General features: G+C 71.7%; 55 protein-coding genes and 1 pseudogene (1 of these 56 cut by a window edge). 25 read left to right on the top strand and 31 right to left on the bottom strand.

Annotated features, from left to right (window positions below; all coding sequences use genetic code 11):
* On the bottom strand, positions 1–784 hold the 5' portion of the coding sequence (locus EFL26_RS11125; RefSeq protein ID WP_123222966.1) for a 5-(carboxyamino)imidazole ribonucleotide synthase. The gene continues 368 nt to the left of window position 1, outside the view; the window shows 784 of its 1152 coding nt (coding positions 1–784); the start codon lies at positions 782–784; its stop codon lies off the left edge, out of view.
* Positions 785–821: 37 nt separating this feature from the next.
* On the opposite strand from EFL26_RS11125, the gene EFL26_RS11120 reads away from it, so the two are divergent.
* On the top strand, positions 822–1388 hold the full coding sequence (locus tag EFL26_RS11120; RefSeq protein ID WP_221176929.1) for a mismatch-specific DNA-glycosylase: 567 nt from the start codon (positions 822–824) through the stop codon (positions 1386–1388).
* Positions 1389–1412: 24 nt separating this feature from the next.
* Here EFL26_RS11120 and EFL26_RS11115 read toward each other — a convergent pair whose 3' ends face one another.
* From EFL26_RS11115 to EFL26_RS11105, 3 genes are read right to left on the bottom strand one after another with little or no spacing between them, the layout of a single operon-like run.
* On the bottom strand, positions 1413–2429 hold the full coding sequence (locus EFL26_RS11115) for an adenylate/guanylate cyclase domain-containing protein (protein ID WP_123222965.1): 1017 nt from the start codon (positions 2427–2429) through the stop codon (positions 1413–1415).
* The gene (locus EFL26_RS11110; protein WP_123222964.1) at positions 2416–2931 is read right to left on the bottom strand and encodes a PH domain-containing protein; all 516 of its coding nucleotides are present in this window, start codon (positions 2929–2931) and stop codon (positions 2416–2418) included. Before EFL26_RS11110 ends, EFL26_RS11115 begins: the two co-directional genes overlap by 14 nt.
* 12 nt (positions 2932–2943) lie before the next feature.
* Positions 2944–3726, bottom strand: a complete 783-nt coding sequence (locus EFL26_RS11105) for a biotin--[acetyl-CoA-carboxylase] ligase (protein ID WP_123222963.1) — start codon at positions 3724–3726, stop codon at positions 2944–2946.
* 71 nt (positions 3727–3797) lie between these two features.
* Here EFL26_RS11105 and EFL26_RS11100 point away from each other — a divergent pair, with 71 nt between their 5' ends.
* The 4 genes from EFL26_RS11100 (at position 3798) to rfbA (ending at position 7229) form a co-directional block, all read left to right on the top strand.
* On the top strand, positions 3798–5417 hold the full coding sequence (locus EFL26_RS11100; RefSeq protein WP_123222962.1) for an acyl-CoA carboxylase subunit beta: 1620 nt from the start codon (positions 3798–3800) through the stop codon (positions 5415–5417).
* A 78-nt stretch (positions 5418–5495) separates the two neighbouring features.
* Entirely contained in the window at positions 5496–5714 is a 219-nt protein-coding gene (locus EFL26_RS11095) for an acyl-CoA carboxylase subunit epsilon (RefSeq protein WP_123222961.1), read from the top strand.
* A gap of 7 nt (positions 5715–5721) precedes the next feature.
* Positions 5722–6339, top strand: a complete 618-nt coding sequence (locus EFL26_RS11090) for a Maf family protein (RefSeq protein ID WP_123222960.1) — start codon at positions 5722–5724, stop codon at positions 6337–6339.
* A gap of 5 nt (positions 6340–6344) precedes the next feature.
* Positions 6345–7229, top strand: coding sequence for a glucose-1-phosphate thymidylyltransferase RfbA (gene rfbA, locus EFL26_RS11085; RefSeq protein WP_123222959.1), 885 nt, complete (start codon positions 6345–6347; stop codon positions 7227–7229).
* On the opposite strand, the gene rfbD is transcribed toward rfbA, so the two are convergent.
* Positions 7203–8057, bottom strand: coding sequence for a dTDP-4-dehydrorhamnose reductase (rfbD, locus tag EFL26_RS11080; protein ID WP_123222958.1), 855 nt, complete (start codon positions 8055–8057; stop codon positions 7203–7205). The two genes, rfbA and rfbD, sit on opposite strands and share 27 nt — an antisense overlap.
* Before the next feature lie 41 nt (positions 8058–8098).
* Between rfbD and EFL26_RS11075 the strand changes: the two genes are divergently transcribed.
* Positions 8099–8722 (top strand): dTDP-4-dehydrorhamnose 3,5-epimerase family protein, encoded by a 624-nt coding sequence (locus EFL26_RS11075; protein WP_123222957.1) that lies wholly within the window; start codon positions 8099–8101, stop codon positions 8720–8722.
* A 4-nt stretch (positions 8723–8726) separates the two neighbouring features.
* Here the strand turns inward: EFL26_RS11075 and EFL26_RS11070 are convergent, their stop codons facing one another.
* The 4 genes from EFL26_RS11070 to EFL26_RS11055 are packed head-to-tail and all read right to left on the bottom strand — an operon-like array spanning position 8727 to position 12601.
* Positions 8727–9248 (bottom strand): GtrA family protein, encoded by a 522-nt coding sequence (locus tag EFL26_RS11070; RefSeq protein WP_123222956.1) that lies wholly within the window; start codon positions 9246–9248, stop codon positions 8727–8729.
* 34 nt (positions 9249–9282) lie between these two features.
* Positions 9283–10290 (bottom strand): dTDP-glucose 4,6-dehydratase, encoded by a 1008-nt coding sequence (gene rfbB / locus EFL26_RS11065; RefSeq protein WP_123222955.1) that lies wholly within the window; start codon positions 10288–10290, stop codon positions 9283–9285.
* Between the two features lie 35 nt (positions 10291–10325).
* Positions 10326–11522 (bottom strand): acyl-CoA dehydrogenase family protein, encoded by a 1197-nt coding sequence (locus EFL26_RS11060; RefSeq protein ID WP_123223753.1) that lies wholly within the window; start codon positions 11520–11522, stop codon positions 10326–10328.
* Between the two features lie 56 nt (positions 11523–11578).
* Positions 11579–12601 carry a metallophosphoesterase family protein gene (locus EFL26_RS11055; protein ID WP_123222954.1) on the bottom strand — a complete coding sequence of 341 codons (1023 nt, stop codon included), beginning with the start codon at positions 12599–12601 and terminating at the stop codon, positions 11579–11581.
* 184 nt (positions 12602–12785) lie between these two features.
* Here EFL26_RS11055 and EFL26_RS11050 point away from each other — a divergent pair, with 184 nt between their 5' ends.
* Entirely contained in the window at positions 12786–14573 is a 1788-nt protein-coding gene (locus EFL26_RS11050) for an acetyl/propionyl/methylcrotonyl-CoA carboxylase subunit alpha (RefSeq protein WP_123222953.1), read from the top strand.
* Positions 14574–14691: 118 nt separating this feature from the next.
* On the opposite strand, the gene EFL26_RS11045 is transcribed toward EFL26_RS11050, so the two are convergent.
* Entirely contained in the window at positions 14692–15252 is a 561-nt protein-coding gene (locus EFL26_RS11045; protein ID WP_123222952.1) for a TetR/AcrR family transcriptional regulator, read from the bottom strand.
* Between the two features lie 108 nt (positions 15253–15360).
* Between EFL26_RS11045 and EFL26_RS11040 the strand changes: the two genes are divergently transcribed.
* Complete coding sequence (locus tag EFL26_RS11040; RefSeq protein WP_123222951.1) at positions 15361–16608, top strand: oxygenase MpaB family protein; 1248 nt, start codon at positions 15361–15363, stop codon at positions 16606–16608.
* Here the strand turns inward: EFL26_RS11040 and EFL26_RS11035 are convergent.
* From EFL26_RS11035 to EFL26_RS11025, 3 genes are all read right to left on the bottom strand, one after another.
* Positions 16605–17405, bottom strand: a complete 801-nt coding sequence (locus EFL26_RS11035) for an SDR family NAD(P)-dependent oxidoreductase (protein WP_123222950.1) — start codon at positions 17403–17405, stop codon at positions 16605–16607. The two genes, EFL26_RS11040 and EFL26_RS11035, sit on opposite strands and share 4 nt — an antisense overlap.
* Positions 17406–17438: 33 nt before the next feature.
* Entirely contained in the window at positions 17439–18650 is a 1212-nt protein-coding gene (locus EFL26_RS11030; protein WP_183408146.1) for a SpoIID/LytB domain-containing protein, read from the bottom strand.
* Positions 18651–18777: 127 nt separating this feature from the next.
* Positions 18778–20196, bottom strand: a complete 1419-nt coding sequence (locus EFL26_RS11025) for an NAD(P)H-quinone dehydrogenase (protein ID WP_123222948.1) — start codon at positions 20194–20196, stop codon at positions 18778–18780.
* Between the two features lie 50 nt (positions 20197–20246).
* On the opposite strand from EFL26_RS11025, the gene EFL26_RS11020 reads away from it, so the two are divergent.
* Positions 20247–20702 (top strand): gamma-glutamylcyclotransferase family protein, encoded by a 456-nt coding sequence (locus EFL26_RS11020; protein WP_123222947.1) that lies wholly within the window; start codon positions 20247–20249, stop codon positions 20700–20702.
* 41 nt (positions 20703–20743) lie between these two features.
* On the top strand, positions 20744–21553 hold the full coding sequence (locus tag EFL26_RS11015) for a purine-nucleoside phosphorylase (protein ID WP_123222946.1): 810 nt from the start codon (positions 20744–20746) through the stop codon (positions 21551–21553).
* Positions 21554–21583: 30 nt separating this feature from the next.
* Here the strand turns inward: EFL26_RS11015 and EFL26_RS11010 are convergent, their stop codons facing one another.
* Positions 21584–22024, bottom strand: coding sequence for a cyclic nucleotide-binding domain-containing protein (locus EFL26_RS11010; RefSeq protein ID WP_123222945.1), 441 nt, complete (start codon positions 22022–22024; stop codon positions 21584–21586).
* A gap of 132 nt (positions 22025–22156) precedes the next feature.
* Between EFL26_RS11010 and EFL26_RS11005 the strand changes: the two genes are divergently transcribed.
* From EFL26_RS11005 to tpx, 6 genes are all read left to right on the top strand, one after another.
* Complete coding sequence (locus tag EFL26_RS11005; RefSeq protein ID WP_123222944.1) at positions 22157–22531, top strand: MerR family transcriptional regulator; 375 nt, start codon at positions 22157–22159, stop codon at positions 22529–22531.
* Between the two features lie 44 nt (positions 22532–22575).
* Entirely contained in the window at positions 22576–23589 is a 1014-nt protein-coding gene (locus tag EFL26_RS11000; RefSeq protein ID WP_123222943.1) for an aldo/keto reductase, read from the top strand.
* Between the two features lie 56 nt (positions 23590–23645).
* Positions 23646–24443 (top strand): crotonase/enoyl-CoA hydratase family protein, encoded by a 798-nt coding sequence (locus EFL26_RS10995; protein WP_123222942.1) that lies wholly within the window; start codon positions 23646–23648, stop codon positions 24441–24443.
* A gap of 13 nt (positions 24444–24456) precedes the next feature.
* Entirely contained in the window at positions 24457–25134 is a 678-nt protein-coding gene (locus EFL26_RS10990; RefSeq protein WP_123222941.1) for a DNA alkylation repair protein, read from the top strand.
* Positions 25135–25196: 62 nt separating this feature from the next.
* Complete coding sequence (locus EFL26_RS10985) at positions 25197–25616, top strand: OsmC family protein (protein ID WP_123222940.1); 420 nt, start codon at positions 25197–25199, stop codon at positions 25614–25616.
* Positions 25617–25688: 72 nt separating this feature from the next.
* Entirely contained in the window at positions 25689–26183 is a 495-nt protein-coding gene (gene tpx / locus EFL26_RS10980; protein ID WP_123222939.1) for a thiol peroxidase, read from the top strand.
* Here tpx and EFL26_RS10975 read toward each other — a convergent pair.
* A complete protein-coding gene (locus tag EFL26_RS10975) occupies positions 26164–26610 on the bottom strand; it encodes an SRPBCC family protein (protein WP_123222938.1) in 447 nt (148 codons plus the stop codon). The genes tpx and EFL26_RS10975 overlap by 20 nt on opposite strands.
* Positions 26607–27497: an LLM class F420-dependent oxidoreductase gene (locus tag EFL26_RS10970; protein ID WP_123222937.1), complete on the bottom strand. Its 891-nt coding sequence runs from the start codon at positions 27495–27497 to the stop codon at positions 26607–26609. The genes EFL26_RS10975 and EFL26_RS10970 overlap by 4 nt, the downstream gene beginning before the upstream one ends.
* 49 nt (positions 27498–27546) lie before the next feature.
* Here EFL26_RS10970 and EFL26_RS10965 point away from each other — a divergent pair, with 49 nt between their 5' ends.
* The 3 genes from EFL26_RS10965 (at position 27547) to EFL26_RS10955 (ending at position 31763) form a co-directional block, all read left to right on the top strand.
* On the top strand, positions 27547–29244 hold the full coding sequence (locus EFL26_RS10965; RefSeq protein ID WP_123222936.1) for a phospho-sugar mutase: 1698 nt from the start codon (positions 27547–27549) through the stop codon (positions 29242–29244).
* Complete coding sequence (locus EFL26_RS10960) at positions 29241–29882, top strand: class I SAM-dependent methyltransferase (RefSeq protein WP_246000149.1); 642 nt, start codon at positions 29241–29243, stop codon at positions 29880–29882. Before EFL26_RS10965 ends, EFL26_RS10960 begins: the two co-directional genes overlap by 4 nt.
* Before the next feature lie 195 nt (positions 29883–30077).
* Positions 30078–31763, top strand: coding sequence for an FAD-dependent oxidoreductase (locus EFL26_RS10955; RefSeq protein WP_123222935.1), 1686 nt, complete (start codon positions 30078–30080; stop codon positions 31761–31763).
* Here EFL26_RS10955 and EFL26_RS10950 read toward each other — a convergent pair.
* Positions 31747–32400 (bottom strand): hypothetical protein, encoded by a 654-nt coding sequence (locus EFL26_RS10950; protein ID WP_148046687.1) that lies wholly within the window; start codon positions 32398–32400, stop codon positions 31747–31749. The genes EFL26_RS10955 and EFL26_RS10950 overlap by 17 nt on opposite strands.
* Before the next feature lie 24 nt (positions 32401–32424).
* On the opposite strand from EFL26_RS10950, the gene deoC reads away from it, so the two are divergent.
* Genes deoC through EFL26_RS10935 form a run of 3 tightly spaced genes read left to right on the top strand, consistent with a single transcriptional unit; the run spans position 32425 to position 35725 of the window.
* Positions 32425–33429: a deoxyribose-phosphate aldolase gene (gene deoC, locus EFL26_RS10945; protein WP_246000148.1), complete on the top strand. Its 1005-nt coding sequence runs from the start codon at positions 32425–32427 to the stop codon at positions 33427–33429.
* Positions 33430–33434: 5 nt separating this feature from the next.
* On the top strand, positions 33435–34868 hold the full coding sequence (locus EFL26_RS10940) for an aldehyde dehydrogenase family protein (RefSeq protein ID WP_123222933.1): 1434 nt from the start codon (positions 33435–33437) through the stop codon (positions 34866–34868).
* Positions 34865–35725, top strand: coding sequence for an aldehyde dehydrogenase family protein (locus tag EFL26_RS10935; RefSeq protein ID WP_123222932.1), 861 nt, complete (start codon positions 34865–34867; stop codon positions 35723–35725). Before EFL26_RS10940 ends, EFL26_RS10935 begins: the two co-directional genes overlap by 4 nt.
* Positions 35726–35728: 3 nt before the next feature.
* Here the strand turns inward: EFL26_RS10935 and EFL26_RS10930 are convergent, their stop codons facing one another.
* Positions 35729–36502, bottom strand: coding sequence for a LuxR C-terminal-related transcriptional regulator (locus tag EFL26_RS10930; RefSeq protein WP_123222931.1), 774 nt, complete (start codon positions 36500–36502; stop codon positions 35729–35731).
* Positions 36503–36702: 200 nt separating this feature from the next.
* Between EFL26_RS10930 and EFL26_RS10925 the strand changes: the two genes are divergently transcribed.
* Positions 36703–37317 carry a uridine kinase family protein gene (locus EFL26_RS10925; protein WP_123222930.1) on the top strand — a complete coding sequence of 205 codons (615 nt, stop codon included), beginning with the start codon at positions 36703–36705 and terminating at the stop codon, positions 37315–37317.
* On the opposite strand, the gene EFL26_RS10920 is transcribed toward EFL26_RS10925, so the two are convergent.
* Both EFL26_RS10920 and EFL26_RS10915 read right to left on the bottom strand, forming a co-directional pair.
* Positions 37280–38269, bottom strand: a complete 990-nt coding sequence (locus tag EFL26_RS10920; protein WP_246000147.1) for an alkaline phosphatase family protein — start codon at positions 38267–38269, stop codon at positions 37280–37282. The two genes, EFL26_RS10925 and EFL26_RS10920, sit on opposite strands and share 38 nt — an antisense overlap.
* A 1-nt stretch (position 38270) precedes the next feature.
* On the bottom strand, positions 38271–39362 hold the full coding sequence (locus tag EFL26_RS10915) for an adenosine deaminase (RefSeq protein WP_123222929.1): 1092 nt from the start codon (positions 39360–39362) through the stop codon (positions 38271–38273).
* A gap of 58 nt (positions 39363–39420) precedes the next feature.
* Here EFL26_RS10915 and EFL26_RS10910 point away from each other — a divergent pair, with 58 nt between their 5' ends.
* Positions 39421–39873 carry a MaoC family dehydratase gene (locus tag EFL26_RS10910; protein WP_123222928.1) on the top strand — a complete coding sequence of 151 codons (453 nt, stop codon included), beginning with the start codon at positions 39421–39423 and terminating at the stop codon, positions 39871–39873.
* Positions 39874–39965: 92 nt separating this feature from the next.
* Here the strand turns inward: EFL26_RS10910 and EFL26_RS10905 are convergent, their stop codons facing one another.
* The 11 genes and pseudogenes from EFL26_RS10905 to EFL26_RS10855 all read right to left on the bottom strand — a co-directional run bounded on the left by EFL26_RS10905 (position 39966) and on the right by EFL26_RS10855 (position 54402).
* Positions 39966–41255: a thymidine phosphorylase gene (locus tag EFL26_RS10905; RefSeq protein ID WP_123222927.1), complete on the bottom strand. Its 1290-nt coding sequence runs from the start codon at positions 41253–41255 to the stop codon at positions 39966–39968.
* Between the two features lie 48 nt (positions 41256–41303).
* A complete protein-coding gene (locus tag EFL26_RS10900) occupies positions 41304–42476 on the bottom strand; it encodes a cytochrome P450 (protein ID WP_123222926.1) in 1173 nt (390 codons plus the stop codon).
* Positions 42448–42846: a cytidine deaminase gene (locus tag EFL26_RS10895; protein WP_281273724.1), complete on the bottom strand. Its 399-nt coding sequence runs from the start codon at positions 42844–42846 to the stop codon at positions 42448–42450. The genes EFL26_RS10900 and EFL26_RS10895 overlap by 29 nt, the downstream gene beginning before the upstream one ends.
* Before the next feature lie 4 nt (positions 42847–42850).
* A complete protein-coding gene (locus tag EFL26_RS10890; RefSeq protein WP_123222925.1) occupies positions 42851–44122 on the bottom strand; it encodes an ABC transporter permease in 1272 nt (423 codons plus the stop codon).
* A complete protein-coding gene (locus tag EFL26_RS10885; protein WP_246000146.1) occupies positions 44119–45210 on the bottom strand; it encodes an ABC transporter permease in 1092 nt (363 codons plus the stop codon). The genes EFL26_RS10890 and EFL26_RS10885 overlap by 4 nt, the downstream gene beginning before the upstream one ends.
* Entirely contained in the window at positions 45207–46766 is a 1560-nt protein-coding gene (locus tag EFL26_RS10880; RefSeq protein WP_246000145.1) for an ABC transporter ATP-binding protein, read from the bottom strand. The genes EFL26_RS10885 and EFL26_RS10880 overlap by 4 nt, the downstream gene beginning before the upstream one ends.
* A gap of 110 nt (positions 46767–46876) precedes the next feature.
* Positions 46877–47947 carry a BMP family lipoprotein gene (locus tag EFL26_RS10875; RefSeq protein ID WP_246000144.1) on the bottom strand — a complete coding sequence of 357 codons (1071 nt, stop codon included), beginning with the start codon at positions 47945–47947 and terminating at the stop codon, positions 46877–46879.
* A gap of 152 nt (positions 47948–48099) precedes the next feature.
* Positions 48100–49317 carry an amidohydrolase gene (locus tag EFL26_RS10870; RefSeq protein ID WP_246000143.1) on the bottom strand — a complete coding sequence of 406 codons (1218 nt, stop codon included), beginning with the start codon at positions 49315–49317 and terminating at the stop codon, positions 48100–48102.
* 41 nt (positions 49318–49358) lie between these two features.
* A complete protein-coding gene (gene meaB, locus EFL26_RS10865) occupies positions 49359–50375 on the bottom strand; it encodes a methylmalonyl Co-A mutase-associated GTPase MeaB (protein ID WP_123223745.1) in 1017 nt (338 codons plus the stop codon).
* 17 nt (positions 50376–50392) lie between these two features.
* Positions 50393–52483: pseudogene (gene scpA / locus EFL26_RS10860) on the bottom strand (methylmalonyl-CoA mutase); the annotation flags it as partial.
* A 77-nt stretch (positions 52484–52560) separates the two neighbouring features.
* Positions 52561–54402, bottom strand: coding sequence for a methylmalonyl-CoA mutase family protein (locus EFL26_RS10855; protein WP_123222922.1), 1842 nt, complete (start codon positions 54400–54402; stop codon positions 52561–52563).
* 414 nt (positions 54403–54816) lie between these two features.
* Here EFL26_RS10855 and EFL26_RS10850 point away from each other — a divergent pair, with 414 nt between their 5' ends.
* Positions 54817–55257, top strand: coding sequence for an ester cyclase (locus EFL26_RS10850; RefSeq protein ID WP_148046686.1), 441 nt, complete (start codon positions 54817–54819; stop codon positions 55255–55257).
* Positions 55258–55597: the final 340 nt, after the last annotated feature.

Raw genomic sequence — 55597 nt, 5'->3', positions numbered from 1 at the left:
CCAGCACGCGGCCGTCGGTGGTCTCGAAGAGCTCGACGGCGAGCACGCCGACCACGCCGAGCTCGCCCGCGACGGTCATCGCGATCTGCTGCGCCTGGACGGCGAGGTCGGGGTCGAGGTCCGGAGCGGGGGCGATCACCTCGCGGCAGATGCCGTCGCGCTGCTCGGAGGCCACCACCGGCCAAGCCGCGACCTGCCCGGAGGGCGAGCGCGCCACCAGTGCGGACAGCTCGCGACGGAAGTCCACGAGCTCCTCGGCCAGGATGCGCACGCCGGTGTCGGCGGTCTGCGCGAAGACGTCGACCGCGTCCTCCTCGGAGGTCACGAACCAGACGCCCTTGCCGTCGTACCCGCCGCGCGTGGTCTTGAGCACGCACGGGTAGCCGAAGTCGTCGACCTCGGCCGGGGTCTCGACGATGGCGTTGCGCGGGCACGGAATGCCGAGGTCGGCGAGGGCCGCACGCATCACGCCCTTGTCCTGGGCGTGTACCAGCGCCTCGGGCCCGGGGCGCACGGCGATGCCGTCGGCCTCGAGGGCGTGCAGGTGCTCGGTCGGCACGTGCTCATGGTCGAACGTCACCGCGGCGCAGCCGTCGGTCACCAGCCGCAGCGTGGTGAGGTCGGTGTAGTCGCCGACCTCGTGGTCGGCGATGACCTGCGCGGCCGAGACACCGGGAGCCTCGGCGAGGAGCCGCAGCGGGATGCCCAGGGCGGCAGCGGGCTCGGCCATCATCCGGGCGAGCTGGCCGCCCCCGATCACGGCGACGGTGGGCGCGAGTGGCACGGGTGGACCCTATCCGGCGATCCCTACGCTGTCCTCCGTGCCCCGCTTCACCCGTGCCGAGCTCGACGCCTTCCGTGGCGCGGTCGTGCCCGACCTCGTCGGCGACGGTGTGCGGCTGCTCTTCGTCGGCATCAACCCCGGTCTCTGGACCGCCGCGGTGCAGACCCACTTCGCGCACCCGGCGAACCGGTTCTACCCCGCCCTGCTCGCCGCCGGGATCATCGAGCGGCCGATCGACCCGGCCGCCGGCATGACCGACGCGGACCGCGCGTACTTCGTGGGGCGGGGGCTGGGGATCACGAACCTGGTCGCGCGGGCCAGCGCGCGTGCGGACGAGCTGTCGACCGCCGAGCTGCGCGACGGTGGCGCGCGGCTGGTCGAGCGCGTCGAGGCGTGGCGTCCCGCCGTGGTCGCTGTTGCCGGGATCACGGCGTACCGGGCGGCGTTCGGTGCACGGAAGGCCACGGTCGGCCGGCAGCCGGACCCGCTCGGGCACTCCGAGCTCTGGGTGGTGCCGAACCCGTCCGGTCTCAACGCCCACGACACCGTGGCGACGCTCGCGACGGCGTACCGGGCGGCGGCGGAGGCGGCCGGAGTGGTCTAGCCGGTGGTTGAGCCTGCCGAAACCTCAGTGACGAGGGCGCGTGCGGCGGACCGTGACCGGCTCCACGTCGCCGAAGCCGCGCAGGGGGCGGGCCGGCAGCTTGCGGGTCTCGAAGTCGACCACCGGGAGCAGCTCGGCCGTGCGCTCGTCGATGATCACCCGGTTGCGGCGGGCGACCGCGGTGAAGCGCGCCGCCAGGTTGACCGGGGGTCCGTACACGTCGCCCATGCGCAGCACCACCGGGCCCGTCGCCAGCCCGAGGCGTACGTCGGGCAGCCGCTCGTCGCGCCCGACGACCGCGATGATGTCGAGCGCGATGTCGATCGCCTGGACGGGGTCCAGCTCGAGGAACAGCACCGAGTCGCCGAGCGTCTTGATCACGCGACCGTTGTGGTCGGCGATCACGTCGGAGCACCGGGTCTCGAAGATCTCCACCAGGTCGCCGAGCTCGTCCTCGCCGAGCTCGTTGCTCAGCGCCGTGAACGCGACCAGGTCGGCGAACCCGACGGTCGCCTCCGTGACCGTCTCGTCGTCGGTCGCCGCGAACGCCTCGATCCGGCCGATCGCCGCCGCGAGGTGCCGGCGCCAGGAGTACACCAGCAGCCGGTCGAAGCGGGCGCTCAGCTCCTCGACCAGGCGCACGGTCGCCTTCATCATGTCCGCGGAGGCGCCGTCGCGGGCGGCGAACTCGTCGACGGCCGACGAGATCGTGGCGACCTCCCAGTCGGCGAGCCTCGCGACGGTCTGCCCGACCGCGCGGGTCAGGCGGAGCATGGTCTCGAAGTCGATGCCGGTCTCCGCGACCGCCTCGGCGACCAGGATGAGGGCGTCGCGGTCGGCGGTGGTGAACGCGTTCTGGTTCGCCGCGTCGGGGAACCCGAGGGCCCGCCACAGCCGGCGGGCGTCCGCCAGGGACACGCCGGCCGCCGCGGCGATGTCGCTGCCGCTCAGCGTCGGCGTCTCCCCGAGGATGGCGCGCTCGAGGTCGGCTCCGGTCGGGCCACCCGGCTCGGGAACCTCGGTCGGGTCAGGTCCCGTCATCGGTGGCCGAGCTCGTGGGCTGGCTGCCGTGGAAGAGCAGGTCGGAGAGCTTCAGCTGGAGCTGCTCCACGCGCGGGATGTCCTGGAGCGCGACCCGGCCCTGCTCGCTGGCGTCGGAGATCACCAGCGTGCCGCAGCCGAAGACCCGGTCGAGGAGGTCCTTCTCGTAGGAGACGTCGCTGATCCGGGCGAGCGGGATGTCGTGACCGGTGCGGTTGAGCACGCCGCTGTGGGTCGTCAGCCGGCGGTTGGTGACGGTGTAGGTCGTGGTCCACCACTTCAGGAACGGCCACACGGCGTAGACGAGGACCACCAGCCCGGCGATCACCCAGATGATGGTCAGCCAGACGTTCTGGTGGCTCTCGGGGAGGCTGGAGAGGTAGCCGCCGATGCCGGCGGCGAGGATCAGCACGAGAGCAGGGACGAAGAGCGCCTTCACGTGCGTCCGGGTCGACCAGACGACGCTCTCGCCCTCGTTCAGCAGCTTGGGATTGATCGCCACGTGTGGATCATGTCACGTCGGACGCACGTGGACGACGTCTCCGGCGCCGACCGGCTTGCCGTCGACGACGAGTCGGCCGTGCCGGTCGACGTCCTCGGCCAGACCGGTGAGGACGGTGCCGTCCGGGAGGTGCACCTCGACGTGCCGACCGAGCGTGGTGCAGGCGCCGCGGTACTGCTCGAGCACCGAGGCCGGGTCGTCGGAGAGCCGGTCCAGCACGCGCGTGAGGGCGGCGACCACCTCGTGGAAGACCTGGGTGCGGTCCACGTGCGCGCCCGCGATGGCCAGCGACGTCGCGGTCGGCACGGGCAGCTGCTCACGGGTCATGCCGACGTTGATCCCGATCCCGATCACGGCGAGCGGACGGTCGGAGTCCTCGGGGTTGGCGACCCGCTCCAGCAGGATGCCGGCCAGCTTGCCGTCGTCGGGATCACCGGGGAGGAGCAGGTCGTTGGGCCACTTCAGCCGCGGGTCGACGTCGGCGGCCCGGCGTACGCCTTCGGCGACGGCGAGGGCCGTGGCCAGCGGCAGCAGCGGCCAGTCCTGGTCGGCCAGCTCCGGGTCGACCACCGCCGAGAAGGTCAGCGCCGTGCCCGGGGGCGTCTCCCAGCGCCGGTCGAGCCGGCCCCGGCCGGCGGTCTGGTGGTCGGCGACCAGGATCGACCCGGCGACGGGCGGGGCCGCGGCGTTGGTCGACTCGGCCGTGGGCAGCAGGGTCACGGTCCAGGCGGGCCCGGCTGCTGCGGACAGCTGATCGGGTTCGAGAGGTGACCACGAGGATTCGGTGTCCGGCACAGGCACTAGATTGACGCAGGAACAACGCAGGAGCCAGTCCCCGGACCCAGCACCGAGCAGGAGTCGACAGCGTGAGCGCACAACCCGGCGAGGGCACAGACGTCCCGACCGACATCGACATCCACACGACCGCCGGCAAGCTCGAGGACCTCGAGCGTCGCGTCGACGAGGCGGTGCACGCCGCTTCGGACAAGGCGGTCGAGAAGCAGCACGCCAAGGGCAAGATGACGGCGCGCGAGCGCATCGAGAAGCTGTTCGACGAGGGCTCGTTCGTCGAGCTGGACGAGCTGGCCCGGCACCGGTCGACGGCGTTCGGCCTGCAGAAGAACCGTCCGTACGGCGACGGCGTGATCACCGGCTACGGCACCATCGAGGGCCGCCAGGCGTGCGTGTTCTCGCAGGACTTCACGATCTTCGGCGGCTCCCTCGGTGAGGTCTACGGCGAGAAGATCACCAAGGTGATGGACCTCGCGATGAAGACCGGGTGCCCGATCATCGGCATCAACGAGGGTGCCGGCGCTCGCATCCAGGAGGGCGTGGTCAGCCTCGGCCTGTACGGCGAGATCTTCCGCCGCAACGTGCACGCCTCGGGCGTGATCCCGCAGATCAGCCTGATCATGGGCTCCTGCGCCGGCGGCCACGTCTACTCCCCCGCGGTCACCGACTTCACGATCATGGTCGACGGCACCTCCAACATGTTCATCACCGGTCCCGACGTGATCAAGACGGTCACCGGCGAGGACGTCAGCATGGAGGAGCTCGGCGGCGCGCGCACGCACAACACCAAGTCGGGCAACGCCCACTACATGGGCGCCGACGAGGACGACGCGCTGGACTACGTCAAGGCGCTGCTGTCCTACCTGCCGCAGAACAACCTCGACGACCCGCCGACCTTCGACGAGGTCGCCGATCTCGAGGTTGGCGACCTCGACACGGCGCTGGACACGCTGATCCCGGACTCCCCGAACCAGCCCTACGACATGCACACGGTGATCGAGGCGGTCCTGGACGACCAGGAGTTCCTCGAGGTGATGCCGCTGTTCGCGCCGAACATCATCATCGGCTTCGGCCGCGTGGAGGGTAGGTCCGTCGGCGTCGTGGCCAACCAGCCGATGCAGTTCGCCGGCACGCTGGACATCGACGCCTCGGAGAAGGCCGCCCGCTTCGTGCGCACCTGCGACTCGTTCAACATCCCGGTGCTCACCTTCGTCGACGTCCCCGGCTTCCTGCCCGGCACCGACCAGGAGTGGAACGGCATCATCCGGCGCGGCGCGAAGCTGATCTACGCCTACGCCGAGGCGACCGTCCCGCTGGTCACGGTGATCACCCGCAAGGCGTACGGCGGCGCCTACGACGTCATGGGGTCCAAGCACCTCGGGGCCGACATCAACCTGGCCTGGCCGACCGCGCAGATCGCCGTGATGGGAGCCCAGGGCGCGGCCAACATCGTGCACCGCAAGACGCTCAAGGCGGTGGAGAAGGAGGGCGGCGACGTCGAGGCCCGCCGTGCCGAGCTGATCCAGGAGTACGAGGACACCCTCGCCAACCCGTACGTCGCCGCGGAGCGCGGCTACATCGACGCGGTGATCCCTCCGCGCGAGACGCGGGTGGAGGTCGTCCGGGCGCTGCGGCTGCTGGCCACCAAGCGCGAGACGCTGCCGCCCAAGAAGCACGGGAACATCCCCCTGTGACGGGGGCCGGAGCCCCCCCGAGCAGGGGGATGGAGCCGAGCGGTCCGCCATGCGCGGAGGAGCGAAGCGGAGGAGCGCATGACTGACCGGTCGGCGATCCCGGCACCCAAGCTGGAGATCATCAACCCAGACGCCACCCCCGAGGAGATCGCCGCGATCGTCGCAGTGCTGTCCTCTCTCCAGACGACCCCGCCCCCGCCCAAGCCCCGCTCCCTCTGGGCGGCGCGCCAGCGCCGCACCCGCGCGGCGCTCCGACCCGGTCCGGGCGCCTGGCGCGCCAGCGCGCTCCCGCGCTAGGACGCCCGTGCCCCCGCCGACACGCCTCGTGCTCGCCTCCGCCTCACCGGCGAGGCTCAAGACCCTGCAGGCCGCCGGGCTGCGGCCCGAGGTGATCGTCAGCGGTGTCGACGAGGACGACGTCGAGGCCGACAACGTCGCCGAGCTCGCGCTCAAGCTCGCGCAGCTCAAGGCCGTCGCCGTCGCGGCGACCCTGCCCCGGGCGCTCGTGATCGGCTGCGACTCCGTGCTCGAGCTCGACGGTGAGATGCTCGGGAAGCCCGTCGACGAGGCCGACGCGATCGCACGCTGGCAGCGGATGCGCGGCCGGTCCGGTGTCCTGCACACCGGGCACTGCGTGATCGACACGCACCGGGAGGTCTGGCTGGGCCGCAGCGCCGCCACCCAGGTCCGGTTCGCCATGCTCAGCGACGAGGAGATCGAGGCCTACGTCGCCTCCGGCGAGCCGCTCCAGGTCGCCGGGGCGTTCACCATCGACGGGCTCGGGTCGGCGTACGTCTCGGGCGTCAGCGGCGACCCCCACAACGTCGTCGGGATCAGCGTGCCGCTGCTGCGGCTGATGTTCGACGAGCTGGGCTTCGTCTGGCACGAGTTCTGGGCCACCGCGCCGGCTGCGGCAGACTGACGCTCATGCGAGGAATCATCCTGGCCGGAGGCACCGGCTCGCGACTGCACCCGATCACCATGGGCATCAGCAAGCAGCTGGTGCCGGTCTACGACAAGCCGATGATCTACTACCCGCTGTCGACGCTGATGCTGGCCGGCATCCGCGACGTGCTGGTGATCACGACGCCGCACGAGGCCGAGGGCTTCGAGCGGCTGCTCGGCGACGGCAGCGCGTTCGGCATCTCGATCAGCTACGCCCAGCAGCCCTCCCCCGACGGGCTCGCCCAGGCGTTCACGATCGGCGCGGACTTCATCGGCGACCAGCCGTCGGCGCTGGTCCTTGGCGACAACATCTTCTACGGCCACGGGTTCGGCCGCACCCTGGGCCGGCTCAGCGACATCGAGGGCGCCCGGGTCTTCGCCTACTGGGTCGCCGACCCGCAGGCGTACGGCGTCGTGGAGTTCGACCAGTCCGGCACCGCGATCTCGCTGGAGGAGAAGCCGGCCGACCCGCGCAGCCACTACGCCGTGCCCGGCCTGTACTTCTACGACAACGACGTGATCGAGCTGGCCCGCGAGCTCAAGCCTTCGGCGCGCGGCGAGTACGAGATCACCGACCTCAACCAGGCCTACCTCGACCAGGGCCGGCTGCGGGTCGAGGTGCTCGAGCGCGGCACCGCCTGGCTCGACACCGGCACGTTCGACTCGCTGCTCGACGCGGGCAACTTCATCCGCACCGTCGAGAAGCGCCAGGGCCTCAAGATCGGGTCGCCCGAGGAGGTCGCGTGGCGGCAGGGGTTCCTGAGCGACGACGAGCTGCGCGAACGGGCCGAGGGCCTGGTCAAGTCCGGCTACGGCACCTACCTGCTCGACCTGCTGGCCTCAGGAAAGACCGAGTACCTCTCCTGACGCCTGCGCCCAGCGCTCCTCCCAGTCCCCGATCGGGGCGATCCCGAGGGGCTCCAGCGCGTCGTGCCCGAGCACGGAGTACGCCGGACGCGGCGCGGGCCGCGTGAACGCCGCGGAGTCCGTCGGCTCGACGATCGCGGGGTCGAGCCCGGCCGCCTCGACGACGCGCTGGGCGAAGCCGAACCAGCTGGTCTCACCGCTCGAGGTGGCGTGGTAGGTGCCCGCCGGGGCGCCGGCCCCGGCCAGGCGCAGGACGAGGTCGGCGACGTCGCGGGTCCAGGTCGGCTGCCCGACCTGGTCGTCGACCACCGAGATGCTGCCGCGCTCGCCGGCCACCCGCGCGATGGTCTTCGGGAAGCACGCGCCGTGGGCCCCGTACAGCCAGGCCGTGCGGACGATCAGGTGGTCGTCGGGCAGCGCGCTGCGCACCGCGCGCTCGCCGGCCTCCTTCGTGCGCCCGTACGCCGAGCGCGGCGCCGTCGGGGCGTCCTCGGCGTACGGCGAGGTCGCGTCACCGGCGAAGACGTAGTCGGTGCTGATGTGCACGAGCCGCGTGCCGGTCGCGGCCGCGGCCTCGGCGAGCACACCGGGGATGGTGCCGTTGACCAGCAGGGCCGCCTCCTCCTGCGTCTCCGCGTCGTCGACGGCCGTCCAGGCCGCGCAGTTGAGGACCACGTCGACGTCGGCCAGCGCCGCCTTCACCGCGTCGCCGTCGGTGAGCTCGAGGTCGCCGAGGTCGACGCCGACGACGTCGTGCCCGTGGTCGGCGAACAACGCGACCGCGTCCGTGCCCAGCATGCCCTTCGCGCCCGTGACCAGCCATCGCATGCGCGCAAGGCTAGCGGTCGGGCTCCCGGTAGGGTTCCGACGTGCTGATCGAAGAGACGAAGATCCCGGGTGCGTTCTCGGTCACCCCGCAGCAGCACCGCGACGACCGCGGTGTGTTCCTCGAGTGGTTCCGCTCCGACCGCTTCGCCGAAGCCGCGGGGCACCCGTTCACGATCGCGCAGGCGAACTGCTCGGTGTCCTCGGCCGGCACGGTCCGGGGCATCCACTTCGCCCAGCTGCCGCCGAGCCAGGCCAAGTACGTCACCTGCCCGTCGGGGGCGATCCTCGACGTCGTCGTGGACATCCGGCTCGGCTCGCCGACGTACGGACAGTGGGACGCCGTGGTGCTCGATGACGTCGACCGCAAGGCACTCTACATCGGCGAGGGGCTCGGGCACGCCTTCATGGCGCTGGCCGACGACACGGTCGTGAACTACCTGTGCTCGGCGCCCTACGCGCCGGGGCGCGAGCACGGCGTGCACCCGCTCGACCCGGCCATCGCGGTCGCTTGGCCGACCGAGGGACGCGACGGCCGGCCGCTGACGCCGAGCCTCTCCCCGAAGGACGCGCAGGCCCCGACCCTGGCCGAGGTCGCCGAGAGCGGCGTGCTGCCGACGTACGACGAGGTCCAGGACTTCCTGGACTCGCTGCGCGCCGACCGCTGACGACCTACGGGTCGACCTCCGAGAGGTCCTCCTCGGGCACCAGGTGCTTGCCCTCGAGCGAGTCCCAGAACGACAGCGGCGCCACCCGCACGGTGTGGAAGACGAACCGCCGGAACGCCCAGAACCTGAAGGCGTTGCCGAGCAGCGCGCCCACGACGTTGCCGGAGACGTTGTCGGCGTAGATCGAGTCCCAGTGCAGCAGGTGGCGGGTCACCCACAGGCAGGTGACCGGGATGACGAACGACGCGAGGTTGATCGCCACGTACCGGGGCAGGCCGCCGCCGGGCCCGGCGGCGTGCCGGTGCCGGAAGGCGTAGTGGCGGCTGCCGAAGTAGCTGACGAACATGCCGACGCTGTTGGCCAGCAGGTACGCCGTGATCGCGTGGTCGTTCAGCGGGCCGTCGAACCAGCCGGTCAGCCCGTGCACGAGGGCGTTGAACAGGAAGACGGCCACGACGGTCGCGCCGACGTTCACGGCGGAGAAGCGCGCGACCTCACCCGAGAGGTGGCGAAGGCCCCGGCTCACCTCGCCGCCGACGCGAGCCCCGGCCCGTGCCCCGTCACCGCGCCACCACTTCCTGGGTGAGTGCGTACTTGGCCTCGGTGGCGTCCTTCATCGGCCGCCACCAGGCCTCGTTGTCGCGGTACCACGCGATCGTGGCCTCGAGGCCGTCGCGGAAGCTCTCGTAGCGCGGCGTCCACCCGAGCGTGGTGCGCAGCTTGCCCGCCTCGATCGCGTAGCGACGGTCGTGCCCCGACCGGTCGGTGACGTGGTCGTAGGCGTCGCGGTCCTGGCCCATCAGCTCGAGGATCAGGGCGATCACGTCGCGGTTGTTCATCTCGCCGTTGGCGCCGATGAGGTAGGTCTCGCCGATGCGGCCCTGGTCGATGATCGTCCACACAGCATCATTGTGGTCGTCCACGTGGATCCAGTCGCGCACATTCAGTCCGTCGCCGTACAGCTTGGGCCGGATCCCGTCGATCACGTTGGTGATCTGCCGCGGGATGAACTTCTCGACGTGCTGGCGCGGGCCGTAGTTGTTCGAGCAGTTGGAGAGCGTCGCGCGGAGCCCGAACGAGCGCACCCACGCGCGGACCAGGTGGTCGGAGCCGGCCTTGCTCGCGGAGTACGGCGAGCTCGGGGTGTACGGCGTGTCCTCGGTGAACTTCTTCGGGTCGTCGAGCTCGAGATCGCCGTACACCTCGTCGGTGGAGATGTGGTGGTAGCGCACGTCGTGGCGACGGGCCGCCTCCAGCAGCGTGAAGGTGCCGACGAGGTTGGTCCGGATGAAGGGGCTGGGGTCGGCCAGCGAGTTGTCGTTGTGCGACTCGGCCGCGAAGTGCACGACCACGTCGGACTCGGCGACCAGCGGCTCGACCACGCTCTCGTCGGCGACGTCGCCCTGGACGAACCGGATCTGGTCCTCCACGCCGGCCAGCGACGCCCGCGTGCCCGCGTAGGTGAGCGCGTCGAGGACGGTGACCTCGGCGTCGGGACGAGTCGCGAGGGTGCGGTGGACGAAGTTGCTGCCGATGAAGCCGGCACCACCGGTCACCAGGATTCTCATGCCGCACAGGTTAGCCGCCGCGGAGGGCGGCTCCGTCATTCGACCGGCAGTCCGAGCGATCGGGCGATCAGCATCCGCTGGACCTCGGACGTGCCCTCGCCGATCTCGAGCACCTTGGCGTCGCGGTAGAGGCGGGTGACCTGGTACTCCTCCATGAAGCCGTAGCCGCCGAACACCTGCGTGGCGATCCGCGTCGCGGTGACGGCGGACTCCGTGGCGTAGAGCTTGGCGACCGCAGCCGCGCGCTTGAACTCTGCGACCGGAGCGCCGGCGTCCTTCATGGCGGCCGCGCGGTAGGTCAGCAGCCGGCTGGCCGAGAGCATCACCTCGAGATCGGCGATCTGGAAGGCCACTCCCTGCTTGCGCCCGATCGGCACGCCGAACGTGGTCCGCTCCCCGGCGTACTGGACGCACTGCTCGAGGCACGCCTGGATGCAGCCGACCGCCAGCGCTGCGATCGCGACCCGGCCGTCGTCCAGCGTGGCGAGGAACTGCGCGTAGCCCCGACCTCGCTCACCGAGGAGGTTCGCCTCGGGGACCCGGGCGCCGTCGAAGGTGAGCGGGTGGGTGTCCGACGCGTGCCAGCCGAGCTTGTCGTAGGCCTTCTCCGCGGTGAACCCGGGCGTGCCGGCGGGGACGATGATCGTCGAGATCTCGGCCCTCTCCTCCCCGGTGGTCGAGCTTGCCGAGACCCCCGTCCTGGCAGTGACGGTCACGAGCGAGGTGATCTCCGATCCGGAGTTCGTGATGAACTGCTTGGCGCCGTCGATCACCCACTCGCCGTCGACCAACGTGGCGCGGGTGCGGGTCGCGCCGGCGTCGGAGCCCGCGCCCGGCTCGGTGAGGCCGAAGCCGGCGAGTCGGCGCCCGGCAACGAGGTCGGGCAGCCAGGTCTGCTTCTGCTCCTCGGTGCCGTAGGTCAGGATCGGGTTGATGCCCAGGCCGACGGCCGCCTCGAGGGTGATCCCGAGCGACTGGTCGACCCGGCCGAGCTCCTCGATCGCGAGGCAGAGGCTGGTGAAGCCGCCTTCTTCGCCGCTCAGCCCGGCGCCGCCGTACTCCTCCGGAGCGGTCAGCCCGAACAGCCCGAGCTCGCCCATCTTGTGCACGACGTCGACCGGGAAGGTGTGGTCGCGGTCCCACTGCGCCGAGTGCGGCGCGATCTCCTTCTCGGCGAAGTCGCGGACGGTGCGGCGGAACTGCTCGTGCTCGGGGGACAGCTCGAAGGTCATGCAGGCATCGTAGGCCACCGGTTAACGATTGTTAACCCGTGAGATCGTCGCTGCGCTCAGCCGCTGTACGGCACCCGCGTCCAGGTCAGCAACGAGGCGGCTCCCGGCTTGTTCACGGTCATCTTGAGCCAGTCCTTGTTGTTCGACGACCCGTCGACCGTGACCCGGGTCAGGTTGTCCGCCGCACCGTGGACGCCGTACGTCGTGAGCCAGGGCGAGCCGGACGCCAGCGGCTTGTCCGCGTTGTAGACGTGGCTGTCGCCGTCGAGGAGGTACACCGGACCGTCGAAGTGCGACGACTCGTCGATGATCGCCTGCACCCACGGCTGGAACGCCCCGATGTCGCCCCACGTCGGCACGTACGTCGGGTCGAACATGTCGGCCTGCTGCATGATCACCACGCCGCGGTCGCCGCGATCCCTCGCCTCGGCGAAGGCCCGGTGCACGAGCGCGATGTCGGCGGCGGTCCGGTCGGCGACCGCTGCGGACTGCTCGGGCGTCGGGGCGGAGTAGCCCAGGCCGGTCCACGGCTGCAGGCCGTTGTCGCTGCCCGGCACGTTCACGGCCGCGAAGGTCACCTCGGCGCGGTGGTAGACGACGTTCTCGGGGAATCCCGCCTGTGCCTCGAGCGCGAGCGGGTGCCGGCCGAGCGACCGGCCCGGCCGGTCGAAGAACACGTCGCGGACGCGGTCCAGCCGCTCGAGCGGGTTGTACGCGCCGTTGTTGGCGCGGTGGCAGTCGGTCCACTCGTTGTCGCCCGGCGTGTAGACCAGCGGGTCCTCGAAGGTGTCGAAGTCGCTGCGGATCAGGTCGAAGTAGGAGTCGCTGCAGACGCTCGACCCGTTCTTGATGTCGCCGAGGTGGACGACCGAACGGACGTCGGGATCGGCGTTGATCTGCTGGATCCAGCGCGGGAAGGCGGCGATCTGGTCGGCGCCGTACGGCACGTCCCCGATCACGCCGAACGTGTAGCGGCTGCGGCCGTCCGGCTCGGCGGACGCGGCACCGGCGTGCACGGCAGCTCCGAGGAGGGCGGTGCCGAGCACGGCAGCGGGGACGAGGGCACGGGACAGGCGCATGACGACTCCAGGGTGACGAGGGCGTGGTCCGAGGCTGGTGGGTCGCGGTGAACCCGGAACGACCGGTCGCGGTGCGCGGGTTGAACACTTCCCGGCGTGCGAGCGACGTCACCTGAGACCCGGAGGGGGTCGTCCGCGGGAGCGCAATAGACTCCGGACGGATCACTGACATCGAGGAGTTCGCGTGCCCGACATCAAGCCGCTGCAGAAGGTCCTGGTCGCCAATCGGGGCGAGATCGCCGTGCGGGTGGTCCGTGCGTGCAAGGACGCCGGCATCGGCAGCGTGGCCGTGTACGCCGAGCCCGACCGCGACGCGATCTTCGTCCGGTTGGCCGACGAGGCCTACTCGCTCGAGGGCTCGACCCCGGCGGACTCCTACCTCGACATCGAGAAGATCATCGCGGTCGCGATGCGGAGCGGCGCCGACTCGGTGCACCCGGGCTACGGCTTCCTCGCCGAGAACGCCCAGTTCGCGCAGGCGGTGATCGACGCCGGGCTGGTGTGGATCGGGCCGCCGCCCGCGGCGATCGACGCGCTCGGCGACAAGGCCAAGGCCAAGCAGATCGCGCTGGCCGCCGGCGCGCCCCTCGCTCCCGGCCTCAAGGACCCGGTCAAGGACGCCGACGAGGTGGTCGCCTTCGCGAAGGACAACGGGCTCCCGGTCGCGATCAAGGCGGTCTTCGGCGGCGGCGGTCGCGGCCTCAAGGTCGCGCGCACCCTCGAGGAGATCCCCGAGCTCTACGAGTCGGCGGTGCGCGAGGCCGTCGGCGCCTTCGGCCGCGGCGAGTGCCTGGTCGAGAAGTTCCTGGACCAGCCCCGGCACGTCGAGACCCAGTGCCTGGCCGACCGGCACGGCAACGTCGTCGTGGTCTCCACCCGTGACTGCTCGCTGCAGCGCCGCCACCAGAAGCTGGTCGAGGAGGCCCCGGCCCCGTTCCTGAGCGACGAGCAGCTCAAGCGGCTCTACGAGTCGTCGAAGGCGATCCTCAAGGAGGCCGGTTACGTCGGCGCGGGCACCTGCGAGTTCCTCGTCGCCAAGGACGGCACGATCTCCTTCCTCGAGGTCAACACCCGCCTCCAGGTCGAGCACTGCGTCTCCGAGGAGGTCACCGGCATCGACCTGGTGCGCGAGATGTTCCGGATCGCGGCGGGCGAGGAGCTCGGCTACGACGACCCGGAGATCCGCGGCCACTCGATCGAGTTCCGGATCAACGCCGAGGACGGCGGCCGCAACTTCATGCCGGCTCCCGGCACCCTCACCGAGTGGAACCCACCCCAGGGCCCCGGCATCCGGCTCGACGGCGGCTACGAGAAGGGTCAGACGATCCCCGGGGCGTTCGACTCGCTGATCGCCAAGCTGATCGTGACCGGCCGGGACCGCACCCAGGCGCTCGAGCGCTCGCGGCGCGCCCTCGCGGAGTTCGAGGTCGACGGCATGCCCACGGTGATCCCGTTCCACCAGGCGGTGATCAACGACCCGGCGTACGTCGGCGCCTCGACCCCGTCCGGCGAGGGCACCTTCTCGGTCTACACGACCTGGATCGAGACCGACTTCGACAACCAGATCCAGCCCTACGGCGGCGACATCGCCGAGAGCGAGGAGCCCGGCGAGCGCCAGCGCGTGACCGTGGAGGTCGGCGGCCGCCGACTCGAGGTGGTGCTCCCGGCCGGCCTGGGCGGCATCGCCGCCGCGGCCCCGGGCGGAGCCAGGAAGCCGAAGCGCGCGGCGGGCAAGAAGGCCGGCGCCGCCGCATCCGGTGACTCCGTGACCAGCCCGATGCAGGGCACGATCGTGAAGATCGCGGTCGACGAGGGCGCTGTGGTGGCCGAGGGCGACGTCGTCGTCGTGATCGAGGCGATGAAGATGGAGCAGCCGCTCAAGGCGCACAAGGCCGGCACTGTCTCCGGTCTCTCCGCCGAGGTCGGCGCGACGGTCACGCAGGGCCAGGTGCTCTGCGAGATCAAGGACTGATCGAGGACGCGCCTGAGCGTACGGGGTTTCGAGGCCTCGCCCAGGGGCTCGGCACCTCAACCACCGGTGGTTGAGGTGCGAGCTTGCGAGCCTCGAAACCACTGAGTTCCAGCGTCACTCACCGCGGGCTGAGGCCCATCACCAGCATGTCGACCACGAGGTCGACGAGGTGGTCGGCGTCCAGCTCGGGGGGCTTCTCCAGGGCGATCCGCAGGCAGCTGTTCAGCGTCACGCCCATCGCCAGGTAGATCCGGGCGTCCACCTCGGCGGCCGGCAGGTCCGGCAGCTGCTGGGCGACGTAGATCCGCGTGAAGGTCGCCAACCCGCGCTCGATCTCGGGCAGCACGTTGGACTGGGTGCCCATCGGCACCTCGTTCACCAGGGCCCGCACCACGGGGCCGTGCTCCTCGAGCGCGGCCACCAGGGCCGCGATCACCGCGCGTACGCCGGCGCGCGGAGACTGGCCGGCCGCCGCCGCGATCGCCGTGGTCAGGTCGTGCAGGATCGACTCGCTGGCGCGCAGACGCAGGGTCTCGAAGATCTCCTGCTTGTCGGCGAAGTAGCGGTACAACGAGCCGACGCTCACCCCGGCCGCCTCCGCGACCCGGTTCGTGCTCATTGCCGAGTAACCCTGGCTCGCCAGAACGTGAGTGGCCGCGTCGAGGATGCGCTCGACCATCTGCCGAGACCGGTCCTGCACCGGCCTGCGGCGGCGGGATCCGGTCACGACGTGCGTGACCGCAAACGCGAGTAGAAGTCGAGCATTTGCTCATCTTACGGTGGGCACATGGTTTCCGCAGGCTCGACCACCACTCACGGCTCCACGGCCACGAGAGCGGTGCCCACGCGGTACGGGTCGGCACCACGCTGGTCCGAGCGGTTCGCGCGGCCGGTGCTCGCCCTGGCCGGCCCGGGCGCACGCATGCGGGGCGACGAGCTGGCGGCGCTGCAGGCCGCGCTCCTCCAGCGCGACGAGCACGCTGCGGAGCTCGTGCGCGCGGTCCGCGAGCGGCACGAGGTGACCATGCCGCAGGTGCGCGCGGCCCTGGCCGGCGGCGTCGACGCCGTACCGGACGCTCCCGAGGCGCTGCGGTCCTTCTTCGCGCCCCTCGAGGAGCGACCGGCCTGGGTCGACGACGCGCTGCTCGAGCGCGGTGGCGCGGCCGCGCGCCGGATCGGCAAGGACGGGTTCGACATCCTGGCGTTCGGCTCGCTGCTCGGCGGCTACCGCAGCGGCGGGGCGCTGCAGCCGTTGGTGCGCACCGCCCGGATCGCCGAGGACACGCTGAAGCGGATCGGCGAGACCGGCCAGTGGTGGCTCGCGGTGACGGCACCGGGCGGGATGGCCCGCACCGGGCAGGGCTGGCAGCTCAGCGTGCACGTCCGGGTGATGCACGCCTTCGTGAACCACCAGCTCGAGCACGATCCCGACTGGGACTGGGAGTTCCGTGGCACGCCGATCAACCAGCACGACCAGGCCGGCACGCTCGGGGCGTTCAGCACGAGCTACCTGCTCCAGGCCCGGGCGCTGGGCATCCGGATCCCCGAGGACGACGCGGCCGCGATCATGCACCTGTGGTCCTACGTCGGGTGGCTGATGGGGGTCGAGGAGCGCTGGCTCCCCCGCACCGAGCGGACCGGGCGGCGGATCCTCGGCAACATCGTCGCCGGGTTCTCCGCACCCGAGGAGAGCAGTCGCCTGCTCGGCGAGGGGCTGATCCGGATGCACGACCACGCCCCGGGGGTGTCCCGGTGGCGACGGACCTACGAGCGCGAGCGTGCGCTCTCCATGGCGTCCTTCCTGAACCTCGGCCACGGCATGCGCGACGTGGGCCAGCCGATCCGGCCGCCGTGGTACCCGGCGCTGCGGATCCCAGCCAACGTGTTCTGGACGCACCTCGTCGGGCGGCTGCCGCGCGGACGCCGGGTCCTCGATCGGCGGGCCGAGCGTGCTCTCGCGCGTATGGAGCGCTTCCAGTACGCCGGCCACCGTCCCCCGATCGCTCCCCTCCCCGATCGGCAGGGCACGGGCTAGCGCAGGCCCGGGTGGTTGCGCGCGAGCAGCGGGACGAGCAGCCGCTTCGGGGCGAACCTGGCGAGCGCCGCGCCGGCCCGGTTGGCCACGCCGGGGATGACCACGACGCGGCCACGGTCCATGCCCGCCACGGCCGCCCTCGCGACCTCGGCGGCGGACACCCACATGATCGACGGCAGCGCGTCGTGCGCCTCCTCGTCGTCGAAGCCCGCGACCGCGTTGAAGCCGGTCTCCACCGGGCCCGGGCACAGCACGGTGACGCTGACGCCGGTGCCGGCGAGCTCGCCGGACAGGCTGTGGGAGTACGACAGCACGAACGCCTTCGCACCGCCGTACGCCGCCTGGCCGGGGAGCGGCTGGAAGGCTGCCGTCGAGGCGACGTTGAGCACCGCTCCCCTGCCGCGCTCGACCATGCCGGGCAGGAAGCGGCTGCAGAGGTCGGCGACGGCGACCACGTCGACCTCGAGCAGGTTGATCTCGGCGGCCGGGTCGCTGCGGTGCACGGGTCCGAGCGTCGAGAGGCCGGCGTTGTTGACCAGCACGTCGGGCACGAGCCCGAGGGCGGTCACCCGCTCGAGCAGCCCGGCACGGGCCTCGCGGTCGGCCAGGTCGGCGGGCAGCACGTGCGCGCGCTCGCCGAGCTCGGCGGCGAGCGTCGCGAGCTTGTCCTCGCTGCGCGCCACGAGCACGACCTGGTGACCGCGCGCGCCGAGCTCGCGGGCGAGCTCGCTTCCGATCCCGGAGGACGCGCCGGTGACGACGGCGCAGCGATCGGGACCGGGCGGCGGCAGGCTCATGCCCGCACCCTAGGTGCGGGCACGAGCCTGCCGCTACGCGACGGTGTCGAAGGTGAAGTACGCCGAGCGCAGCCCGTAGACGCGGCGGAAGTCGTCGCCGCTGATGTCCAGGGCCGTCGGCGTCGCGCCGTTCATCCCGGCAAGGTGCACGGTTTGCACCCAGCCGCCGCCGTCGAAGGGACGACCACCCTCGCGCTGCGTGATCTGCACGCTCTGCAGCGTGCCGATCTGCGGGTAGGCGGCCTGGAGCTTCGCCGGGTCGGCGGCCACGGTCCAGTGGTGGTACGGGCTCGCGGCGGCGTCGTACGAGTCCGCCTGGGCGACCAGGTACGGCTGGCTACCGGCAGAGCTCCAGCCGCCGTTGCTCGACGCGAACTGGGTGAACGCGTACGTGCTGTCCGGCGCGACCAGCACCTGGCCGGCCGTGGCTGCCACGGCGGCGTTGGTGGTGTCCTTCTCGGAAGCGACCCCGCCGTAGACCTGGCAGGCCGTGGTGTCGCAGATCTGGTAGTAGCTGTCGACCCGGTCGGCGCGGGCGCGGGCGGCGTACGTGCGGGCGGCGATCGCCTGGGCCTGGAGTGCGGCGGCGGGCCAGGTCGAGGGCATCTCGGCAGGCACCACGCCGCGGAGGTACTTCTCGAGGTTGAGCACGTTGACCGTGTCGGTGTTGGTGAACCGGAGGGCGCCGCGGTACCGCCGGGGGCCGCTCTTGAGCTTCAGGGTCGTGCCGCCCGGTGCACGGAACTCGCCGTCACCGGCGAGCGACCGACGACCGGCGGTCTTGTAGAGGTGCCAGCGCGAGGTCTTGTAGAAGACCTTGGTGTGGCCGTTCTTCTGCAGCAGCCGCCAGACCCGCGGGGTGTGCTTCGTGTGCAGCTTGAAGGTGCGGCCGTTGCCCAGGTCGCGGACCCGGAGCCCTCGCTCGTTGTAGACCGTGAGGTTGTTGTCGGCGTCGGCGGTGATCAGCACCTTGATGCTGGTGCTCAGCGTCGACGGCGTCGTGCCCGGGTAGTAGAACGCCACGATCTGCTGGGCGCTCAGCCCCGCCGTCGCCGCACCCTTGGCGCCCCACTGGGACATGCCGTGGCCGTGGCCGTAGCCGTTGCCGGTCACGGGGATGGGGGTGCCGGGCGAGATCGCGATCGGTCCGTCCGCCGTCGGCGCGGCGTGCGCGGGCGCCGCGGTGAGCAGCAGGGCGGCGCTGCTCACGAGCGCGATCAGGGTCCGTCGGGTCCGAGTGTGCATGCGTGATCCCTGGGTCTGGTGGGTGTGGAGTGAAGCATCCATCATGCACGGCACGTCAACATGAGCGCTGGTGAACGAAGCACACCGCGGGAACTACGCGGCTGTCAGCGGCGGGGTCAGCGGGGCGTCAGCGGGGGTGGTGCAGCCGGCGCGCGGCCTCCGCGATCGAGCCGCTGTTCGACGGGTAGACCGTGAACGCCTGGGCCAGCTGGTCGGCGGTCAGCGACTCCGCGACCGCGACGGAGACCGGGTGGATCAGCTCGCTCGCGCGGGGGCCCACCACCACTCCCCCGACGATGATCCCGGTGCCGGGACGGCAGAACAGCTTCACGAAGCCGTCACGCACGCCCTGCATCTTCGCCCGCGCGTTGCCCGAGAGCTCCAGCCGGACGACCTCGGCCTCGATCTCCCCGTTGTCGACGGCCTGCTGGGACCAGCCGACCGTGGCGATCTCCGGGGCGGTGAAGACGTTCGAGGACACCTTCTTCAGGTCCAGCGGGGCGACCGCGTCGCCGAGGAAGTGCCACATCGCGATCCGGCCCTGCATCGCCGCGACGGAGGCGAGCATGAGGATGCCGGTGCAGTCGCCGGCGGCGTACACGCCCCGGGCGCTGGTGCGGGAGACCCGGTCGACCTTGACGAAGCCGGCGTCGTCGAGGATCACGCCGGCCTCCTCGAGCCCGATGCCGGCGGTGTTGGGGATCGACCCCAGGGCGAGCAGGCAGTGCGAGCCGGTCACCGACCGGCCGTCGGTGAGCCGCACGGTCACCTCGTCGCCGACGCGCGTCACGGACTCCATGCGCGACCTGGAGAGCACCGTCATGCCCCGGCGGGTGAGCACCTGCTGGAGCACCTCGGCGGCGTCGGGGTCCTCGCCCGGAAGCACCCGGTCGCGGGAGGACACCAGCACCACGTCGATGCCGAGGGCCATGTAGGCGCTGGCGAACTCCGCGCCGGTGACGCCCGACCCGACCACGATCATCCGCGACGGCACCTCGGTGAGGTCGTAGACCTGCTCCCAGGTGAGGATCCGCTCGCCGTCGGGCTGCGCCGTCGGCAGCGTGCGCGGCGAGGCTCCGGTGGCGACCAGCACCGCATCGGCGTCGATCGCCCGCGTGCCGCCGTCCGGCAGGTCGACGAGCACCCGGTGGTGGGCGCCGCGGCCACCCTCGGCCGTCGCGTCGAGCCGGCCGCGACCGACGACGACCTGCACCCCGTCGCGCTCGAGGCGGCGGCCGATGTCGCGGGACTGCTCGCCGGCGAGCCGCAGCACCCGCTGGTTGACGCGAGCCAGGTCGACCCGCACCTTCGAGGCCGGGTCGCCCTCCTCGTCGGAGAACCCGATGCCCAGCTCGTGGGCGGTGGACAGCTCGGTCATCAGCTCGCTGGTGGCGATCAGGGTCTTGCTCGGCACGCAGTCGGTCAGCACCGCTGATCCGCCGAGCCCGTCGGAGTCGACCACGGTCACCTCTGCGCCGAGCTGGGCCGCCACGTGGGCCGACTCGTATCCGCCGGGGCCGCCTCCGATGATCGCCACGTGAGTCACCGCGTCATTGTGTCGCACGGCTGGGACGCGCCGTGCCCTACCCTTTTCCGGTGACCTTGTACGCCGCCTACGGCGCCAACCTGGACCCGGCCAGGATGGGCGAGCGGTGTCCGCACTCGCCGTTGCGGGGCACGGGATGGCTGCAGGGCTGGCGGCTCACCTTCGGCGGTGAGGACCACGGCTGGGACGGTGCCCTGGCGACCGTCGTGCAGGACCCGTTCGAGCAGGTCTTCGTCGCGCTCTACGACGTGACCGAGGAGGACTTCGCGGTGCTGGACGGCTGGGAGTCGGCCGACACCGGGCTCTACCGCAAGACGCGGGTGCGGGTGTCGACGATGACCGAGGAGTCGGTCGCGTGGATCTACGTGCTGGACGCGTTCGAGGGCGGCCTGCCGTCGGCGACCTACCTCGGCGTGCTCGCCGACGCGGCGGACGCCGCGGACGCCCCTAGCGACTACGTCGCAGCGCTGCGGCAGCGGCCGTGCCGCAGCACCTTCGGCGGCTGAGTCGAGAGCTGGGGCGGAGTCGCTCGTGAGAGAGTCGGCCCGTGACTGACTCCTCTGCTGGATCGCCCGCACAGGCAGCCGCCGACGCAGCCCGCGTGCTCGCCGACCTGACCGGCGTCGCGCGCCACGACGTCGCCCTGGTGATGGGCTCGGGCTGGCTGCCCGCCGTCGACGCTCTCGGCGAGGTGACCGCCGACATCGCCACCACCGACCTCCCCGGGTTCGCGCCACCGGCGGTCGCCGGCCACTCCGGCCGGATCCGCTCGGTGCGCACCGGCGACAAGCAGCTGCTGGTCTTCCTCGGCCGCACCCACTTCTACGAGGGCCTGGGCGTGCGGGCGGTCGTGCACGGCGTACGGACCGCCGCGGCCGCGGGCTGCCGCACGATCGTGCTCACCAACGGGTGCGGCGGTCTCAAGGAGACCTGGCAGCCGGGCACGCCGGTGCTGATCAGCGACCACATCAACCTGACCGCGACCTCCCCGATCGAGGGCGCGCACTTCGTGGACCTCACCGACCTCTACAGTCCGCGGCTGCGGGCGCTGTGCCGCGAGGTCGAGCCGGACCTCGACGAGGGGGTCTACGTCCAGCTGCGCGGCCCCCACTACGAGACGCCGGCCGAGATCGGCATGGTGCGGGCCATCGGTGGTCACCTGGTCGGCATGAGCACCACGCTCGAGGCGATCGCGGCGCGCGAGGCGGGCATGGAGGTGCTCGGCATCTCCCTGGTCACCAACCTCGCGGCGGGCATCACCGGCGAGCCGCTGAACCACGAGGAGGTGCTCGCGGCGGGCAACGCGGCGGCGACCCGGATGGGGTCGCTGCTGGGGGCGATCGTGCCCGGAATCTGATCCGGGTGTCTGATCCGGCGTACGACGACCTCAGGCGGTCTTGCGCAGCATCGCCTCGCCGACCAGGGCGCGGAAGTACGCGTCCTGCTCGTGCAGCCGCTCGAACGCCGCCCGGTCCAGGTGCAGGGCGGTGACGGCGCTCGCGGTCACGACGGTGGCCGACCGGAGCCGGCGGCGCACGATGCCGAGCTCGCCGAGGAACTCCCCCGGGCGGCAGCGGCCGAGGACCTCGCCGCGTCGGCGCACGTCGACCTGGCCGTCGAGCACCACGTAGGCCTTGTCGGCCGGCGTGCCCTCGGCCAGCAGTGCCCAGTGCGGTCGGATGCCGACGACGTGGCCGGCCTCCAGCATCGCGCGCAGGGTCGCGACCGGTGCATCGGAGAGGCCGGGCACGCTGCCGAGCCGGCGGAGCTGGGCGCGGAGGTCACCGCGCGGGACGGGGTCGCCGGAGGTCATCGAGCGGTTCACCATGGGAGGGGCCCTTTCGGTGCGGACGTGCTGGGACGGGTGCACCCCTTCAGAGCCACCGGGCACAGCGCTGATACGCAGGGCCACACCCGGGCCGCTTGACTTCGAGTGCCCTCGAAGCAGGACACTGACCCGATGACGGCCCTCACCATCGCCCAGGCGGCCGAGCGAACCGGCCTGACCGCCCACACGCTGCGCTACTACGAGCGCGACGGACTGATGCTCGGGTCCGTCGAGCGAGCCGGCTCCGGACACCGGCGCTACACCGACCAGGACCTCACCTGGATCCAGATGATCACGCGACTTCGCGCCACCGGCATGCCGATCCGCGACGTACGCCGCTATGCCGCCCTGGTCCGCGCGGGAGACGGCAACGAGGCCGAGCGGCTCGCGCTGCTGCTCGCGCACCGCAGGCGGGTCGAGGAGCAGCTGGCGCAGATCACCGGCCACCTGCGGGCGATCGACCACAAGATCGGCATCTACGAGGGCAAGGTCGGCAGCGCCGGCTGATCCCGGTTGACTTCGAGCGCGCTCGAAGGACAAGACTCGCCGGCATGACTGAAACCACCATCGAACGACGCACTCTCGGGACCGCCGCACCGCTGGAGGTCTCCGCCCTCGGGCTCGGTTGCATGGGCATGTCGGAGTTCTACGGCACCGCCGACGAGTCGACCGGCATCGAGACGATCCACCGGGCCCTCGACCTCGGGGTGACGTTCCTGGACACCGCGGACATGTACGGCCCGTTCACCAACGAGCAGCTCGTGGGGAAGGCGATCTCCGGGCGCCGCGACGAGGTCCAGCTGGCCACCAAGTTCGGCAACGAGCGCAACCCGGACGGCAGCTGGGTCGGCATCAACGGACGCCCCGACTACGTGCGGAGGGCCTGCGACGCCTCGCTGGAGCGACTCGGCGTCGACCACATCGACCTCTACTACCAGCACCGGGTCGACACCTCCGTGCCGATCGAGGAGACCGTCGGCGCGATGGCCGAGCTCGTCGCGACCGGCAAGGTGCGCCACCTCGGCCTCTCCGAGGCCTCGGTCGCCACGATCCGTCGCGCACACGCCGTGCACCCGATCACGGCACTGCAGTCGGAGTACTCCCTGTTCACCCGCGACCTCGAGGACGAGATCCTGCCGACCCTCGTCGAGCTCGGCATCGGCCTGGTGCCCTACTCCCCGCTCGGCCGGGGCATGCTGACCGGAGCGGTCAGCCGCGACACGCTCGAGGCCGACGACTCCCGCGCGGTCGGCCGCTTCCCGAGGTTCCAGGGCGACGCCCTGGAGGCCAACCTCGCCCTGGTCGAGCGGATCACGAAGCTCGCCGAGCGCAAGGAGTGCGCGCCCGGCCAGCTCGCCCTCGCGTGGGTGCTCGCCCAGGGCCCGCGCCACGGCCTCGGAGTCGCGCCGATCCCGGGCACCAAGCGGGTGCGCTACCTGGAGGAGAACGTCGGGGCGCTCGACGTCGCGCTCGACGACCAGGACGTGGCGGAGCTGGAGCAGGCGATCCCGCGGGACGCGGTCGTGGGCGACCGCTACGCGGACATGTCCAGCGTCAACCGCTGAGACCGGCTCGTGGGTGGGCCCGCGCACGCGGGCCTACCCACGAGTAACCTTGGGCCATGGAGTACGTAGCCCACGAGACCGTCGACGGCATCGCCCACGTCCGCCTCACCCGGCCGGACAAGCTCAACGCGCTCACCCTGCAGTCACTGGACGAGCTGGTCGCCACCGCCCGCGAGCTGCGGCGCGACCGCACGCTGCGGGCCGTGGTGCTCAGCGGCGAGGGCGACTCCTTCTGCGCCGGCCTGGACTTCGGCTCGGCCCTGAGGAGCCCCGTCGGGATCGTGAAGGCGTTCGTGCCGGCGCCCTGGCGCGGCACCAACACCTTCCAGGAGGCGTGCTGGGCGTGGCGGCGGCTGCCCGTGCCGGTGATCGCCGCGGTCGACGGCCACTGCTACGGCGGCGGCCTCCAGATCGCCCTGGCCGCCGACTTCCGGGTGGCGACCCCGGACTCCGAGTGGTCGGTCCTCGAGGTGCGCTGGGGCCTGATCCCCGACATGACGGGCATCCGCAGCCTCGCGGAGCTGGTCGGCATCGACACCGCCAAGCGGCTGACGATGACCGCGCAGATGCTGAGCGGCAAGGAGGCCGCCGACCTCGGCCTGGTCACCGAGCTCGCTGCCGACCCGGTCGCAGCGGCGTTCGGCCTGGCCCGCGAGATCGCCGAGCGCTCGCCGGACTCCGTGGCCGCCGCCAAGCGGCTCTTCAACCGCACGTGGACCTCGTCGCCGCGGGCGACCTTCGCCCGCGAGCGGGCCGAGCAGCTGGTGCTGCTCACCCTGGCGAACACGAAGGCCGCACGCGAGGCGGCGTTCAAGAAGGTCTCGCCGGTGTTCGGACCCCGCGTCCTCCCCTGATCCGGGCCGAGTCGTGAGCGCGCTCGCAGCGGAGGTGCGAGGCCGACTGCGTGCTGCGGCCGACCCGGAGCGCGCCGGCGCGATGGCGGCGTACATGAGGTCGGCGGAGACCGGCAACCTCCCCTTCCTCGGCGTACGCCGGCCCGAGGTGCGCCGCATCGTCCGCGCCGTCGCGGCCGCACACCCGGCCGACGCGGAGACCCGCGCCGCCGAGGTGCGCGAGCTGTGGGACGAGGCCGAATTCCGGGAGGAGCGCTACGCCGCGCAGGAGCTGCTCGCGCTGCGCTGGTCCTACGGCCGGCTCGACCTGCTCGACCTGCACCGGCACATGGCCGTGACCGGCGCGTGGTGGGACCACGTCGACGAGGTCGCGCACCGGATCGGTGACCTCGCGGTGGCCCACCCGCAGGAGATCGCACCCGTGCTCCGCACGTGGAGCCGCGAGCCCTCGATGTGGCTGCGTCGGCTGGCGATCCTCGGGCAGCTGAGGCGGCGCGACCAGGTGGACCTCGACCTGCTCGCCGAGGTGATCGAGGCCAACCTCGCCGACCCGGAGTTCTTCGTCCGCAAGGCGATCGGGTGGGCGCTGCGCGACGCCGCCCGCCACCATCCGGCGTGGGTCCGTGCGTTTGTCGCGGGCCACGACCTCAGCGCGCTCTCGCGCCGGGAGGCACTCAGGCACCTGGCCTGAGCCCTTGGCTAGGCTGGCGAAGCTCCCCCTGACCCCCCACTTCTGGCGAACCTGGAGTTCACATGACTGACCGCAAGGCAACCACCGTCTGGACCGGCACCCTCTTCGAGGGCTCGGGCGAGACCACCTTCGACTCCTCGGGGATCGGCACCTACCCGGTCTCGTGGCCGTCGCGTGCGGAGGAGGCGAACGGCAAGACCAGCCCGGAGGAGCTCATCGCGGGTGCCCATTCGGCGTGCTACTCGATGGCGTTCTCGAACATGCTCGCCAAGAACGACACCCCCGCCGAGCGCCTCGAGGTCTCCGCGGTGGTCACGTTCGTGCCCGGCACCGGCATCACGAAGTCGGCGATCACCGTCGTGGGCACCGTGCCCGGCATCGACGAGGCGAAGTTCCAGGAGCTCGCCGCCGACGCCAAGGCCAACTGCCCGGTCTCCCAGGCGCTGTCCGTCGAGATCACCCTGGACGCCAAGCTCTCCTGAACCACTGCCGTCCGCGGCGCCGGGCCGGTCACCTGACCGGCCCGGCGGCGACCCACCTCCGAGAGGACCTTCGTGGCGACCACCGCCCTCGACGGCACCCCTGCGCACACCAGCGGCGAGCTCCCGCCGGTCGGCCGGCCGGCGCCTGCGTTCACGCTCGTCGGCGCTGACCTGCGTGAGCTCTCGCTCGCGGACCTCGCCGGGCGCGTCGTGGTGAGCATCTTCCCGAGCGTCGGCACGGGTGTCTGCCAGGCCGGCCTGCGCCGGTTCAACGAGCTCGCCGCCGGCCTCCCCGACACCACGGTGCTCAACGTGTCGATGGACCTGCCCTTCGCGCTGGGCGGGTTCTGCGCGGCCGAGGGACTGGAGCGCGTGACCGTCGGCTCCGCGTTCCGGTCGTCGTTCGGCGAGGACTACGGGGTGCGGCTCACCGACTCCGCCTTCGAGGGCCTGCTCGCCCGCGCGGTCGTCGTGGTCGACCGTGACGGCACCGTCGTGCACACCCAGCTCGTCGACGACATCGCCCACGAGCCGGACTACGACGCGGTCATCGCCGCGCTCGGCTGAGCCTGGCCTCCAGCCCCTGCTCCGCGCCGCGCATCATCCAGGCGTGGTTGGCCGCGAGCACCGGCTTCGCGACGTACGACGCCCACCGGAACAGGCGTGCCACCGCCTCGACCCGCTGCTCGAAGTCGAGCCGGGTGCCTCCCGCCACCGGGGTCAACCGCCACGAGGCGAACCCGCGGATCGGCCCGTCGATGGCGACGCGGAGCTCGTCGGGGCCGCGGGTCTCGGCGTGCAGGTGCAGCTCGAGGTCGTACGGGAGCCGCGACCGGCAGACGACCAGCGCGTCGTCGGGTCCGACGCTGGCGACCGCGCGCACCTGCGGCCACCAGTCCACGTAGTGCTCGAGGTCCAGCAGCACCTCGCACACCGCGTCCCGCGGAGCAGGGATCACCCACGAGTCGGTGAAGAGGTAGTCGGACGCCCTCACAGGTCGCGGACCGCCGGAGCGACCGTGTCGAAGAACTCGGTCACCCAGGCGACGGGGTCCGGAGCCGGCGGGTGTGCCGGCGGCTGGATCGTGACGAGCTCGATGCCCTGCGCGGCGAACTCACCCATCACGGCGAGGAACGAGTCGGTGTCCGCGACCGGGTCGATGCGCGCCATCGCGGTCCTCCGGATCGAGTCGTAGTCGCGGTCGACGTCGTCGCAGTGCCGGCGCAGCACGTCGAGCTTGTGGCCGATCTCGGCTCCGTCGGCTCCGAACAGGTTCGTCGCGTCGGCGTACTGGGCGACCATGCGCAGGGTCTTGCGCTCACCGTTGCCGCCGATCATCACCGGAGGGCCACCGAGGTGCCCGGAGGTCTGCAGCGGCGGCGGCACGCAGACGGTCTCGGCGAGCGTGAAGTGGTCACCCTCGAATGCTCCGTCGTCGCCGCTCCACATCTGTCCGCAGATCTGCAGGGTCTCCTCGAGGCGCTCGAACCGCTCGCTGGTCGACGGGTACGGGACGCCGAGGCCGAGGTGCTCCCGCTCGTACCACGCCGCACCGATCCCGAGCTGGGCCCGGCCCTCCGACAGCACGTCGAGCGTGGTGACGATCTTCGCGAGCAGCCCGGGGTGCCGGTAGGTGACACCGGTGACCAGCAGGCTCAGGCGGACGCTCTCCGTGATGCCCGCGAGGAAGCCGAGACCGGTGTAGCCCTCCAGCATCGGCTCCGGCGGACCTCCGTAGGGCTCCATCTGGAAGTAGTGGTCCATCAGGGTGAACAGCGCAGCGCCGCCCTGGTCGGCGATGCGGGCGGTCTCCGCCAGCGTCGCCGCGCGCGTCGAGCCGGGAGCGACCGGGAAGCGGGAGTAGTGGATGCCGATGTCCATGGGCCCATCATGGCGGGTGGCACGAGACCGGTGGCATAGCGTTGGCCCCATGAGCGACGTGCTGGACCGCGCCCGGGCCTGGGCGTCCGAGGATCCCGACCCGGCGACCCGCGCGGAGCTGGAAGGCCTGATCGCGGCCCACGACCTCTCCGAGCTGGAGGACCGGTTCGACGGCACTCTCGAGTTCGGCACCGCCGGCCTGCGCGGCGCCCTGGGTGCGGGTCCGCAGCGGATGAACCGGGTGGTGGTGCAGCGAGCCGCGGCCGGGCTGGCGGCGTACCTGCGCGACACCGGTGCCGCGACGCCGGGCGCCGCGATCGTGATCGGGTACGACGCCCGGCACAACTCCGACGTGTTCGCCCGGGACACCGCCGAGGTGATGGCCGGCGCCGGCATCCGCGCCCTGCTGATGCCAGGGCCGCTGCCGACGCCGCTGCTGGCGTTCGCGATCCGCGACCTGGGCTGCATCGCCGGTGTCATGGTCACCGCCAGCCACAACCCGCCGCAGGACAACGGCTACAAGGTCTACCTCGGCGACGGCAGCCAGATCGTGCCGCCCGCGGACGCCGAGATCGCCTCCCGGATCGCCGCGGTCGGCGCGCTGGCCGACCTCCCGCGGTCGACGGACGAGGGCCTGGTCGAGGTGCTCGACGAGGGCGTCCTCGAGCGCTACGAGCAGGCCGTCGCGGCCCTGGTCGCCGACGGCGACCGGGCGGCGTACGCCGACCTGCGGATCGTGTACACCCCGATGCACGGCGTCGGCGGCTCCACCGTGCAGCGGGTGCTCGAGCTCGCCGGGTTCGCCGCGCCGCACGAGCCGGCGGCCCAGGCCGCGCCCGACCCGGACTTCCCCACGGTCAGCTTCCCCAACCCGGAGGAGCCGGGGGCGATGGACCTGGCGCTCGCGCTCGCGGCCGAGGTGGACGCCGACATCGTGGTCGCCAACGACCCCGACGCCGACCGCTGTGCCGTCGGACTCCCCGGCCCTCACGGCTGGCAGATGCTGCGCGGCGACGAGGTGGGAGCCCTGCTCGCCCACCACCTGCTCAGCCGGGGCAAGCAGGGCGTCTACGCGCAGTCGATCGTCTCCTCCAGCCTGCTCGGCGCGATGGCGGCCGCCGCGGGGCAGCCGCACCAGGAGACGCTCACCGGGTTCAAGTGGATCAGTCGCGTGCCCGGGCTGGCCTTCGGCTACGAGGAGGCGCTGGGCTACTGCGTCGACCCCGAGCACGTGAAGGACAAGGACGGCGTCTCGGCGATCCTGCTGGTGCTCCAGCTCGCGGCGCAGGTCAAGGCGCAGGGCCGCACGCTGCGCGACGTGCTCGACGACGTCGCGCGCGCGCACGGCCTGTACGCCACCGACCAGCTGAGCGTCCGGTTCGCCGACCTCGCGGAGATCCCGGCCACGATGGCTCGCCTCAGGGAGGCGCCCCCGACGGTGCTGGGTGGCCTCGCGGTCGAGCGCGTCGATGACCTGGCGACCGGCAGCGCCGACCTGCCGCCCACCGACGGCCTGCGGTACGTGCTCGCCGACGGCGGCCGGGTGATCGTGCGGCCGTCGGGCACCGAGCCGAAGATCAAGTGCTACCTGGAGGTCGTGGTTCCGGTCGCCCCTTCGGCAGGCTCAGGGACCGGGAGCGCAGGCTCAGGGACCGATGACACGGGCGGGGTGGACGCCGCCCGCATCTCCGCGGCCGGTCGTCTCGACGCCATCCGCGCCGACGTGCAGAAGGCGGCCGGCCTGTGAGCGGCGCGCTCGCCCGTCTGTACAACGAGCGGGTGCTGCCGTTCCTCACCGCCGTGTCGTGCTCGGACCGGTCCACGGGGCGCTGGCGCGAACAGGCGCTCGGCGACGTGTCCGGCGACGTGCTCGAGGTCGGCTTCGCCAACGGCACCAACCTGCTGCACTACCCCCGCTCGGTACGCCGCGTGTACGCCGTCGAGCCGTCCGACGTCGCCTGGCGCCGTGCTCGGCGGCGGATCGAGCGGTTCGGCCGACCGGTCGAGCGGATCGGCCTCGACGGGGCGGTGCTGGCGCTGCCCGACGCGAGCGTGGACGCGGTCGTCTCGGCGTACACGCTGTGCACGATCCCGGACCTGCAGGCCGCGCTGCACGAGATGCGCCGTGTGCTGCGCCCCGGCGGCTCGGTGCACTTCCTCGAGCACGGGCTCGCGCCGGACGCCGAGGTCGCGGCCCGGCAGCACCGGATCACGCCACGCTGGAAGAAGATCGCCGGCGGCTGCCACCTCGACCGCGACATCCCCGCCCTCGTCGAGGACGCCGGCTTCAACCTCTCCGACCTCGAGTCGTTCTACCTGCCCGGTCCCGCGTTCGCGCGACCGTGGGGTTGGTTCATGATCGGTCGCGCCGAACCCATGCCATGAGCCGGCTCGGCTCCCGCGGCTCGTCCTCATGACCGGCGCACCGGTCAGCCCTGGGGACGTTGCGCATCACCTGGTCGACGTGCTGCCCACAGCCCGCCCAGGTGACCTTGCCGCAGCTCCGGCACCGCTTCGCGTGACACATCTCGGGTCCTCTCGATTGGTTGCTTGGATACCCCTGGGGGTATAGTAGCCGACATGACAAAGCCCCGCGAAGTCGTGATCATCGGAGGCGTGGCCGGCGGCATGTCCGCCGCCACCCGTCTCCGCCGCCTCGACGAGCACGCCCGGATCACGGTGCTCGAGCGCAGCGGCCACGTGTCGTTCGCCAACTGCGGCCTGCCCTACCACGTGGGCGGCGTGATCGAGGACCGCGAAGCCCTGCTGCTGCAGACTCCCGCGTCGCTGCGTGAGCGCTTCGACCTCGACGTGCGGGTCTCCCACGAGGCCGTGCGGATCGACCGTGAGCGCCGCGTCGTGGTCTCCCGCGACCTCACCACCGGCACCGAGCGGGAGCACCCGTACGACGCGCTGGTGCTCTCCCCCGGCGCCCGCCCGGTGCGCCCGCCGATCCCGGGCATCGGACGCGCCCTGACCCTGCGGGACATCGAGGACACCGACGCGCTGGTCGCCGCGACCGCCGGCGCACGCAGCGCAACGGTGATCGGAGGCGGGTTCATCGGGATCGAGCTCGCCGAGAACCTCGTCCGCCGCGGCCTGCGGGTGACCGTCGTCGAGGCCACGGACCAGGTCATGGCGCCCCTCGACCCCGAGATGGTCACGCCGGTCCACGACCGGCTCCGCGAGCACGGCGTCCACCTCCGCCTCGGCGTGAGCGTGGCCGAGATCGGTGCCGACACCGTCACGCTGTCCGACGGCAGCACGGCACCCGCCGAGCTCGTCGTCGCCGCGGTCGGCGTACGCCCCGAGACCGCCCTCGCAGAGGCCGCCGGCCTCGAGATCGGCCCGGCCGGCGGCATCGCGGTCGACCCCACCCTGCGCACCAGCGACCCGGCGATCTGGGCCGTCGGCGACGCGGTCGAGAAGCGCGACGGACTCACCCACGAGGCGGTGCTGGTGCCGCTCGCGAACACCGCCAACCTGCAGGGCCGGATGGTCGCCGACCTGATCTGCGGGCGGCCGGCGCGCCTGCGCGACGTGAACGGCACCGCGATCGTCGGCGTCTTCGGGCTCCAGGTCGCCACCACCGGGTGGAACGAGAAGCGGCTGCGGGCCGCGGGGAGGCCGTACCGCGCGATCCACGTGCACCCCAACGCGCACGCCGGCTACTACCCCGGCGCGGAGCAGATGGCGCTCAAGCTGCTCGTGGACCCGGTGACCGACGCGATCCTCGGCGCACAGGGGGTCGGCACCGACGGGGTGGACAAGCGGATCGACGTGATCAGCACCGCGATGGCCGGCGGCCTCACGGCCAGCGAGCTCGCCGGACTCGAGCTCGCCTATGCACCGCAGTTCGGGTCGGCGAAGGACCCGGTCAACATGCTCGGCTACCTCGCGGAGAACCTGGCCGACGGGGTGACCCGCACCGTCCAGTGGCACGAGCTCGCCGACCGGATGGCGGCGGGCGCCGTGCTGCTCGACGTGCGCACACCCGCCGAGCACGCCGCCGCCCCGATCCCGGGCAGCGTCCTGGTCGAGCTCGACACGCTGCGCGACCGGCTCGACGAGATCCCGCCCGGCCCGGTCATCGTGCACTGCGGCGTCGGCCTGCGCGCCCACACGGCCGCCCGGCTGCTCGCCCAGCACGGCTTCGACGTGGCCAACCTCGACGGTGGCCACCGCACCTGGCAGGCGGGCGTCCGGGCGACGGCGCGGACCCACGGCCGCACCCGGGTCGAGCCCGGCCTCAGAGCAGCAGGCTGACCACCAGGCCGACGACGAGGACCAGCAGGAGTCCCAGCTCGGGCCAGGCCCAGCTGCGGGTCGGCGTACCGGAGGGTTGGGAGCGCTCGCGCGCCTGGTCGGCGGCGAACAGGATCTGCTCGACGACGAAGTCGGCGGTCATGTCCGGGTCCAGCTGACCCTTCTGCGGGCGGGTCGCCTCGACCGGTGTCGAGATCCGGGACCCGCCGAGCCCGGGCAGGCCGATCGTGTCGCGGGTCGACGGACGGGCGTGTCGCAGCGACCGCGCCGGCCGGCCCACGGCCACGCCGTCGAAGCGCCGGTCGTCGGTCCAGACCCGGGTGACCGCCCGCACCGCGACCCGCCGCACCGTCACCAGCGGCACGTGCCAGGAGAGGAACGGGTTGCGCAGCTCGAGGTCGGCCGACCTGATCACCAGCCGGGGCCGGAGCATGAAGCACCAGACGAGCAGCCCGAAGATGGCCGCGCCGAGCCCGAACCGCACGCCCCCGAGCCCGTGGCCGTCGACGAGCACGTCGACGACCGACGCCGCGGCCAGCACCACGCCGGTCCAGCCCAGCGCGGTGCCCGAGGTCGGCCGGAACGAGCGTTCGTCGCCCGTACCGGCACCATCCGCCTCCGCGGCCCTCGCCATCACGTCGCTCAGCCTAGACTGGCGAGGGTGACCACCTTGAAGGCAACGGCGCCCTCACCCGGTGCGACGACGTTCGCGCAGGAGACCGCCAGCGACGCGGCACTCCGACGCTTCCTCCACGGCCTGCCCGGCGTCGACCAGGTCGGCGCCGAGCAACGCGCGGCCTCGCTCGGCACCCGGTCGATCAAGACCGAGTCCAAGAGACAGGCCATCGACCTCGCGATCAGGATGGTCGACCTGACCACCCTCGAGGGCATGGACACCCCTGGCAAGGTCCGCGCGCTGGCGGCCAAGGCGATGCGACCGGACCCGGCCGACCCGTCCTGCCCGTCGACCGCCGCGGTGTGCGTGTACGGCGACATGGTCGGCGTCGCGCGCGAGGCCCTCGGGGTCTCGGCAGGCTCGACCGCCGGACGAGTGCACGTCGCGGCCGTGGCGACGGCCTTCCCGAGCGGCCGTGCGCCGCTGGACGTGAAGCTCACCGACACCCGGGACGCCGTCGAGGCCGGCGCCGACGAGATCGACATGGTGATCGACCGGGGGGCGTTCCTCTCCGGGCGCTACCTGCAGGTCTACGAGGAGATCGTCGCGGTCCGCGAGGCGTGCGTCCGCGCCGACGGCAGCAGCGCCCACCTCAAGGTGATCCTGGAGACCGGCGAGCTGCAGACCTACGACAACGTGCGTCGGGCCAGCTGGCTCGGCATGCTCGCCGGCGGCCACTTCATCAAGACGTCCACGGGCAAGATCCAGCCGGCGGCGACCCTGCCGGTGATCCTCGTGATGCTGGAGGCGGTGCGCGACTTCCGCGACACCACCGGTCAGCAGGTGGGGGTCAAGCCGGCCGGCGGCATCCGCACCAGCAAGGACGCGATCAAGCACCTCGTGATGGTCAACGAGGTCGTGGGCAGCGACTGGCTGGACCCCGACTGGTTCCGGTTCGGCGCGTCGACGTTGCTCAACGACCTCCTCATGCAGCGCACCAAGATGCAGACCGGCCGCTACTCCGGCCCCGACTACTTCACGTTGGACTGATCCCGATGCCCTTTGAGTTCGAGTACTCCCCCGCCCCCGAGGCGCGCACCGTCGTCGACATCAAGCCGTCCTACGGGCTGTTCGTGAACGGCGAGTTCGTCGACGGCAACGGCCGGTCGTTCAAGACGGTCAGCCCGAGCACCGAGGAGGTGCTCGCCGAGATCGCGGAGGCCGACGAGGCCGACGTCGACGCGGCGGTCAAGGCCGCCCGGCGCGCCTACACCCGGGTCTGGTCGAAGATGTCCGGCGCCGAGCGGGGCAAGTACCTCTTCCGGATCGCGCGGATCCTCCAGGAGCGGGCCCGCGAGTTCGCCGTGCTGGAGTCGATCGACAACGGCAAGCCGATCAAGGAGTCCCGCGACGTCGACGTACCGCTGGCGGCTGCGCACTTCTTCTACTACGCCGGCTGGGCCGACAAGCTGGAGTACGCCGGCCTGGGCCCGGCGCCGCAGCCGCTCGGCGTCGCCGGGCAGGTGATCCCGTGGAACTTCCCGCTGCTGATGCTGGCCTGGAAGATCGCGCCGGCCCTCGCCTGCGGCAACACGGTGGTCCTCAAGCCGGCCGAGACCACACCGCTGACCGCGCTGCTGTTCGCGGAGGTCTGCCAGCAGGCCGACCTGCCGCCCGGCGTGGTCAACATCGTGACGGGTGCCGGCGAGACCGGGCGCGCGGTGGTCGGCCACCCCGACGTCGACAAGGTCGCGTTCACCGGGTCGACCGAGGTGGGCAAGGCGATCGCCCGCACGGTGGCCGGGAGCCGCAAGAAGGTCACCCTCGAGCTCGGCGGCAAGGGCGCGAACATCGTGTTCGACGACGCGCCGGTCGACCAGGCCGTCGAGGGCATCGTCAACGGCATCTTCTTCAACCAGGGCCACGTCTGCTGCGCCGGCTCCCGCCTGCTGGTGCAGGAGTCGGTCGCCGACGACGTGCTCACCCGCCTCAAGCGCCGGATGAGCACCTTGCGCGTCGGCGACCCGCTGGACAAGAACACCGACGTCGGCGCGATCAACTCTGCCGAGCAGCTGGCCAAGATCCGTGAGCTCTCCGAGATCGGCGAGGCCGACGGCGCGGGCCGCTGGTCGGTCGAGTGCGAGCTCCCCAGCACCGGCTACTGGTTCGCGCCCACGATCTTCACAGGCGTCACGCAGGCCCACCGGATCGCCCGCGAGGAGATCTTCGGCCCGGTGCTCAGCGTGATCACCTTCCGCACGCCCAAGGAGGCCGTCGAGAAGGCGAACAACACGCCGTTCGGCCTGTCCGCGGGCGTCTGGAGCGACAAGGGCTCGCGGATCCTGTGGACGGCCTCGCAGTTGCGGGCCGGCGTGGTGTGGTCCAACACGTTCAACAAGTTCGACCCGGCCAGCCCGTTCGGTGGCTACAAGGAGTCGGGCTACGGCCGCGAGGGCGGCCGCCACGGGCTGGAGGCCTACCTGCGATGAGCACGCGACTCGACGTCAAGAAGACCTACAAGCTCTACATCGGCGGGCAGTTCCCGCGCTCGGAGTCCGGCCGGTCCTACGTCGTCAACGACGCCAAGGGGACGTTCCTGGCCAACGCATCCCAGGCCTCGCGCAAGGACGCTCGCGACGCCGTCCTGGCAGCCCGGGCGGCGTTCGGCGGCTGGTCCGGCCGCACGGCGTACAACCGCGGGCAGGTGGTCTACCGGATCGCCGAGGTCCTCGAGGGGCGCCGCGACCAGTTCGAGGCCGAGCTGCGCGCCGCGGAGGGGCTGAACGCTGCGAAGGCGCGCACCTACGTCGACGCCGCCGTCGACCGTCTGGTCTGGTACGCCGGCTGGGCGGACAAGATCGCGCAGGTGACCGGCAGCGCCAACGCGGTCGCCGGCCCGTACTTCAACCACTCCGCACCCGAGCCCACCGGCGTGGTCGCGATCGTCGCGCCGAGCGGTCCCCTGCTCGGGCTGGTCAGCGTGGTGGCGCCGGTGATCACGACCGGCAACACCTGCGTGGTCATCGCCAGCGAGCCGCACCCGCTCACCGCGATCACGCTCGGCGAGGTGATGGCCACCAGCGACCTGCCCGGTGGCGTGGTCAACGTCCTCACCGGCTCGGTCGCCGAGATCGCGCCGTGGCTGGCCTCGCACATGGACGTCAACGGCCTCGACCTGACCGGCGTCGCCGACCCGGACCTCGCCCGCTCGCTGGAGGAGGCGGCCGCCGACAACCTCAAGCGCGTGCGCCGCCCCGGCGTGGAGGACCTGCTCGCCGCCCCGGCCCTCGACCGGATGACGACCTTCCTGGAGACCAAGACGGTCTGGCATCCGATGGGGATCTGAGGCTCAGCGCCCCCGTCGGCGGCTCGGCCCGCGGACCGCCTCGGCGCTGTTGATCCGGCGACCCCGCATCATCAGCACCGCCTCGGCCCGGCTGCGCGCGTCGAGTGCGGCGAGCACCGCGGCCACCTCCCGCTCGGCAGTGCGCAACGACACCGAGACCGCGCGCGCGATCGCGTCGTCCTTCTCGCCCAGGCAGATCAGTCCGGCCACGTCGAGCTGGCGCTCGGTCAACGGCGGCTTCTCGCCCGGGCCCAGGATCGGCTCGCACTGCGGCACCGTCGCCAGCCACAGATCGGTGACGGCCTCGACCAGCGCGGATGCCTCGGTGAACCAGGTCACCCGGTTGCCGTCCGCGTCGTCGACGCCACCGACGAGCGCCGCGCTCTCGTCGATGACCACCGCGCGCAGGAAGCAGGGGCCGAGCAGCGTGCCGGGGAAGATCGAGGACAACAGCGGGTGCGTCGCGACGGTGGCGGGCCGGGTGATCAACTCGAACTCGACCCCGCGACTGCAGGCGAGCCGGGTGAGCGGTACGCCGGGGTCCTCCGGGTCGTAGCCGTACTGCGGCTGCAGCACGCGGATGGACTTGGCGGCCATGGGCTCCAACCGGGTCAGCTCCTGGGCGATCGCGGCGGACCCGACGATCGGCCGCAGCCCGCGGTGCCGATCGGAGGCCCGCTCGGCCAGCAGCCGCACGATGTCGGCCGACAGCCGCCGCAGGTCTGCGACCTCCGGCGGCTCGGGTACACCGAGGACGGGAACCTGGGAGGGGTCCATGTCGGTGTCTGTGCCCAATCCATCGCGGGAGATGTCGCCGAACGCGACGTGATCGACCGGCGCCGTGGGCTCCCCCGAGCACCGGCGGCGCCGGTCGAGCACAGTTTCGGCCCCCGGAACGCCGCGTGTCAGCGGACCGAGGCTCTTTGGCGGTCATCCGCCATCCGTGTCGACGTCGGCCGTTCGGGCAGAATGTCCCGGTGCCCGCTCAGGTGATCGTCCTCGCCGGTCCGTCCGGGTCGGGCAAGTCGCACCTCTCCGGACGGCTTGACCTTCCGGTGCTGAACCTCGACGACTTCTACAAGGACAGCGACGACCCGACGCTGCCGTGCCTCGACCTCGGCGGCGGCGCCCCGATCGTCGACTGGGACTCCCCCGCCTCGTGGCACCACGCCCAGGCGGTGGAGACCATCGAGCGCCTCTGCGCCCGGGACGCGGCGAAGGTGCCGACCTACGACATCGCGACGAGCCGGCGCACCGGACACCGCGTCCTCGACCTCGGCGGTGCCGGACACTTCGTGGCGGAGGGGATCTTCGCCCAGGAGGTCGTTGCGGCGTGTGAGCAGGCGGGGCTGCTGGCCGCCGCGATCTGCCTGACCCAGCACCCGGTGGTGACGTTCGTCCGCCGGCTGAGCCGTGACCTGCGCGAGCACCGCAAGCCACCCGGCGTGCTGGTCCGCCGGGGCCTGCACCTGCTCAAGGAGCAACGCCGGGTGGTCGCCCACGCGGAGGCGCTCGGATGCCGGGCGATGCACCCGGAGGCGGCGTACGAGGAGATCAGTGCCCTGGTCCGACGACCAGGCCGAACGCGCTGACGATCGAGGGCGCCGACCGCGCCTGTTGCAGGGGCGGTACGCCGAGCACCTCGGCGTACAGGCGCGCGAGGGAGTAGTGGTCGAGGGGTGAGCTGACGACGACGTGGTGCAGCTGCGGGTTCACCAGCGTGGTGAGCACGAAGTTCCCCTGGTCGTGGTCGTCCTCGTCCGCCGTGACCACGACGAGCAGCCGGCCCGAGGTGAAGTCCGGCCCGGCCATCACCTCGCCGAGGACGGTGCGCAGCCAGGCGTCGGCGGTGGCCGCCGGACAGTCGTGGGCGTCGCTGCAGGTGTTCGGCACGACCATTCCGGCGTTCGGCAGCCGCCCCGCACGGACGTCGGCGGACAGCCCGGTCATCGGCAGGTCGTGCCGGCGGCAGGCCGCACGCTCGCGGACGTAGTAGGTCCAGGGGTTGTGGCGGACGGCGTACCGGCCGGCGCTGGTCGTGAAGCAGGGTCCCGGCATGTCCTCGGCGTACACGGTGGCGGTGCGGTGCGCGGCCAGCGCCTGGCCGAAGACCGACTGGGCCGCCAGGGGGTGCGCGGAGGGATCGTGGTCGTCGGTCACGCCGAAGGTCGAGCCACCCGACATCGCCAGGTAGTTCGGCAGCGAGGGGTGGGACGTGGCGCGGTAGCCGGTCGCGTAGCCGTACCGCTCACCGAGGCCTGCGGTGTACGGCATCTCCCGGCGCATCGCGTCGAGCCCGTGGTTCTCGACCACGACGACCAGGAGCTTGTCGATCGGGACCGGGCCGGTCTCGCCGGTTGGTGTGGCTGCGGGCGTGCCCGGGGTCGCGACGGTCGCCGGGCCGGAGCTCGGCGCGCTGGTCGGAGGACCAGTGGTCGTCGGGCTCGTCGCCGCTGAGGGCTGGGACGAGCCTGACGAACCGGTGCCGCCGCACCCGCCGAGCAAGGCCGCGACGGCGACCGCCGCCAGCACGCGGGTGAGCACGTCAGCCCCGCAGCGCGGCGTACCCGGGCTTGATGACCTCGTTGATGATCCGCAGGCGCTCGTCGAAGTGCACGAAGGCGGACTTCATCGCGTTCACGGTGAACCACTGCAGGTCGTCGAGGTCGTAGCCGAACGCCTCGACCAGCGCGGCCATCTCCTGGGTCATCGACGTGCCGCTCATCAGCCGGTTGTCGGTGTTGACGGTGACCCGGAACCGCAGGTCGGTGAGCAGGCCGATCGGGTGCTCGGCGATGGAGGCCGCGGCGCCGGTCTGCACGTTGGAGTGGGGGCACAGCTCGAGCGGGATCCGCTTGTCGCGCACGTACGCCGCCAACCGGCCCAGCCTGGGCGCGGCCGCCTCCCCTGAGCCCGGCGGCGCGTCCACCGTGATGTCGTCGACGATCCGGACGCCGTGGCCGAGCCGGTCGGCGCCGCACCACTGGATCGCCTCCCAGATCGACGGCAGGCCGAACGCCTCGCCGGCGTGGATCGTGAAGTGGGCGTTCTCGCGCTGGAGGTACTCGAACGCGTCGAGGTGCCGGGTCGGCGGGTAGCCGGCCTCCGCGCCCGCGATGTCGAAGCCGACCACGCCCTCGTCGCGATGGGCGACCATGAGCTCGGCGACCTCGCGCGAGTTCGCCCTGTGCCGCATCGCGGTCAGCAGCTGGCGGACCGCGATCGCGCCACCGGTGGCGGCCTGCCCCTCGTCGAAGCCGCGCTGGACCGCGGCCACCACCTCCTCGAGGGTCAGCCCGCCCTCGAGGTGCTGCTCGGGGGCGTAGCGGACCTCGGCGTACACGACGCCGTCGGCGGCGAGGTCCTCGACGCACTCCCGCGCCACGCGGGCCAGGTTGTCCGCCGTCTGCATGACCGCGACGGTGTGGTCGAAGGTCTCCAGGTAGCGCTCGAGCGAGCCCGAGTCGGCGGACTCCGTGAACCACCGGCCCAGTGCCTCCGGTTCGCCGGCCGGCAGCTGGTGGCCGGCCTCGGCGGCCAGCTCCACGATCGTCTGCGGCCGCAGGCCGCCGTCGAGATGGTCGTGGAGCAGGACCTTCGGAGCCCGCCGGATCAGCTCACGGGTAAGTTCTGCCATGCAGTCATCCAAGCACCCCGGTCGACCGGCGGTGCCGTGCCAGCCAGGAGTGTCGTCGATGCGCGTGTTCACCACCTTCGAGGAGATCGAGGCCGCGGCCGGTGAGGAGATCGGCACCACGGACTGGGTCGAGATCACCCAGGAACGGGTGAACCAGTTCGCCGACGCGACCGGTGACCACCAGTGGATCCACGTCGACGAGGAGAAGGCGAAGGCCGGGCCGTTCGGCGGCACCATCGCCCACGGCTACCTCACCCTCTCGCTGGTCCCGTGGCTCGGCTCGCAGGTCTTCGGCCTCGAGACCCCGGGCGCCAAGCTCAACTACGGCGTGAACAAGGTCCGCTTCCCCAACCCCGTCCTGGTCGGGTCGCGGGTCCGCGCGAAGGTCACCGTCGGCGAGGTCACCGACCTGCCGGCCGGCAAGCAGCTCACCCTGCGCTACGTCATCGAGATCGAGGGCCAGGACAAGCCGGCCTGCGTCGCGGAGACCGTCGTCCTCCTGCTCCCCTGACCGTCGAGTTGGGGGAAACCGCCCTTCGAGTGGGGTGAAACTGCCCTGGGCGAGGCCCGTTTCCCCCTACTCGAGGGGCGGTATGACCCCACTCAACGGATGCGGTCGTGGATCAGCGGGGTCGCGGCGTACGCCGTGCCGGCGGGGGCGATGTCGAAGCCGCCGTCGAGGGAGGCCAGCGCGCGCTGGAAGCGGTCCGGCTCGTCGGTGTGCAGGGTGAGCAGCGGCCGACCCTCGGCGACCTCGTCGCCGGGGCGGGCGTGCCACTCGACGCCGGCTCCGGCTTGCACGGCGTCGCCGAGCTTGGCGCGGCCGGCACCCAGGCGCCACGCAGCGAGGCCGACCGCCATCGCGTCCAGCCGGGTCAGCACGCCCGACGCCGGCGCGACGACCACGTGCTGCTCACGGGCCGTCGGGAGCGGCGCGTCGGGGTCGCCGCCCTGCGCGGAGATCATCGCCCGCCAGCTGTCCATCGCAGCCCCCGAGGCCAGGACGTCGGCGGGGTCGACGTCCTCACGACCGGCGCCCGCGAGCATCTCGCGAGCCAGGGCGAGCGTGAGCTCGACGACGTCGGCCGGGCCACCGCCGGCGAGCACCTCGACCGACTCGCGGACCTCCACCGCGTTGCCCGCGGTCAGGCCCAGCGGCGTGGACATGTCGGTGAGCAGAGCGACCGTGCGCACCCCGGCGTCGGTGCCGAGCGCGACCATGGTCTCGGCCAGCTCGCGGGCGCGGTCGAGGTCCTTCATGAACGCGCCGGTGCCGACCTTGACGTCGAGCACCAGGGAGCCGGTGCCCTCCGCGATCTTCTTGCTCATGATCGAGCTGGCGATCAGCGGGATCGCCTCGACCGTGCCGGTGACGTCGCGGAGCGCGTAGAGCTTCTTGTCCGCGGGAGCCAGCCCGGTGCCGGCGGCACAGATCACGGCACCGACGCTCTCGAGCTGGGCCAGCATCTCCTCGTTGGACAGCGACGCGCGCCAGCCCGGGATCGACTCGAGCTTGTCCAGGGTGCCGCCGGTGTGCCCGAGACCGCGGCCGGACAGCTGCGGGACGGCGACGCCGCAGGCCGCGACGAGCGGGGCCAGCGGCAGCGTGATCTTGTCGCCCACTCCCCCGGTGGAGTGCTTGTCCGCCGTGGGGCGCGAGAGCCCCGAGAAGTCCATCCGCTCCCCCGACGCGATCATCGCGGCGGTCCAGCGCGCGATCTCGCGACGGTTCATGCCGTTGAGCAGGATCGCCATCGCCAGCGCCGACATCTGCTCGTCGGTCACCGCGCCGCGCGTGTAGGCGTCGACGACCCAGTCGATCTGGCCGTCGCTGAGCTCGCCGTGGTCACGCTTGGCGACGATCACCTCGACGGCGTCGTGGGCTTCGGTCATGGTCGTTCCTCTCGTCGTGAGGTTTCGAGGCTCGCTGACGCTCGCACCTCAACCACCGGCCGAGACCGGCACACGGCGGTAGCCGCGGAGCACGAACGTGCCCCGGCTCTCGGGCTCTCCGGACAGGGCGAGGTGCGGGTACGCCGAGAACAGGTGGGCGAGCGACTCGTTCAGCTCCATCCGGGCCAGGGGTGCGCCCAGGCAGAAGTGCACGCCGACCCCGAACGCGACGTGGTTGTTCGGGCTCCGGTCGACGCGGAACTCCCCTGGCTCCTCGAAGACCGCCGGGTCGCGGTTCGCCGAGCCCAGCAGCACGGCGACCTTCCGGCCCCGCTCCACGAGCACCCGGTGCCCCTCCGGCCCGATCTCGACGTCCTCGGTGGCCGTGCGCTCGAAGAGCTGCAGCGCGGAGTCGAACCGGAGCATCTCCTCCACGGTGAGCGCGACCTCCTCGGCGGGCACGAGCCCTCGTCGCAGCATCGCCACCAGGCCGTTGCCGAAGACGTTCACCGACGCCTCGTGGCCCGCGTTGAGCAGCAGCACGACCGCGGCGACGACCTCGTCCTCGGTGAGCTCGGTCGCGACCAGGTCGGTGATCAGGTCGTCGGCCGGGTGGGCGCGACGCGCCGCAACGAGCTCCCGGACCAGCGCGGCGAAGTCACGGGCGGCGGTGACGGCGGCGTCGACGACCGCCTGTGCCGGCGCCGGCTCGTACATCCGCACGATCGCCTGGGACCAGGCCCGCAGCGAGTCGGCGTACGACTTCGGGACGCCGAGGAGCTCGGCGATGACCAGCACCGGCAGCGGCTCGGCGTAGTCGGCGATCACGTCGAACCCGGTGGGGTCCACCTCGGCGAGCAGTGTGGCCGCCAGGGCGCGCACCCGCGGCCGGAGCCGCTCGACGTGCCCCCGGGCGAAGGCCGCGGCGACCGGGCGGCGCAACCGCGTGTGCTCGGGCGGCTCGTTCTCCATCATCTGGTTGCGGTGCAGCAGGTTGAACGGCTCGAGATAGCTCGCCGGTTCCTTGTCCCGCCAGAGCCGGCCGAACCGCCGGTCGCGCTGGATCGCGCTCACGGTCGCGTGGTCGAAGACCAGGTGCAGGCCCATCCCCTCGTGCCACGCCACCGGGTGCTCGGCCCGCTCGACGTCGAAGAAGGGGTACGGGTCGGCGACGACGTCGGGCGACGTCAGGTCAAGCGAGGTCGTCGGGACCGAACGCATCCGGCAGCACCTCGTCCATCCGTCGTACGCCGGCGCCGGTGAGCACGAGCAGGTCGGCGCCACCGTTCTCCCAGAGCAGCTGGCGGCAGCGGCCGCACGGCATGATCAGGTCACCGCGACCGTTGACGCAGGCGAAGTGCGTGAGCCGGCCGCCACCGGTGATGTGGAGCTGCGAGACCAGCCCGCACTCGGCGCAGAGGGCGACGCCGTACGCGGCGTTCTCCACGTTGCAGCCGACCACGACCCGGCCGTCGTCGACCCGGGCAGCCGCGCCGACCGGGAAGTCGGAGTACGGCGCGTAGGCGTGCCGCATCGCCTCGCGGGCGGCCTCGACGAGGGCGTCCCAGTCGGCGTCGTCGTTGCCCGCCACGACGTCAGTCCACCGTGCCCTTGCGGTAGATCTTGCCGTCGGCCTTCGGCATGCGCAGTCGCTGCGAGGCGAACGCGAGCACGAGCAGGGTCGTGACGTACGGCGTCATGCTGGTGAAGTCGCGCGGCACCTCGTCGGTGACGGCGAACCACAGCAGGAAGAGCAGCCCGAACACTCCGAGCACGATGCCCTGGGTGCGCCTGGCCTTGTAGATCCGCCACGCGGCGAACAGCAGCAGCCAGAAGCCGACGAAGAGCAACATCGCGTGGATCGTCGCCGGATCGCGCAGCCGCAGGCTGTCGGTGTAGCCGAACAACCCGGAGCCGATCAGTGCGCCGCCCGGACGCCAGTTGCCGAAGATCATCGCGGCCAGACCGATGTAGCCGCGGCCGTTGGACTGGTTGGTGTGGAAGCCCGGGGACGAGACCAGCGCGAGGTAGCCGCCGCCCAGGCCGGCGAGTCCGCCGGAGACCAGCACCGCGGCGTACTTGTGCCGGATGACGTTGATACCGAGGCTCTCGGCCGCCTCCGGGTTCTCCCCGCACGAGCGCAGTCGCAGCCCGAAGCGGGTGCGCCAGAGGATCCAGCCGGTCGCGAAGACGAGCACGAAGACCAGGATCGTCACCACGGAGATCCGGTTGGTGACTGCCGCCACCAGCGCCGCCACGTCGGAGATCGCGAACCAGTGCTTGTCCGCCAGCGAGGTCGCGGCGTCGGACACACCAGGGATCGTGATCACCGTCGGTTTCTGCAGACCGGTGAGCTGCTGGGCTCCACCGTGGCCGAACTGGGAGTCCAGGTCGGCGAAGAACGCCTCCGCCAGGAACGTCGTCAGCCCCACGGCGATCAGGTTGAGCGCAACACCGGAGACGATGTGGTCGACGCCGAACGTCACGGTCGCCAGACCGTGCAGCAGACCGCCGAGCACGCCGAAGCCGATCGCGCCGAGGAGGCCCACCCAGGGTCCGTAGTAGTAGGTGAAGAACGCGCCACCCCACGTGCCCAGGAGCATCTGGCCCTCGAGGCCGATGTTCACGACGCCGGAGCGCTCGCTCCACAGGCCGCCGAGCGCGGCCAGCAGGATCGGGCAGGTGGCGACGATGGCGGCCCGCAGGCTGCCCTGCGAATCGACCTCGTGAACGCCGGTGATCACCCGCACGGCGGCGAGCGAGAAGAGCACCGCGAGCCCGATCAGGAAATAGGTACGCGCCTTGGACCCGGTGTGGTTGGCCTCCCGGTCCGGTGCGGGTGCCGGAGCCGCGACTGTGGTGGTCATGCCGACACCGCTTCCCTGTCGAGAGCCGCCTTGAGCTCACGTTGCTCGTACGCCGCGGTCCACCGACGGACGACCTCGTAGGCCACCACGACCGCGAGCACGACCACACCCTGGGTGATCTGCACGATCGAGGGCGAGATGTCCGCGACCAGGGCGAGGGGGTTGGCCTGCTCGCTGAGCCACGCGAACAGCACTGCGCCGAAGAAGATGCCCAGCGGTCGGTTACGGCCCAGCAGCGCGACCGCGATGCCGGTGAAGCCGAGGGTCCGCTGGAACGGGGGGCCGTAGTAGTCCGCGCCACCGAACAGCGCGGGCATCCAGATCAGGCCTGCGATCGCACCGGAGATCAGCATCGAGATCACGACCATCTTCTTCACCTCGACGCCGGAGACGACGGCGGCGTCCTCGTTGGTGCCGGTCGCCCGGAGGTCGAACCCGAAGCGGGTGCGGTTGATCAGGAAGGAGATCGTCACGCCGGCGAGGACTGCGAGGATCACGAGCGTCCAGATCGCACCGTCGCTCTCCTTCCACGGGGTCCACCCGGCGAGCTGGCTGCTCTCCGGGATCGGCGTCGTACGCCGCCCCTGGCCGTACTGCTGGCCGTGGTTGGACAGCAGATAGCCCACGACGGTGCCGGCGATCGCGTTCAGCATGATCGTGGAGATGACCTCGCTGACACCCCGGGTCACCTTCAGCACGCCGGCGATGCCGGCCCAGGCGGCACCGACGGCCATCGCCACGAGCAGCGCGACCAGGATGTTGACCTTGCCGGGGAACCACGCCTGTCCCGCCACCAGGGCGGCGGTGTAGGCCGCGAGGGTGTACTGCCCCTCGATGCCGATGTTGAAGAGGTTCATCCGGAAGCCGATCGCCGCAGCGAGCGCGGCAAGGAAGATCAAGGCGCTCTGGTTGGTGATGTTCACCAGGTTGCGATGGCTGGGCACCTTGAAGATGACGTCCCAGAAGTCGCCGACCGAAGCGCCTGCCACGACCACCACGATGCTGGTCACGGCCATCGAGACGACCACGGCGATCAGGGGTGCGAGCAGGGCCTGCACCACGCTCCGGAGGATCTTGGAGGTGTTCACCGTGCACCGCCTTCCTCGGTCGAGTGCCCCCCGGTCATGGCGGCCCCCAGGTCCTGGGGCGTCACGGTCTGCGGGTCGAACGTGCCGACGATCTCCCCGCGCAGGATGACCTCGATCGTGTCCGAGAGGCCGATCAGCTCGTCGAGGTCCGCAGAGATCAGCAGCACCGCCAGCCCCTCGCGACGGGCCCGCTTGATGTGGTCCCAGATCGCGGCCTGGGCACCGACGTCCACGCCCCGGGTCGGGTGCGACGCGATCAACAGGGACGGGTCGCTGCTCATCTCGCGCCCGACGATGAACTTCTGCTGGTTCCCGCCCGAGAGCGCGCGGGCGTTGGTGTTGATCGACGGGGTGCGCACGTCGTAGTCGGCCACGATCTGCTCGGCCGACTCCTTCGCCGCCTTGCGAGTGATCAGGAACCCGTTGCTCGACGGTTCCTTCGTCTGGTGGCCGAGGATCCGGTTCTCCCACAGTGGGAAGTCCAGCAGCAGACCGTGGCGGTGCCGGTCGGCAGGGATGAACGCAACGCCCGCCTCACGGCGCTCCCGGGTGTCCCAGGAGTCGATGTCCTTGCCGTCGAGCGTGATCCGGCCGGTGCCCTTGCGCATCCCCATGATGGTCTCCACCAGCTCTTCCTGGCCGTTGCCCTCGACGCCGGCGATGCCGAGGATCTCTCCACGGTGGATCTCGAAGCTGATGTTCTTGAGGAGGGCGCGGCCGCGCTCGTCGACCAGACCGACGTCGTCGAGCGTGAGGAGCACCTGGTCGGTCACCGTGGACTCGCCCGTCTCCGGGGAGGGCAGCTCGGAGCCGACCATCAGCTCGGCGAGCTGCTTCTTCGTCGCCGTCTTCGGGTCGGCCTCGCCCACGGTCTCGCCCCGGCGCATCACCGTGATGTCGTCGGCGATCGCGAGCACCTCGTCGAGCTTGTGCGAGATGAACAGGATCGTGCGGCCCGACGCGCGGAGCTCGCGGAGGTTCGCGAAGAGAGCGTCCACCTCCTGGGGAACCAGCACGGCGGTCGGCTCGTCGAGGATGATGATCTGCGCCCCGCGGTAGAGCACCTTGAGGATCTCGACCCGCTGGCGCTGCCCGACGCCGAGGTCCTCGACCAGCTCGTCGGGGTCGAGGCCGAACCCGAAGGCGTCGGAGATCCGGGTGATCTCGGCGCGGGCCTCGTCGCCGATGCCGTGCAGCTTCTCGGCGCCGAGCACGACGTTCTCCAGCACCGTCAGGTTGTCGGCCAGCATGAAGTGCTGGAAGACCATGCCGATGCCGGCCTTGATCGCGTCGGTCGGCGAGGAGAAGCGCACCTGCTTGCCGTCGACCTCGATGGTGCCGCCGTCCGGCCGCTGCACGCCGTACAGGATCTTCATCAGCGTGGACTTGCCGGCGCCGTTCTCGCCGATCAGGGCGTGCACCGTGCCGGGGCGGATGGTGATGTTGACGTCGTGGTTGGCGACCACTCCGGGGAACTGCTTGAGGATGTCGCGTACGACGATCCCACCCGAGGGCTTCCCGGCCGGTGTCCCCTGCTCCGTGACGGTGGCGCTCACAGATCCTCCTTCGTGCGGACCGGACCGGGCCCGGATCCAAACGCTACCGTCTGGGTCCGGGCCCGGGTCTCACCTCGCGGTGAGTGTTGCTCTGGTGCCGAACGGCCTGGTCAGGGCTTGTCCGGAACCTTGATCTCGCCGGACTTGATCTTCGTCGCCGCCTCGTCGATCTTCGAGGCGATGTCGTCGACGAACCCACCCGACTTGGCGTAGCCGACCCCGTCCTTCTTCAGGTCGTAGGTCTGGTAGCTCGTGAGCGGCGAGCCGTCGGCGACCGACTTGATCATGTCGTAGGTCGCGACGTCGACGCGCTTGAGCATCGAGGTCAGGATGTGCGGCTTCTGGGCGTCGGACGCCGTGAGGTACTGGTCGGAGTCGACACCGATCGCCCACTTGCCGTCGCCGGCCGAGACCGCGGCATCGAAGACGCCGGAACCCGACGCACCCGAGGCGTGGTAGACGACGTCGGCCCCGTTGTCGAACTCGGCCGTGGCAGCCTCCTGGCCACCGGCCGGGTCACCGAATCCCTTGAGGTCGCTCTCCTGGATGTACTTCACGTCGACCTTGATGTCCGGCTTGGTGGCCTTCGCACCGGCGACGTAGCCGGCCTCGAACTTCTTGATGAGGTCGTTGTGGACGCCACCGACGAAGCCGATGTGTCCGGCCTTCGACTTCAGCGCGGCCGCGACACCGACGAGGTAGGAGCCCTCGTTCTCGGCGAAGCCGAGGTAGGCGACGTTCTTGTTGGCCGTCTGGTCGGGGTCGAACCCGTCGATCACGCCGAAGCTGATGTCGGGGTAGTTCGGCGCCACTGCGTTGACCGCGTCGCTGTAGGCGAAGCCGACCCCGATGATCGGGTTCATGCCGGCGTCGGCCATGTCCTTGAGCCGGCTCTCGCGCGCCGACTCGGCCTCGCCGTCGGTCGCCTCGCCCTCGACGCACGTGGCCTTGAGGTCGCCCACGGCCTTCTTCAGACCGGCGTAGGCGGAGTCGTTGAAGGACTGGTCGCCGCGACCACCCACGTCGTACGCCAGGCCGACCTTCGGGCCGTTGCCCTTGGCGGTCTTGCAGACGTCGGCGTTCGCGGTGCTGCCCGTCTTGTCGTTCTTGTTGTCCGTCTTGTTGCCGCAACCGGTCAGCGCGATCAACGCGACGACGGCCACGACAGAGATCTTGCTCAAGCGACGCAAGATGCCCTCCTGGGTGTTGGGAACGCACCGTAGGACACGGCGCCGATCACCCGGCACCCTAGTCGGGGCGTTGGTCCCGCGAGTAGAGGAAAAGGTCCGTTCGCGCGTTCGTTAGCAGGTCGTGACCAAGGGGTCCAGCCCACTCACGCAGGAGGATTTCCCCTCGCGTGCGCCAATGCCTGGACGGCCGCCGCGGCGAGCACGCCGGCGGCGATCGGCGCCGCGCGCTCGTCGACGCGCAGGTCACCCTGGTGCAGGTCGTACGTCGGCCCGCCCGGTGTGCGCGTCCCGAGCCGAGCCATCGCACCGGGGACGTGCTCGAGGAACCAGGCGAAGTCCTCGCCGCCGAGGCTCTGCGTCGTCGACAGGTGGCCGTCCTCGCCGACCACCGCCTCGATCGCGCGCCCCAGGAGGACGGTCGAGGCGTGGTCGTTGATCACCGGCGGGACGCCGCGGACGTAGATGACCTCCGGCGTCACGCCGTACGGCTCGACGATCTGGCCCACCGTCTCGCGGACGAGGTGCTCGGCGTCGGCCCACGCGACCGCGTCGAGCATGCGCACGGTGCCGGCGGCGCGGCCGATCGCGGGGATCACGTTCATCGCCGACCCGGCGCGGACCAGGCCCCAGACCACGCTGACGCCGGCGCGGGGGTCGAGACGACGGGACAGCACGGCCGGGAGCTCGGTGACCAGCTTGCCGAGGGCGAAGGTGAGGTCCTCGGTGAGGTGCGGTCGCGAGGTGTGCCCGCCCTTGCCGGTGAGCCGCACGTCGAGCGAGTCCGCCGCCCCGGTGAGCGGGCCCTCGCGCAGGCCCAGGTGACCGACGTCGATGCCCGGGTCGCAGTGCAGCCCGAAGATCCGGCTGACGCCTTCCAGCGCGCCGGACCTGATCGACATCAGCGCACCGCCGGGCATGATCTCCTCGGCGGGCTGGAAGATCAGCCGCACCCGGCCCGGGAGGTCGGCGGCGACCGCCTGGAGCGCCAGGCCGGCACCGACCAGGCCTGCGGTGTGCACGTCGTGCCCGCACGCGTGCGCGACGCCGTCGATCGTGCTTCGCCACGGGTCCGGCGTGAGGTCCTCGACCGGCAGGGCGTCCAGGTCGGCCCGCAGGCCGATCACCGGACCGGGGTTCTCGCCGATGTCGACGAGCAGCCCGGTGCCTCCCAGCGGCCGGGTCGCGAGGCCGGCCTCGCCGAGGCGCTTGGCCACCAGACCGGTCGTGCGCTCCTCGTGCCAGGACAGCTCGGGGTGGGCGTGGAGGTCCCTGCGGAGGTCCACCAGCTCGTCGGTCAGCTCGTCGACGCACGCGTTGGTGCGCTCGACCAGGGTCGGGATCGACGAGGAGTCAGCGGACACAAGCGTCAAGGTTACCCGCCCCGGAGACCGGAGCGGGCCGGTCAGGTTCCGTGACGGTCCTCGTCGTAGGCGGCCAGCAGCCGGTCGGCGGCCACCGACGCGGCGAGCTCCCCGGAGAGCACCTCGCGACGGATCTGGTCGCGGATCGCCGCGACCCCCGGCGAGCGCCGGAGCCGTTCGGCGAGCTCGTCGCGCACCAGCGCCCACGTGAACTCCAGCTGCTGCTCGGCGCGCTTGCGGGACAGCCCCTCCTCGCCGAGGAAGGCGCGGTGCTCGAGCACCCGCTGCCAGACCCGGTCGATGTCGTGGTTCTCCAGCGCGGAGCAGGTGAGCACCGGCGGCACCCAGCTGTCGCCGCCGGAGTACACCAGCCGCAACGCGCCGGAGAGCTCCTTCGCCGCGGAGCGCGCCTCGGTCTCGCGGTCGCCGTCGGCCTTGTTCACCGCGATCACGTCGGCGATCTCGAGGATGCCCTTCTTGATGCCCTGGAGCTGGTCGCCGGTGCGGGCGAGCGTCAGGAAGAGGAAGGTGTCCACCATCCCCGCGACGGTCACCTCGGACTGGCCGACCCCGACGGTCTCGACGAGCACGACGTCGTACCCGGCCGCCTCGAGCACCGTCATCGCCTGGGTCGTGGCGCGCGCGACGCCGCCCAGCGTGCCGGCCGAGGGCGAGGGCCGGATGTAGGCGTCGGGATCGGCCGAGAGCCGGGCCATCCTGGTCTTGTCGCCGAGGACGGAGCCGCCGGTGCGCACGCTGGACGGATCGACGGCGAGGACCCCGACCCGGTGACCCGAGCCGGTGAGCCAGGTGCCGAGCGCCTCGATGAACGTCGACTTCCCGACGCCGGGCACGCCCGAGATGCCCACCCGGTTCGCCCTGGCGCCGGTCGCCGGCTCGTGCAGCCGGCCGAGGAGCTCACGTGCCGCGACCCGGTGGTCAGGGCGCGAGCTCTCCACGAGCGTGATCGCCCGGCTGATCTCACTGCGTCGTCCGTCCCGGATGCCGGCGACCAGCGCGTCGAGATCGAGAGGCTTCGAGGCTCGCTGCGCTCGCACCTCAACCACCGCTCGCCTCAGTGGCCAAGACGCGCGGACAGCTTCTCGAGCAGGTCCAGGGCCGACTCGGCGATGACCGTGCCCGGCGGGAACACCGCGGCCGCGCCCATCTCCAGCAGCGTCGGTACGTCGTCGGGCGGGATGACGCCGCCGACCACGATCATGATGTCGTCGCGACCGAGGTCCGCGAGCGCCTGCTTGAGCGCCGGCACCAGCGTGAGGTGCCCTGCCGCGAGGGAGTTGACCCCGACCACGTGCACGTCGGCGTCGACCGCCTGCTGCGCGACCTCGTCCGGCGTGCTGAACAGCGGGCCCACGTCGACGTCGAAGCCGAGGTCGGCGAAGGCGCTGACGATCACCTTCTGGCCGCGGTCGTGGCCGTCCTGGCCCATCTTCGCCACGAGGATGCGCGGGCGACGACCCTCGTCCTCGGCGAACTCCGCGGTCGCGGCGAGCACCTTCTGCACCGTGTCGTCGCTGCCGGCCTCGCGCTTGTACACACCCGAGATCGTACGGATCACGGCCTGGTGGCGGCCGTAGACCTTCTCCAGCGCCTCGGAGATCTCCCCGACGGTGGCCTTCGCGCGGGCGGCGTCGACGGCGAGCGAGAGCAGGTTGCCCTCGAGCGAGCCGCTCGTAGCGCCCCGGGCCGCGGAATCCGTGAGCGCGGCGAGCGTGCGGTCGACCTCGGCCTGGTCGCGCTCGGCGCGCAGCCGCTCGAGCTTGGCGATCTGCTGCTTGTAGACCTCGTTGTTGTCGACCCGCAGGACCTCGAGCGGGTCCTCGTCGGCGAGCCGGAAGGTGTTGACGCCGATCACCTTCTGCGCGCCGGAGTCGATCCTGGCCTGCGTGCGCGCGGCGGCCTCCTCGATGCGCATCTTCGGGATGCCCTGCTCGATCGCCTTCGCCATGCCGCCGGCCGCCTCGGCCTCCTGGATGTGCGCCCAGGCGCGGTTCGCGAGGTCGTGGGTGAGCCGCTCGACGTAGTACGAGCCGGCCCACGGGTCGATCGTCCCCGTCGTGCCGGACTCCTGCTGCAGCAGCAGCTGGGTGTTGCGGGCGATGCGGGCGGAGAAGTCGGTCGGCAGCGCGATCGCCTCGTCGAGGGCGTTGGTGTGCAGCGACTGGGTGTGGCCCTGGGTCGCGGCCATCGCCTCGATGCAGGTGCGCTGCACGTTGTTGAAGACGTCCTGGGCGGTCAGCGACCAGCCCGACGTCTGGCTGTGGGTGCGCAGCGAGAGCGACTTCTCGTTCTTCGGGTCGAACTGTGCGACCAGGCGGGCCCAGAGCGCCCGGGCCGCGCGCATCTTGGCGATCTCCATGAAGAAGTTCATGCCGATCGCCCAGAAGAAGCTCAGCCGCGGCGCGAACGCGTCGATGTCCAGGCCGGCAGCGAGGCCCGCGCGGATGTACTCCACGCCGTCGGCGAGCGTGTAGGCCAGCTCGAGGTCGTTGGTCGCCCCGGCCTCCTGCATGTGGTAGCCGGAGATCGAGATCGAGTTGAAGCGCGGCATCTTCTGCGAGGTGTAGGCGAAGATGTCGGAGATGATCCGCATGCTCGGCTGCGGTGGGTAGATGTAGGTGTTGCGGACCATGAACTCCTTGAGGATGTCGTTCTGGATGGTCCCCGCGAGCTGTTCCGGCTTCACCCCCTGCTCCTCGGCCGCGACGATGTAGAGCGCCAGCACCGGCAGGACCGCACCGTTCATGGTCATCGACACGGACATCTCGTCCAGCGGGATGCCGTCGAAGAGCGTGCGCGCGTCGTAGATCGAGTCGATCGCGACGCCCGCCATGCCGACGTCGCCCCGCACCCGCGGGTGGTCGGAGTCGTAGCCGCGGTGGGTGGCCAGGTCGAAGGCCACCGAGAGGCCCTTCTGCCCCGCCGCGAGGTTGCGCCGGTAGAACGCGTTGGACTCCTCGGCGGTGGAGAACCCGGCGTACTGGCGGATCGTCCAGGGCTGCGTGGTGTACATCGTGGGATAGGGGCCACGCAGGAACGGGCTCAGCCCGGGGAAGGTGTCGAGCGCGTCGAGACCCTCGAGGTGCTCGGGGCCGTAGACCGGCAGCACCGGGATGCCCTCGGGCGACTCCCAAGGTTCGGCTGCCACGTCGGCGGTCGAGGTGCGAGCTTCGGGGCGGCCCTCGGAGAGAGGGAGGCCCGCGAACGACTCCGGGATCCCGGTCATGCCAATTGCTCCCTCGTCCGGCGCAGGAAGTCCAGCGCGTCCAGGCCCATCGCGCAGGTGTCGTCGACCTCGACGCCCTCGGGTGCCTTGCCGGCCAGGATGACCCAGCGAGCTCCGGCCTGGCGGAGGGCGGCGACCAGGTCGGCTCCCCAGGCGGCGTACGCTGCGTCGGAGCCGGTGAGGCAGACGACGGGCTGGCCGCCGTCGGGGCCGCTGTAGGCGGCCACGACCGCGGCGACGTCGTCGGCCCGGCCGGGGTTGACCACGGCGATGCCGCCCGCGGCGAACAGGTTGCTGGCGAAGGTCGCGCGCGCGGTGTGTGCCGCGACGGTCCCCATCGTGGCCAGGAACACCGGCGTCTGCGCCGGCTCGTCGCGCAGCGCCTCGAAGGCGTGGCCGTAGCGGCGGACGGCGAACCCGTCGCCGGCGTACGGCGCGCGCTCGGGGAGCACCTCGGCGAGGTTCGGGAACTCCGACAGTCCGGTGATCGGCCGCTTGCGGCGGGCGATCTGCAGATCGCGCTCGGCCACGACCGCGTCGATCCGCGCGGCCAGGCCCGGGAGCCCGGCCAGCGAGCCGCTCCCGTCGCCGGAGGTCGCGGACTCGAGCCGACCCAGCTCGCCCCACGCCGCGGCGGCGACGTCGTCGGTCAGCTTCTCCACCGCGTAGGCGCCGCCGGCCGGGTCGGTCACCCGGGCGACGTGCGACTCGCTGATCAGCAGCGCGGAGGTGTTGCGGGCGATCCGGCGGCTGAACGCGTCGGGCAGCCCGAGGGGCGCGTCGAACGGCAGCACGGTGACCGCGTCGGCGCCGCCGACGCCCGCGGCGAAGGCCGCGACGCAGGTGCGCAGCATGTTGACCCACGGGTCGTACTTGCTCATCATCGGCCGGCTGGTGACCGCGTGCAGCCGCATCGGCGCGGCGTCGTCGACCCCGCTGAGCTCGAGCACGCGCGTCCAGAGCCGGCGGGCGGCGCGCAGCTTGGCGATCGTCGGGAACTGCTCGTCGGTGGCGGCGAGCCGGAACTCGAGCAGGTCGGCCGCCTCGGCGACGTCCCGGCCGTCGTCGACCAGCTGCCTGAGGTACGCCGCCCCGACCGCGATCGCGTAACCGAGCTCCTGGGCGTCGGAGGCACCCAGGTCGTGGACCGCGGTCGCGTCGACGACCAGGGCGCGACAGCCGAGCTGGGCGGCGAGCGCGCCGGCCGCGGCCACGGTCGAGCTGTCGAGGCCGGTGACCGCGGCGTCGAGGCCGCCGCGCCGGATGCTCGCGCCGACCGGGTCGAAGCCCAGGTTGGTGCCGTCGGCGAGCGTCGTCCCGTTCGCGAGCGACGCGAGGGCCTGCGCCGCGGAGAGCTGGTCGCCCGGCGCGTCGAGGACGACCGGGGCCACGTCGAGCAGCACGTCGGCCAGCACCGCGCGGAGCTCCGAGACGGGGATGCCGTGCTCGCCCACCTGGATCCAGAGCGACGTGACGCCGTTCTCGAGGTCGGTCAGGAGGGCCGACCTCGTCGTGGCCGCGTCGGGATCGGCGTGGTGCGCGCGGACGTCCCACTCACCGGCGCGCTGCGGGCGTCCGGCGGTGACCAGGGTGGCGAGGTCGTCCGGCGTGCCGAGCGGGGTGACCCCGATCCCGTCGAGGGTCGTGCGGGTGAGCCGGTCCCAGACGCGGTCGTCGCCGTCGTCGTCGCCGAGCTTGCGGGACTTGCGCAGCACTGCGGCGGCCGCCTTCTCCCAGTCCGCGCGGGTGTGCGCGGGCCCCGACTCGAGGGCGATCCGCTCGATGGTCGGCTCCTGCGGAGGCGCGACAGGGTGCGCCGAGTCGGCCGGAGAGCTCATGGTGTGCAGGATAAGTGGCTCTCCGGGGAGAGTAGAACGGCCTGCAGGTGTGTGAGATGTCTCAGAGCCGGTGAGCGGGGCTTCGCGCGACGGACATCGTGGCTATGGTCGCGAGACCCGACCGCGCGCCTCTCGGTGCATGCGCATCGTCCTCGTCACTGACTCCTTCGCCCGGACCGCACGAAGCAGCCGAGATCGCGCGCCAGGTGTCCCACGCCCTCGAGGTCACCGCTCCCGAGGAGCGCGACCTCGGGTAAGGACCCGATCGTGAGAGGGCGACGACGCGCCTGCAGGTGCGTGATTCGTTCGTGGGATCACCTGCCGACGAGTCGGCATCGGTCCGCCTGAGCGCGGGTGCTCAGCTCTCGCGCGGCCATCACCTCCCGGGGCAGTCCACGACAAGGTCCGCACAAGGTGAGGCTCGCACGCTGGGAACAGGATCGTCCAGGAGCGCACACCATGACCTCACCGACCGAGAACAAGGCCGTCATCCGCAGGTTCTTCGCGGAGATCGATGCAGGCAACCTGGCTTCCCTGGACGAGCTTGTCGACGAGGACTACATCGACCATCACCCGCCGGCCTTCCCGGGACTCCCGCCCGGACGGGCCGGCCTGAAACGACTCTTCGAGATCTATCAGCAATGGACGCCCGGCGTACACGAGGTCCTCGACCAGGTCGCCGAGGGAGATCTCGTGCTCACCCGCATCCGCGCGCACGGACCCGCCTCGCTTCCGGACACCGGCGTCGTCGCCACGGCCGTTCACCGCGTCAGGGACGGCAAGCTCGTCGAACATCTCGACGAGCACGAGTACGCCACCCGGCTGACGCAGATCGGTGTCGACGCGGCCAGCTAGAGCTCCGTGCGGCCGTCGTTGTCCTTGTTGCGGATCCCGATCTCGTCGCCCAGCCAGACCAGCGGGTCGAACTTCCGGTCGACCACGCGCTCCTTCATGGGGATGCATCGGCGCAGCGTCGGGGATCTGGTCCCGGCGCCCGCGGCTCAGGTCTCGACCCGCCGTTGCGGGTTCGCGGGCTCACCCGCAGGCTCGCTCGACCTCTTCGCGTCCGGACCCCGCTCGTTCCTCGCGGGGTCCGGACTCAGAGCTCCGTGCGGCCGTCGTTGTCCTTGTTCCGGATTCCGATCTTGTCGCCGAGCCAGACCAGCGGGTCGAACTTCCGGTCCACCACGCGCTC

The sequence above is a fragment of the Nocardioides pocheonensis genome, from assembly GCF_003725535.1.
Lineage (GTDB): Bacteria > Actinomycetota > Actinomycetes > Propionibacteriales > Nocardioidaceae > Marmoricola > Marmoricola pocheonensis.
The sequence above is the reverse complement of the archived record's forward strand: the minus strand, read 5'-3'. Positions and strand labels throughout refer to the sequence as shown.

What these genes read in the sequence shown, in the direction of transcription:
- EFL26_RS11115 (WP_123222965.1), bottom strand. Translation starts at nt 2,429, where the DNA reads ATGACGGGACCTGACCCGACCGAGGTTCCCGAGCCGGGTGGCCCGACC.
- EFL26_RS11095 (WP_123222961.1), top strand. Translation starts at nt 5,496, where the DNA reads ATGACTGACCGGTCGGCGATCCCGGCACCCAAGCTGGAGATCATCAAC.
- rfbA (WP_123222959.1), top strand. Translation starts at nt 6,345, where the DNA reads ATGCGAGGAATCATCCTGGCCGGAGGCACCGGCTCGCGACTGCACCCG.
- rfbD (WP_123222958.1), bottom strand. Translation starts at nt 8,057, where the DNA reads ATGCGATGGCTGGTCACGGGCGCGAAGGGCATGCTGGGCACGGACGCG.
- rfbB (WP_123222955.1), bottom strand. Translation starts at nt 10,290, where the DNA reads ATGAGAATCCTGGTGACCGGTGGTGCCGGCTTCATCGGCAGCAACTTC.
- EFL26_RS11060 (WP_123223753.1), bottom strand. Translation starts at nt 11,522, where the DNA reads ATGACCTTCGAGCTGTCCCCCGAGCACGAGCAGTTCCGCCGCACCGTC.
- EFL26_RS11055 (WP_123222954.1), bottom strand. Translation starts at nt 12,601, where the DNA reads ATGCGCCTGTCCCGTGCCCTCGTCCCCGCTGCCGTGCTCGGCACCGCC.
- EFL26_RS11045 (WP_123222952.1), bottom strand. Translation starts at nt 15,252, where the DNA reads ATGGTCGAGCGCATCCTCGACGCGGCCACTCACGTTCTGGCGAGCCAG.
- EFL26_RS11040 (WP_123222951.1), top strand. Translation starts at nt 15,361, where the DNA reads ATGGTTTCCGCAGGCTCGACCACCACTCACGGCTCCACGGCCACGAGA.
- EFL26_RS11035 (WP_123222950.1), bottom strand. Translation starts at nt 17,405, where the DNA reads ATGAGCCTGCCGCCGCCCGGTCCCGATCGCTGCGCCGTCGTCACCGGC.
- EFL26_RS11030 (WP_183408146.1), bottom strand. Translation starts at nt 18,650, where the DNA reads ATGCACACTCGGACCCGACGGACCCTGATCGCGCTCGTGAGCAGCGCC.
- EFL26_RS11010 (WP_123222945.1), bottom strand. Translation starts at nt 22,024, where the DNA reads ATGGTGAACCGCTCGATGACCTCCGGCGACCCCGTCCCGCGCGGTGAC.
- EFL26_RS11005 (WP_123222944.1), top strand. Translation starts at nt 22,157, where the DNA reads ATGACGGCCCTCACCATCGCCCAGGCGGCCGAGCGAACCGGCCTGACC.
- EFL26_RS11000 (WP_123222943.1), top strand. Translation starts at nt 22,576, where the DNA reads ATGACTGAAACCACCATCGAACGACGCACTCTCGGGACCGCCGCACCG.
- EFL26_RS10995 (WP_123222942.1), top strand. Translation starts at nt 23,646, where the DNA reads ATGGAGTACGTAGCCCACGAGACCGTCGACGGCATCGCCCACGTCCGC.
- EFL26_RS10985 (WP_123222940.1), top strand. Translation starts at nt 25,197, where the DNA reads ATGACTGACCGCAAGGCAACCACCGTCTGGACCGGCACCCTCTTCGAG.
- EFL26_RS10970 (WP_123222937.1), bottom strand. Translation starts at nt 27,497, where the DNA reads ATGGACATCGGCATCCACTACTCCCGCTTCCCGGTCGCTCCCGGCTCG.
- EFL26_RS10965 (WP_123222936.1), top strand. Translation starts at nt 27,547, where the DNA reads ATGAGCGACGTGCTGGACCGCGCCCGGGCCTGGGCGTCCGAGGATCCC.
- EFL26_RS10955 (WP_123222935.1), top strand. Translation starts at nt 30,078, where the DNA reads ATGACAAAGCCCCGCGAAGTCGTGATCATCGGAGGCGTGGCCGGCGGC.
- EFL26_RS10940 (WP_123222933.1), top strand. Translation starts at nt 33,435, where the DNA reads ATGCCCTTTGAGTTCGAGTACTCCCCCGCCCCCGAGGCGCGCACCGTC.
- EFL26_RS10935 (WP_123222932.1), top strand. Translation starts at nt 34,865, where the DNA reads ATGAGCACGCGACTCGACGTCAAGAAGACCTACAAGCTCTACATCGGC.
- EFL26_RS10930 (WP_123222931.1), bottom strand. Translation starts at nt 36,502, where the DNA reads ATGGACCCCTCCCAGGTTCCCGTCCTCGGTGTACCCGAGCCGCCGGAG.
- EFL26_RS10915 (WP_123222929.1), bottom strand. Translation starts at nt 39,362, where the DNA reads ATGGCAGAACTTACCCGTGAGCTGATCCGGCGGGCTCCGAAGGTCCTG.
- EFL26_RS10910 (WP_123222928.1), top strand. Translation starts at nt 39,421, where the DNA reads ATGCGCGTGTTCACCACCTTCGAGGAGATCGAGGCCGCGGCCGGTGAG.
- EFL26_RS10905 (WP_123222927.1), bottom strand. Translation starts at nt 41,255, where the DNA reads ATGACCGAAGCCCACGACGCCGTCGAGGTGATCGTCGCCAAGCGTGAC.
- EFL26_RS10900 (WP_123222926.1), bottom strand. Translation starts at nt 42,476, where the DNA reads ATGCGTTCGGTCCCGACGACCTCGCTTGACCTGACGTCGCCCGACGTC.
- EFL26_RS10890 (WP_123222925.1), bottom strand. Translation starts at nt 44,122, where the DNA reads ATGACCACCACAGTCGCGGCTCCGGCACCCGCACCGGACCGGGAGGCC.
- EFL26_RS10855 (WP_123222922.1), bottom strand. Translation starts at nt 54,402, where the DNA reads ATGAGCTCTCCGGCCGACTCGGCGCACCCTGTCGCGCCTCCGCAGGAG.